The sequence below is a fragment of the Prevotella micans F0438 genome, assembly GCF_000243035.1.
GTDB lineage: Bacteria > Bacteroidota > Bacteroidia > Bacteroidales > Bacteroidaceae > Prevotella > Prevotella micans.
The window spans coordinates 785,124-829,471 of sequence record NZ_JH594521.1 but is presented as its reverse complement, the minus strand read 5'-3'; the positions used below and the strand labels follow the sequence as shown (position 1 = coordinate 829,471).

Sequence of the window (44,348 nt, the reverse complement as noted above, 5' to 3'; positions counted from 1 at the left end):
ACACACACACACACACACACACACACACACACACACACACACACAGCCTAGTTTCTACCTTTATTATACGCGCGCGTATAAGTTACGCGAATCCTTTAAACAACAATACTCCGGCGAGAATTGTTGTTCAATTTGTCGTGCCCTTTTGCTAGCCGTGTAAGGAAGGAATAATGGAATAATATTTACTCAAAAAATAATTAAAAATGAACAAAACAGATTTCAGGAAACGCCCCTACACTGCACCCTGGTGTATGGCAATAGAAACAGAGATTGAATATAGTCTTCTCGCCGGCAGTCCTGCTGGGAATCCAGACAACCATGGCGGAACAGAAGTTATTCCGCCTAGTGAGGATAATGATGATGATAACCTAACCGGTGCCAAAGAGAATTATATTTGGAATGGAGAAGAATAATAAAAATCACGATAAACAACACAAGTCAATTATGGAAAGAAAAATATTAAAGAAGATGTTCCATTCGATAGCTATCGTAGGAACAATAACCTTATCTATGTTTTCGTGCTCCGATGAAAATATCGTCGAGAATCAAGAAATAGGCGATAAAGGAGTTACCGTTAGTTTCAAGGTGACTAGCTCGCAGGAAGAAATGCTCAGACAACAACAATCCATGTCGGCAACACGAGCAGTTATATCCAACCGTTTACAAGAACAAGGTCTAACCTTGGAGGATTTGAAAACACGCAAGCTTGAGGTACAGGGGGGAGGAATAGATGCCTGCCTAATCGAGACCACTGTAGAAGGAATAAATCCTGTGCAGCCAACTATAGGTACACGAGCAAATATTAAAACCAGCATTGATGCAAATTTCAGTTCGCTAGGCTATCGCAGCGATGTCTCAGGATTCACTCCAGATACCCCCGATTGGTTTTACAATGCGCCAACACAGCCTAACGGTACATTAGTAACACCTCGCCCATGGGCGTGGATAAAGCCTTTTGCTCGCTTCTATGCAGTTTATCCCGAGGCTAAAACCGAAAATAAAATAACTCTTTCACCCGCTACTTACTCTGGTACACCTTATGTGGAATTTGAAGTAGAGAAAGATGTAAAGAAGCAAAAAGACCTCATGACTGCTTGCTCTGGTGAAGTGAAATATGAAACCCGCGGAGTTGCTCCCGAAACAAACCTCAAATTCCGTCATGCACTCACTGCGGTGAAATTTGCTGTTGGACAAAATCTTTCATGGAACAAGCGAATAAAGAAAGTAGAAATCAAGAATGCATACAGCAAGGGTAAGTTTATTCTACCCAGCGAACTCAACGGTACGGGACTAAATGCCGGATGGGAAACTTCCAGCTTGTCTACCCGCCAAGATTTCACACTTGATTTATCCTCTTCACCAATCAACACCAATAGCAATCCCAACACAGTGTTAACAGGTAATGGTAATGATAATTACACTTTCTATATGATTCCTCAACAGCTTGCTGGAGTAACCGTCGTTATTACTCTCGAAAGTACCCATGCAGGTAGTACAGCCCCGAATACAATCAGTGTTCCTTTACAAGGAAGCTGGAAACCCGGTACAACCAAAACCTATAAGTTAAGCCAAAATACCAGTGATTGGACTTATGTCCTTACAACATCTAATCCCGCAGCAACCGCCTATGATCAAATCATAACCAGTGCTTATGGTATCACAAGCTATCGTACCGCCCCCGACGGCATACAAGAGGCCGTGAAATGGAAGGTGGTAGGTTATGAGGAATACGACGAGACAACCAGCAGTTGGGTAGACCTTGGTACAACCAAACCCGCTTGGTTTACGAATGTCAGCATCGAGAATGGCGATGGAGGGACAGCTGCCCAGACTGGTACAGTAACTTTGAAAAAAGATGTTTCCGACCGTCTTGCTGCTTATAACAAGGTGCTTAAAGAAAACACACCTAAGGGTAGTAGTGGTAATTATTATAACCTTTCCAATCCCAATGGTGGAGCAGTAATAGAGAATACAGCAAACTCTTATCTTATCTCTGCACCCGGTCACTACCGCATTCCATTGGTATATGGTAATGCCATAAGAAATGGTAACAATAACACAAGTGCTTATATTAGCGCCGCTCCTGCAACTATGGAATTGATAAATGGTGTAAATCAAGATGTAATTCTCCATACTTTTCTCGATCATAACAACCAACCCATCACCTCCCCTTATATCAATGTACAGAATTCAGCTAATCCTGCCACACAGGCATCTATCGTTTGGACGGATCGAAGTAACTTGATAAAATCTTCTTCTCTGTCAGTCATTGGTAGTGGTGCTAATAGTTTCGTACAGTTCGAAGTGACCAAAGACGATATTTGCAACGGAAATGCCGTCATTGCCGTAAAGAACAGTTCAAATGTTGTGATGTGGTCTTGGCATTTGTGGTTCGACCAGAATGATGCACTCAACACCATTACCTGTACCAACAAACAAGGTAAACAATACGCTTTCTCAAAAAACATATTGGGTGCAGCTATACTTAGATGGAAGGGCAGTAATTATAACAAACCCCGACAGGCCCGTATCAAAATAAAACAAGAAATCGGTAACGGTGGAAGTCCAAAAGAATCTGTTATTAACATTACACAAAATCCTGGTAACATAAAGAAAATGAATATAACCTTATACCAGTTTGGTCGTAAAGACGCATTACCAAGCACAGATGAAATCAAGGATGGAAATTTTGTAAAAGTCAGTGGTATACAAAGTATTGGCACGACTATTCAAAATCCAGGTACAATGTATTATACCTCTACTGACCATTATAATTCCACTTATTACAACACTTGGTCTGCCAACAATACTGAGATTGGTTATAATGACAATGTGGTTGTAAAAACCATTTATGACCCATCGCCCGCTGGTTTTAAGATACCAGCTTCAAATGCCTTTACCGGTTTAACCAAATATGGTACCAATACGCTTATGCAAGCAGAATTCAATGTTGATGGTGCTTTTGATAATGGTTATAATTTCTGGACAAACAGCAGCAAGAATGCTTCCATATTTTTCCCAATTACGGGATTCCGCTTTAACGTCAATGGTTCAATGAACAGCATAGACTACGGTTACTATTGGTTGGCTATACCGGCGAATCCATACACCGGTACCAATTTGGTCTTCACCTGGTCATTTGTTGGTCCAGTAAACGGCACCATTCGGTCTTGTGCATTGCCTGTACGTCCTGTAGCCGGCAATTAAGAAATTATCATTCTATACTAGAGCAGTTGGTGTAGGAACAGACCTAGTGTCTGTCTGCATTCATACAAACTCTGGCTAACGTCCGCATAACATATTTCGTATATGAATACAAACTATGAACCTATAGATAGACATTTGTTTGTCCCTATGGAAACTACCCAAGGAAATAACTGATGTGGATACAAAATAATTTATGCCGGGAGTCTTTTAGCTCCCGGCACCTCAAAATAAATTATTACAAGAGCTAAAAGTATCCAGACGTACCAAAATAAATTATTACGAGGACTAAAAGACTCTGGAGGCACCAAAATAAATTATTATGAGAGCTAAAAGACTCTGGAGACCCCAAAATAAATTATTACGAGAGCTAAAAGTATCCGGATGTACCAAAATAAATTATTACGAGGGCGAAAAGACTCCGGAGGCACCAAAATAAATTATTACGAGAGCTAAAAGACTCTGGAGGCACCAAAATAAATTATTACGAGAGCTAAAAGACTCTGGACGTCCCAAAATAAATTATTACGGGGGCTAAAAGACTCTCGACGTCCCAAAATAAATTATTACGAGGGCTAAAAGACTCCGGATGCCACAAAATAAATTATTACGGCATCTAGAGAATCTCCGATATTCAAATTCTAAACATAAAATAAGATGAACAAAACATTCAAAATCAAGACGAACTACATAACGCAGTTTAATAATGTTACGCACGCTAAGTTTAACAAAACACAGTACGACCAGGTGGCTAAGGTCGACCTCCTGAAAATAAACGTGTCGGCCGACATGCTCAAGGCCTGGAAGGATGCAATCGACGTGGAAACCGAGTTAAACAACGAGGCGCAGGCGTCGGAAATCACAAAACAAATGATTGCCAAAGACCGCGAACGCGACGAAATTCTTACCTACATCTTCGGCATTATTCGCATCAGTAGGTATGCACCCAACAACGTATCCCGCAATGCGGCCGAGAAACTTTACGCCAAACTGAAGAAATATTTCGGCATTCAGTCAGAGGTCTACGAGTCTGAAAGCATGCACATCCTTGGTATGAAAAAGGATGTTGACAAGTTCCCTGGCGAAATAGCAGTTCTGAATCTTAACGAGGCCATAACCAAATTGATAAACCTGAATACGGAATACGAACAATTGGCCAGCAGTCGGCGCGACGATTCGTTGCTCCTGAAGTTGCCCAGCACGAAAGAAGCTCGCCAGACCACCGACAACGCTTTCGACGCTGTTTGTCAATGCATACAGGCAAGCTATTTAATTTCGCACGTTGAGGCCGACCGTCGAATGATTTCTGACCTGGTTGATGCAATGAACAAAATCTCGTCTGATTTCCGCGATACTCACGCTCAAAGTCAGGCGCAGAAAGCAGCAGCCAAAAAGAAAAAGGGTAACGAGGATGATAATCCTAAGAAACCCTCCGACCCTAAAAAGCCAGGCGATGATGGTAAAAAGCCGGATGATGGCAAGAAACCCGAAGACCCCAAGAAGCCCGGCGGCGACACCCCGAAACCCGGTCGCGAAGAAGACCCGGGCGAAGACCAGGTATAAGGGTTCGGTTTAAGAGAAATTATCCTCTCCTTGTCGGACAAGTGTCAGACACTCCCACTCGGGCGGAACGCCCGCATGTAGGGACAGACCCCGAGGGGTGATTTGCTGTCCGATACCCATAGGAAACAAATAAAAAATCGTTTATATAATCATTCAGACCTGCATCCGTCATGACGACGCGTGCAGGTCGACCGTTTTTATACATGTGTTCGGTTTAAGAGAAATTATCCTGCCCTTGTCGGGCGAGGCGAACAGACGTATCGGACAGCAAATCACCCCTCGGGGTCTGTCCCTACATGCGAGCTAACGCTCTACTCGGTATCTTGCACCTTATACAAAACCGGCCGGCGATAAATTTTAGTACATTTGCAATCATAATAAGAAAAAACACCTAATGTATGAATAACAAAAATCTAATGAACCGTGCAGCAGACAATATCAGAATCCTTGCAATCTCTATGGTTGAGAAAGCCAAGTCTGGTCATCCTGGCGGCGCAATGGGAGGAGCCGATTTTATAAATGTGCTCTTCTCCGAGTTTTTAATCTACGACCCCGACCAGCCGGAATGGGCCGGAAGAGACCGTTTCTATCTCGACCCCGGACATATGTCACCCATGCTCTATGCAGCATTGACCTTACAGGGGCGATTCTCTATGGACGACATCAAACAATTTCGACAATGGGGCTCAGTAACACCAGGACATCCCGAACGTGACCTGATTCATGGAATCGAAAACTCATCCGGACCGTTAGGACAGGGACACGCCTATGCTGCCGGAGCCGCTGTAGCCGAGAAATTTCTCGAAGCACGCCTGGGCAATACAATGATGCAGCACAAAATTTACGCATATATTTCAGATGGCGGCGTACAAGAAGGAATAAGCGCCGAAGTTGGTCGATTAGCCGGAACACTGGGACTTAACAACCTAATAATGTTCTACGATTCTAACGATGTTCAACTATCAACAATGTGCGATTCCGTGATGCAAGAAGACACAGCAATGAAATATCGTGCCTGGGGATGGAACGTAATAACCATCAACGGAAATGATGTCGACGAAATCCGAAAAGCACTCTCAGATGCAAATAAAGAGAAAGACAGGCCAACACTGATTATCGGTAAAACTATCATGGCGAAAGGAGCTTTGAAAGACGATGGCTCGTCGTACGAAGGCTCCATGAAAACTCACGGCGCACCACTCGGAGGCGAAGCCTACAATAATTCGGTTCGGAATCTCGGGGGCGACGCTGATAATCCCTTCCAGATATTCCCGGAGGTTCAAGATTTATATAACACCCGAAAAGAAGAACTCCGCAAAATTGTTGCTGCTCGGCATGCTGCAGAAGCCGAATGGGCAAAGAATAATCCTGAACTGAATGAAAAGTTCGAGAAATGGTTCTCGTCTGAAGCTCCCGAAATCGATTGGAGTGGATTAGTTCAGAAGCGCGACATTGCAACACGTAACGCATCGGCCGCTTGCTTGGAACTTCTTGCCGAACAGGTTCCGAATATGATAGTATCTTCAGCCGATTTAAGTAACTCCGATAAAACCGACGGATTCTTGAAACACACTCGTTCGTTGACACGAAACGATTTCGGCGGAGCATTCTTCCAAGCCGGAGTTAGCGAGTTAGCAATGGGCTGCATGTGCATCGGAATGATGTTGCATGGCGGAGTCATTTCTGCTATGGGAACATTCTTCGTTTTCTCCGACTACATGAAACCCGCAATCAGAATGGCCGCACTGATGAAAGTTCCAGTAAAATTCGTTTGGAGTCACGACGCCTTCCGTGTAGGCGAAGACGGTCCGACTCACGAACCTGTGGAGCAGGAAGCACAGATACGCCTAATGGAAAAACTGAAAAATCACAATGACGAAGATTCTGTTAGAGTGTTCCGGCCGGCCGATAGCTCCGAAACCACCGTTTGCTGGCAATTGGCAATGGAAAACATGTCGACTCCAACAGCTCTCATCCTTTCACGACAAAATGTAAACAGTTTGCCCGAAGAAAATAATGCTGAACAAGTACGACGCGGAGCCTATGTCGTAGCTGGTTCGAACGAACCCCACGATATTATTCTTGTAGCCAGCGGATCGGAAGTAAGTACCTGCATAGGTGGAGCCGAACTGCTAAGAAAAGATGGAATCAAAGTTCGTGTTGTTAGTGCCCCGTCTGAAGGATTGTTCCGCTGTCAGCCGCAGGATTATCAAGAAAAGGTTCTGCCGAGTAATACACGTATCTTTGGGTTGACTGCTGGACTACCGGTAACTCTCGAAGGGCTTGTAGGTTCGAAAGGCAAAGTCTACGGCATGACCAAATTCGGCTATTCCGCCCCATATAAAGTTCTTGATGAGAAACTGGGTTTCACCGCCGAAAATGTTTATAAACAAGTGAAGATTTTTTTAGAACAATAAGTTTAACCCGAGTGTAGATGTCAGTTCTGCACTCCTCAAAAACAAGAAAAGCTTATGGAAGTAAAAACAGTAGGAATTGCTTGCGACCACGCAGGCTTTCCGTTGAAACAGTTCGTTGTTCAATATTTGGAAGAAAAGAAGTATCCGTATAAAGATTTCGGATGCAACAGTGACCTCAGTTGTGATTATCCCGACTATGCACACTCGCTGGCCGAAGCTGTCGAAAAAGGTGAAGTCTATCCAGGAATCGCAATCTGCGGAAGCGGCGAAGGCATGGCAATTACGCTCAACAAACACCAGGGAGTGCGTGCCGGATTGGCTTGGAACAAAGACATAGCCGAACTCATAAGACAACATAACGACGCCAATGTACTTGTAATGCCTGGTCGATTCATTGACAACAACATGGCGGCAAAAATCATGGACGAATTCTTCAAAGCGAACTTTGAAGGAGGCCGACACGAACGTCGTACAAAGAAGATTCCGGTAGAAAAATAATTTTATTACCAATCCAGGAGCACATCCGAATGGAAACGGATGTGCTCTTCTCATTGGATTGATTGTCTTAATCAATACAGATAACATGATGGAGAGAAAAATATTTGCAAGAATAACAACAGCGTTTCTGTTCCTGCTCTATGCGACGCAGATAAACGCACAAGGAAATAGAGATGATTATTTCGTTGATGGTAGAACCGTTTTCTATCGCGGACAACCCATGCGGGGAGTTGATTTACGCAGCTTCATCATCCTGGGCTACGGCTACGCTAAAGACAGACGGAACGTTTATCTTGATGGTTGTATATTACGTTATGTCGACCCCTTCACCTTTCAGCTGAAGGGCAATGTAACTCACAAACCGTCTTATGATTTCGACGATCATTTCTTCGACGATAGATATGAAGGCTATTTGAAAACATCGAACACAGTACTCTTCAATGGCCGAGTCATAGAGGATGCTCATGTTTCATCATTCAAAGAATTGACTGACGGATACGCTCGCGACAGCTTCAATGTCTACTACATGGGACGAAAAGTTGAAGACGCAACTTCCTCTTCATTCAGAGTCCTAGGAAACGGTTATGCCGAAGATTCTTTCAACACATATTTCCGAGGTGAACGAGTTAAATAACCCCTCTGCTTAAAGGTAATTTCATTCAAAATTTTAAAGAGACCTTTCTTCTGAAATAAATTTTATCTTATCTTTGCATTCGCAAAACCGAAAAGACGGCATAAACAAGATCTGGTGCGTTAGTTCAGTTGGTTAGAATGCCTGCCTGTCACGCAGGAGGTCACGAGTTCGAATCTCGTACGTACCGCAAAACGTCTTTTCGCTTAAACAAAAATCTGGTGCGTTAGTTCAGTTGGTTAGAATGCCTGCCTGTCACGCAGGAGGTCACGAGTTCGAATCTCGTACGCACCGCTTTAAATACTCTGAAAATAGCATCAGAGATTTCTAAAGAAAATCGTAAGTATCATAACTTCAAGGAGTTATGATACTTTTGTTTTGTATCACTTCTTCTTTTCGGAGTATGTGTAGATACACAAAAATATCCCAAAATACTCCACAACGGCTACAATTCAGCTACAGAATTTTTTGAATTTCAAAAATTGTAGCCAAGAGTGGCTACAGAGTACATCAAGAGTACGTAAGAATTGCTCATCATTTGGAAATTATGTTGAACTTTGCAGCATAGCAGTGGATACAAATGGCTACACTGTTTTTTGGTTTTGGCTACACAAAATCCATACTATGGCTACAATTAAAAACAAGTATTTATGAAGTCAATTTTTAAGTCAACCTTCTATCTTAGAAGTAATTACGTGAACAAAGAAGGGAAGAATCCTGTGATGTTGAGAATCTATCTCAACAATGAGCGTCTCTCGATCGGCTCAACGGGAATCTCTGTTTTGAAGTCTCTTTGGGATATTGACAAAGAACGTCTCAAAGGTCGAACAACTGAAGTCCTGAGGACGAATTTGCAACTCGATAATATCAGTAATGGGTTGCTTAATATCTTCCGCCGTTTGGAGTTTTCAGATGATTTGTGTTTGGAACGAATCAAAGAAGAGTTTTTAGGAAAGAAAGGAGACATAGATACGTTTATGGCTCTTTTCGAGAAGCATAATGAAGACTTCCGAAAGCAAGTAGGAGTTTCTGTATCTGCTACTACTTTGCGAAAGTATGAATTATGCAAGCGTCACTTTGCAGAGTTCCTGAAGCAGAAATATGGTCGGACAGATATAAAGTTGTGTGAATTAACTTATACTGTCATCTATGATTTTGACCTTTATCTTCAAACAGTTGCCGGGCAATGTCGTAACACAGCAACAAAGACAATGAAGATTTTTAAGACAATAACCATTTTAGGTCGGAAATTGGGTGTGCTGCACCATGATCCGTTTGCTAATTACCATTTTCACTTGGAGCTTGTCGACAGAGGATTTCTCGCTGATGAAGAAATTCTCAAAATTGTGAATAAAAAACTTACGATACCTCGTTTATCTCTTGTCCGTGATATATTCATTTTCTCATGTTTCACAGGGCTATCATACATAGATGTTGCCAATCTCACGCCGGAACATTTAGTTAATATGGACGATAAACAGTGGATTATGACGAAGAGACAGAAAACGAATGTAGAATCTAACATTTTGCTTCTTGATATTCCAAAGCAGATTATAGCTAAATATAGCCATAAGACTTATCGTGATGGTAAACTGTTTCCTGTATTAAGTAATCAAAAAATGAATGCTTATCTAAAGGAAATAGCTGACATTTGCGGTATTGGCAAAAATCTTACTTTCCATATGGCTCGCCATAGAGGGTTTTATAAACGTCAAATAACCAATAGATTAACTTGTTTATTAATGAAGGTAGGTAACGATAAGGAAACCAGCGAGCTTCTATACTCCACCTTATTTTGCCATTTCAAAGAACCACTTTATTTATTGCAAAGATAAAGGGATATCATGAGAAAAAAGAATTTTCTCTCACGAATTTTTTGTAAAGCCGTCCGTTTGGTGGCTTTTTGTTTTCTGTGTATTCTGTTCTTTAGATGAAATGCAGTCTCCGAAGACTGCGTTTTTTGTTTTCGTTCTGTTTCTCTCCCTACACATCCTTCCTTAGATAGAAATTAGGTGCTGTTTGCTTCAGAAGAGGTCGTTTCGGAGCCGGGCGAGCGAAATCATTGGGACAATAAATGCTATACTGTATTTTTCTGGGAATCAATGCGGTATTTCCATATATTATCACTAACTTTGCAAAATAAGTCAAGTTATTGTAATTGAAAGACAAATTAAAACGTATGGAATTTCAAAAAATCAACAGGATAAAAGTTGTGTTAGCTGAGAATGGTAAAACAGGAAAATGGCTAGCGGAACAAGTTGGTAAAAATGAAGCAACCGTTTCGCGATGGTGCTCCAACAAGATGCAACCCTCGCTTGATATGCTTGTTAGAATTGCAGAACTTTTGAACGTAAACCCTCGCCAACTTATTAACGGTGGCAACAAAGATTAAAAACTGATAGTAGATGATATTATTGTAATTGAATTCATATGAGCGTAATAACACCATCTAAAGAGCAAAGCAAACGTTCGGCTGCTGATATTTTTGCAGCCTTTGAATATCAGTGGAATTACTTTGTGTTAATGCTATTAAAAGAAAACGATGATGCTGCAACTGTTAGCTTTGAGTTGCTTGATGATATTGATACACAAACGGAGGAGGGTATAACCCTATATCAAATAAAACATAGTGTTCGTAAAAGTTCAAAAGGAAAAACGATTAATTTAAGCAATCGAGATACTGATTTGTGGAAAACTATTTCCATTTGGATGAAGTTTATTGAAGAACAACCAGATATTTTAGAAAATTCAACGTTCCAATTGATAACTAATAAAGAGATCTCTGAAAATGCATTTGTAAAGGCAATTGAAGCTTACAAGGAGACCCTTTCTGATGATAAACTAAAATCAGCTATTGACGCTATCAAAGAAAGTGAAAGATTGAAAAATGGAATAGTAACACCTAATACCTCTAAAAAGAAAGGCCTAGATGTTTCAAACATAATAACAGAACTACTTGATAAGCCTTATTGGGGAGAATTTTGCAAGCGAATTACAATATCAAGAACAGCTGATATATTAAAAGAAAAGATCAAAAATACGATAAGTTTTCGTTTTGGCATAATTCCTGAACATATAAATGAGGTATATGGACCACTTATGACAAAATTAAGAGATGATTCTATCGAAAATATCGAAAGTGGAAAGCCTGTAATATATAATGGCTCAGTTTTCAGAGATAGATATCATGCCATACTTGATATTGGTCGTAAGAAGCTTAATTTTAGGTTCGACTATAGTCTTGATAGTTTAAGTGGAGACTTTCGTGATTTTCTATTTATAAAGCAGCTGATTTCTATTGACGACACAAAAGATGATGATTTAGACAGAATAGCTGATCTGACAAAAAACTGGTTATTTTTTAACAATAATCTTCAAGAACATTGGAATAATAATGATATAATACATGAAGATGTAAAAAGGTTAACAGAAGATGTATATGCAAAATGGCGTACTTATTACTATTCTAACCATCGTCGAATAAAATCAGAAGCAACATGTAATGAATTGTGCGAGGCTGGATGCAATACTGTCGATTCAATGAGACAGTGTGAATTTTTATTGGCAGATACACCCTTAGGAAATTTTTTAAGTGAAGGGTGTATTTATTATTATTCCAATTCTGCAACAGAAATAATTCCAGATTTACCATTGATAGGTTGGCATCGTGATTGGAAAAATAAATTCAAGAAGTAATGAACAGAGTTTACAATAATGAAGCAATAATTATGGCATGTATTGTTCATCTTCTCAGAAGAAGGAATATGGATATGCCAATATCTTATATCATGGTTACTTTGCTAATAGATAATCAGTTGGGGGCGATTATTCGTAAGTCCCAGAATTTTGAAGACCTTTCTGATTTGATTAGTAACCAAGGATTAATTTCTCGTAAATTAGCTTCTTTTGGACCATATTTCATAAATGCTATGGTAATTCTCAAGCAAAGTAAGGTTATTGATATCTCAGACGATGTTGTGCAATTAATTGATTATTCTTTTCCTGATGAGAATTTACGTTCTAAGCGATTAGACAGAATTATTAAAGATGCTCATGTTTTATTGGATATGTGTAGTAACTTATCTTCCAAAGAAATTTATAACAAATTGAATGTACAATTATGAATCTATATATTGCTAGCATAAAGTTGTGGTTCAAGGGGTTTAAAGAAAATACAGAAAGATCGATAACCTACTCGTTCGAACCAAATAAAATTAATGTTATTACAGGAGACTCTTCCACAGGTAAGTCTTCTATACTTGATATTATTGATTACCTCCTGTTATCAGATAATCCCACTATAGTTGAGAATATTATTAATGAAAATGTTGAATTCTATGGAATGAATATATTTCTTGAAGAAAGAAGCTACATCCTAATGAGGAAGGCACCTCATTCAGGACAAGGTACGCAAGATGTGTATTGGAAGGAGCAAGAGGAATATCCTATGCCATACATACAGACTCACTCTGTGGGTGAGATGAGAACAATTCTGACAAGGATGTTTTATGTTCCTCAGCATGAAACTAAAGTTGGTAATCGGAAGTGCAATATGACCTTCAGGCATTTTTTGCCATTTAATTATCTAACAGAGGATATTATTTCATCAGCAAACACTTATTTTGATACGGCATTTTTTATTAATCGTAGTTATGATGCTTTCCTTGATTATGCATTAGAACTTGTTAATGGTATTCAATATCATGATGCAAAGGCGATAACAGCAAAAATTGAAAAAGCTATAAAGGATTTAGAGCAATATCAGAAAAAACATCAAATAGCTCAAGAAAATGCGACAAAATATAAAGCTAGTCTCACTTCTATTTATGATGACGCTGTAAGTCTCAACCTTATTCCTGCAGATAATTTTTTTGTTCGTGAGAATGCACATGAAATGCTACATTATATCAAAGAAACTTTAGCTGCCTATAATAAGCTGATAAAAAATGATGAGGATACAAAGAAATTGGAATTGCTTAAAAAAGAGAGGTATGAATTAAATAATAAATTAAGTATCTATAATTCTTTACTAGCTGAAATGCAGAAGCAAAAGTCCTCAGGAAAAAAGATTCAAGATAGTTTGCGTCCTATTACTTTTATAAAGGAGCACATAGATGAAGTCATAACATCTCCTGAAACTTTCGAACTTCTTAATTTGTTAGAGAAGCAACTAGTACAAATCAAGGAGTCCAGAAAGGAGAAGCCCAAATTACCTCATGATTTTGCTTTAAGGTACGAAGAATTAAAAGATAAGCTTAAGGTATGTGAGAGCAAATTGAAAGAATTAACGATTCTTCGTGAAACCATAGCAAATCCCAAATGGCTAGAACGGGCAATAGGTCTTAAATACCGATTAGAAAATTTGAAAAGACCAAAAGAGGATACTTATCAGGTAAGTACAGAGCAAAATATGATTTCTTTAATTGAGTCTTTGAAGATAGAGCTGAAGAATATGTCTTTATTGCCCCATGATGTAAAAGAGGAATTGAATGGTTATATAAATAAATATTTTCACTCAAGCAATGGCATAGTAGATTCTTATCCAGATTCTACAATGCGTTATGATGATGATGAAAGAAGAATCTCTTTGCTAAAAAATGGAGAAGATTATCCTGTTCGAAATATTGGAAGTAAATCAAACTATATGTTCTTGCATTTGTGTTTCTTTTTGGGGCTACATGAGTCTATAATGTTTCATCGGTCCAAACATGTTGGCTCATTTCTATTTATTGATCAGCCAAGTATGCCATATTATGCAGATAAGGGTACGCTTGATAATGACGATAAGAAACAACTTATAAAGGCTTTCCGTCTGCTCAATGAATTTATGGAAGAGATTATTGGAAACCAAAACAGGAGTTTTCAGATGATATTAATTGAGCATGCGGATGAATCATATTGGAAGGATTTAGAGTATTTCCATACTACAGCAAAGTTCTCTAAAATTGATCAAGGAGGCTTAATTCCTAAATATATCTACGAATAATGGTAAACTTAAAATTAGGAGTCCCTACAATAGCCACAGTACAAAAAGTAGGCAATAAGTTAAAGGAAGAAGGTGTAGCATTTTCTTCTAAAGCAGATGATATGTCGTTTGCTTCTGAATTTATTTCAACATTAGTAAAAAACACATTCAAGTTTGATATTTTCTGTCAGTTTGATTCTATAGAGTCTTTAGACATGAATCCGTCATATAGATTTGTACACAAGATTTTTGATGACAAAGATGATATAGTTAAACAATCTAACAATCTTGCTAGACACCTTTATGATCAAAGCATACACCCTAATATTGCTAATGGTGAGTTTTATGTAATTTACATTGATGGTTGCATACTTAACAATGAAACAGTTGATGCACTTATGCTTCTCAAAACAGAAGCTAAAGATAGCTTTTTAACCGTATCCTATGAAAATGGAGAATATTCCATCAAACCGCAGTTAGGCTTGAGTACAAAACACTTGGATAAAGGTTGCTTAATTTTTAATACAAAATCAGAGGAAGGGTACTTGATTTCAATCGTGGAAACATCAACTATTCGTCAAGATGGTAGATATTGGTCGAATAACTTCCTATATGTTAAGGATATTATCACCGATTTTCAATATACAGAAAACATAGCGAACTTTTGCTCTTTTATAGTGCAAAAGGTAAGTAAAGAACATCCTGAAAAATCCTTGAAATTAGCGAAGGTGTCTCGAAGAATTACACAAATGTTGCAAGATGATGGTGCCGAAATTAATACAAATGAATTGATTTCATCATTAGCAATAGATGACGAAGTAGCATCCTTATTACCAGAGTGTCGAAAGGAATATGAAGATAGAACAGGAAAAATACCAGAAATATTTAAATGCACACAAAATGCGACGAAAAGAAAAGCTATAACAAAGGCAAACATTATAAAGATAGGGACAGATTTTGAACTTAAGGTGTTAGATGCGTCTGCCTTTATTGAACAAGGATATGATGATGAGAAGAAAAAGAATTTTATTAAACTATACTATGGATAAGTATCATAGTATCCAAAGGTTTCGAACACATCTAAGGTATGACGATAAGACTATTGCCCCTGAATGCTAGGCAAATATATAACCTTTTTTGTACATTTCTTCTTTTTCACAAACATCTCATAATATATTCAATTTGATCGTATGAACCGTCCGTTGGGCGGCTTTTTGTTTTCTGTGTATTCCGTTTTATTGCTGTCCGGTAAAAATAAACTGAAAGCTCTGTATCTCTTTATCCATCGGTATTGCAGCCGTTTTACTCATCCAGGGGCTTGGTTTTCAATTTCAAACTGTAAGCATTATAAAATGCACTTATTTTGACAAGAAAAGACCTATAATAACCGATAATTCTAAGAAATAATAAGTTTAAGTCTATTTTAACTAACACAGATAGCCCCCAAAAAGTTTTACCGGACAGCAATAATTCCGTTTCTATGATAAATGCAGTCCCCTGAGACTGCGTTTTTTGTTTTCGCCCTGCTTCTCTCCCTGCACATACTCCACTTATGCTCGTGTATCATGTCGGGATCGGTTGTTCGTTGTCAGCGGCAAAGGTAGTTCTGGGCTTCTACGGACAAAAAAGGTCGGAGCGGTAAGCCGTTTAGACGACAATCTCCACACTTCCATTTCATTGCAGGTAGTATTCTCGCCGTAAAACCTTGTTTGTCCTAAACCCTACCTTTTTACGCCACTGAAACGAAAACGACCGACCCGACGGAAAGACGCATAAAAAAATGTCGGATATGCGAGAAGCAGGGAAAAAGAAAAAGTTGAAACTCAAACTCCCTCACCTCTGGAATCCGCATAAAATCAGACAAGATGATTTATCCCGACATAAGAACGGGATAGATAACCGTTCAAGAAGAACAGACAGAGTAAAGCGTTCGGCAAATTTGCCGAACGTTCCTTTTCTTTCTTATACTTACTTTGAGTGACCAAAAAATCCTAAAGAAAAAGCATCTCGTTACTTTTGACAGTGAGTTGAGACGGCTCAAAAGTAACAAAAAGCCGCTACTAAATGACTCACAACAGCTTCCTGAACTTCATCTCTGCCAATCTGTTGATTTCATCTTTGTAGGTTTCAAGATGATGCAGGATGATGTTCTCCACATAGATGCCGATGGTCATATCTTTATTCCTCATAGACATGACTATCTCCGCCAATATGTCTTGCAACTCTTTAGCAATATAGATGGTCTTGCGATTTTTCAAAGTGTTGCGACAGATGAAAAGCGACTCATAATCCCCCTTGTCGGACTTTCGCCTTTCTCTTCTTTGGTGTCTTGAAAAATCCTTTAACATTGGCTCGTCATTTGGACGTTCCGATTCGACACTCTGCTCTTCAGATTGAGAGTGTTCTATCTCACTCTCTTTTCTTTTCATGGGAATACCCTGTGAAATAAGTTCTCGGATGGCAACGGGATCTACCTTGCCGTTTTGGTTCTCTGTCATACTTCCTTAATTTTTATTGTCGTACAATTCACTGTTCATTACGTTGCCAAGATATTTACCGATGGAGATGAATACATCCGTTATCGGAGATATATCCAATAATTGGCTTGTACCAGCAGGGCTACATCCTTTTGTTCATACCCTTTCTGTGGAGATGTTAATTAGCGTCCATCAATACAATCGTTCGAGTGTATCTGCTTTCGCACATTCCCACGTTCGAGTGAAAGAATCAAGGATATGTTCTTTGGTATATACCCTCGCCTATATCGTTCATCGAAACGTGATGTTATCGAAGACGCACCCCCTCACCGACATATTCGACAGTGCAAATATATGGCTCGGTGATGCTGTAATCAGTGTGATTTCCTTTAGTGCGTACTTGTGGCGTCAATTTGGATAGTTATGGCTTCATATGAGGTAATGGAGTTAGACATGACGCTTAGTAATTTTGCACCCAAGCGGTAAGCCGAAGCTTTCGAGACATAAAGCGCTCTTTTTTGAGTGATTCGTTTTCGTCCTTCATGGACAGACTTATTTGCATCGGGCAAATAGCAAGGTATGTTTTATGCAGCACGACTCCGTTTTTGCAGCATAAAACCCTTGCTCTTGCAGAGAGCTGAAAAAACTCCGAAGTCGTTTTTTCTTGGAGGAGAGAATGCCACATTCTGAATGCCGGTTACGCCGTGAAACACTAAAATCCAAAGTAAGAAATGAAAATGAAGAAAATTCGGAGCGCACGCTCCAAAGAGAAGACAGAAAAGCGTGTTTCGGTCAATTTCACGCCGACGGAATACGCTCATTTCCTCACGATGAAAGAGGAAAGCGGTGTGCCAAGTCTGTCACTATTCATCAAGGCAAGGGTCTTTAACGAGACTTTCCGAGTGATAAAAGTGGATCGTTCCTTGCTTGACTATTATCAAAAACTGACGACTTTGTACGGACAATTTCGCAGTGTCGGAGTGAATTACAACCAGACAGTTGTCGCTTTGAAGAGCAACTTTACTGAGAAAAAAGCCTTTGCAATGCTTGCCAAGTTGGAGAAAATGACGTTTGAATTGGCAATAATTGGAGGTGAAATCGTACAACTCACCCGTGAGTTTCAGGAGAAATGGCAACATCGGCAATAGCCTTTTACTGTGCATTATTATTCCTTAATGAACAAAAATCAGGCTTCCCTCTCATTTTGGGAAGCCTGATTAAGCATTTGAATGCATTTATCGTTTCTTGTATTTTCCGCCTTTCAGGTCACTCTCAACCATTCGTTTGTTCATTTTCTCTCGGAGGTCATCAAGGAAATAGGTGCGACTGTCATCCTTGCGGTGTTTCATGTTCATATAGACGTTGTAGCAGTTCTTGATTTCTACACCCAAGATTTCAGAAAAGGCATCTGCCAATTCTTCTATACCAATTTCACCATCGTTAATACAGCCATAGGTATCGAGTGCATAGAGTAGTTCGACCAAGTCTGTTGCCCTGCCTGTCCAACGGAGTTTCTTCGCAGGTCTGACTGGCAAAGCAGGAAGAAGCCCCTGCATTCGCATCCTCAACAATAGCAACTCTGTGTCAATAACACAGAGCAGTTCCGATACATTTTTTCCCCATTTCGGTTGTTATACCTATTTTTTCAACCATACCTCTTAAATGGAATCGAGTAAAGTTCAATGTGCGAAACAATGAAACAAGATTTTCTTCACTATTCCCCAACTTTATGATTTCTCTGATAAGGTCATCGGTTGCTTCCGTACTTTTATTAGAGAATAGCATCTCAAAAGATGCGTTTTTAATAAGTCTTTTCATATTGCCTGATGGTTTTTGCAGGCAAAGTTCTGAAGATTGTTCAGGGCAAAATAACCCTCAAACGGCAAGTAATATCCCTATTGCATAAAACTCACAAAGAGTCGAGATATTGCTTGGGTTTTATTCTGTGATATTTGCGGAAAGCCTCCGTGAAGTGGCTGAGATTGGCATATCCGATTTTATAGCCTACTTCGGATACAGAGTAAAGACGAGTGGAAAGCAGTCGTTTTGCCCATTCCATCTTTTCGGATAGGGCATACTCGGCAATCGCCTTGCCGATAACCTGCTTGAAGCATTTTTGCAGTTTGGAGCTGCTCATTGCTGCTTCACGTGCCAGTTCGGGAATGCTCGGTACGTTGTTTAAACTTTGTAAAATCCGGCGACGGACACGGAATACTGCTTCCACATCGTTCAAATTCAAGTTGGAAAGAGATTTTACTTCCGAACGCTTTTCGAGTTTTTCAAGGAATATTGTCAGCAGTTCTATTGCCTTTCCGTGCAGATGGAGGGGAGAGAAAGGCGCATTGCTTTTGGCTATCGCCTTGATGCCATCCAATACTTGTTGCATCGCAGGTGTGATAGTCTCGAAGAGATAAAAAGACTTGTCCGACAGGAGCAACCGACCGATATAGGTTTCGTGAGCCGTATCCATTTGCTCTATCCAATCCTTGTTGAAAGTCAATGTGATGTTTTCATACTGCCGTTTAGGCGCGAAAGTCCATTCCGTAGGGATATTGCTCGAAGGCATAAAGATACCGTCAAGTGTATCCACCCCAACCGTTTTCGTGCTTGTACCGATAATCTGCTCGTGTTTATGCTCGTTGATATAAAACATCACGGGAATCCATTTCGAGTTTTCCACCGAGCGACGCACCATTGTCATCGGTTCGTATGCCATAAAACTGATGTAGGTCAATGTGAGCCACGGCAACGGGTAGTATTGCTTGAAAAAGCCGCTGCCCACCGAAGGCGGAATGGTAAAACCGTTATCCGTTACCGATGTGCCAAATTGCTCGGCAACCATCTCCATCCAATCTTCAGGCTTATTGATTGCACAAAATTCTATGATCATATCATTATACCTTTCTGCAAATTTATAAATAAACAAGGATAAAAAAGAAGATTTCCTTATACTTTTATCCTTGTTGAATCACATGCTCTATAAAAAAATAAGAGTATTCCTTTTTGAGGGAATACTCTTGCGATATGGGATTTACTCAAACGCGACTAAACTTGAAGGTACTCCCACGGCAGTAACAACGGGTGTTTGCGAGCATTCGCCCGTCTTGGTATTGTAGGTATAGTAGCCCGTTCCGTTATTGCACGTCATACCAAAGACGATGAAATCTTTGTAGCGGGTTATGGCAAAAGAACCGTTACTGTCGGTCATCGGCAAATCGATTTTTTCGATGGTTTTGTTCCAAATGTCGATTTTCACGGGCTGGAAGTCTTTCTTGAGTATTCCGAATTCAGTGTCCGTTACTTTCAGACAACTATATACTATGCCGTTACCTGCATAGTAAGACTTTATCATATATTGCCCGGTCTTGCCCATTCCCTTGATGGTCGTTTTCGACAGGTTGAACAGGTAGTCAGCATCCCATTGGTCGCTTCCCTTGCGGATACGCAGGAATCCTTCCTTATCGGCAACGTTGAAGTTGTTGCCGGCACTGTAAAAGTAGATGTCGCCCCGCTCGTCTATGAATGCATCGGAGTGACGAAACAATCCGACCACACTTGTGCGGCTGTCCTTGATGACCTCGGTCTTTTTCGTTTTAAGGTCAACAACAGCCACCTCTGCCCCCGTCCCCGGTACGGAGGTGTGGGGCGAATTGAGCTGGTTGAGGGCTACATACATCTTTCCGTCTCGAATGACATTGCATCCGGGATCGGGATTATTGTCCTGAACGGCATAAGGCGAGAGGTCGATTTCATCCTCCTTTTGCAACGTAGCGGTATTGATTAGTGCAATCTTGCCCCTTCCGTGCAAAGCAACGTATGCCCGCTGTTCGTCGATGAAGTTGATTTCTCCGGGTTGCGCCATCTGTTCAAAAGTCATCGTACCTGCTTTCTGCAGCTCGCCGTGCACTCCTCTTGTAAACTTGTGTACCTTATCTCCGAATTTCCCTTCGGGCACAAGTACCGTGTTTCCTTTTGCGAATAGATAACACCCAAAGCCGAATTCGAATGCTTTCTTGTTGTCTGTTGCTTGAGGAGTCAAATCGCCGAACGTGCCGACATAAGCACTTTTGTCCACATAATGTACAAAGGCAAAATGCTGTAGCACATCGTTGGGCGTAGGTTTTGGGTCGTCGTTCTTGTCGCAAGATGTCAGCCCTATGGAGCCGACCAGCATAGCAGAAAAAGCTATGTTCTTCAATGTTGTTGTTCTCATTCTTATTTATGTTTAGAATTATAAAATACCTTTCGAGAAGACGTATCTGAATTTAAGGTGAAACGTCCGTCCCGCCAACGGCTGACGGAACTGATCCCACACTTCTTTGTTCATCAGGTTGTGGCATTCCAAGGCGATGGAATATTTGTTTTTATAAGTCAGTAACAGACCTATATCATAGACGAAACTGCGAGGAATGCGCCGTTTCTGCAATTCGGTAAGTTCCCAAAAGTAGAAGAACTCTTCCGTGAACTTCCCGTCCCAGAATGCCTTGACATACCAGTTCTTGAACAATCGGTCGCTGTGATATTCCGCTCCGAAGTTGGCAAATAGGTAGGGAATATTCGGCAATCGCAAGCCTTTTGTCGGATTGAGGGCTTGAGTGCCCGGCAAATAGTCCAAGACATCGCGCACATCCTGATAAGTCAGATTTCCGTAGGCATAGAGCGTCGGCGTTATATCCAGTTTCAACTCGGTCTCTATACCCTTGATATGCACCTTTTCCGCATTCACATATCCGGCTGCCATATGTTGTTTCATCAGTTTTATCATATCGCTCACCTGCATATAAAAGCCATTTACTTCAAATTGCAATCGCGACAGTCCGAGTACGCCGTTTTTATCTATCAAGAAGCCCAGATTGAAGTTGTGGCTTTTCTCCGGTTTCAGTCCGGCAGCAGGAAAGGTGATGATACCGTCGCCGAACAACTCTTGCGAATTGGGGAGGCGTATTGCCCGTTGGTAAGATGCCTTCAGATGAAAGCCTCTGAACGGTTCGTACTTCATTGCCTCTATCCAGCCGATCTGCGATGTCGTATTGCTCTTTTTTTTCGGAGCCTCAATCATCTCGTATGACGTCAAATCCTCTATCTCGGAGTGGAGATGGAAATACTTTGCAGAGAACATATTCGTCAGTTTCCTGCCGAAGAGTTTCGCCTCCCAAGTCAGTCCCGAAGCGACACTGGTCTTTTTGCTTGGAAATCCTCCGATGACAAAACCAGCATGCTGACTCGCAATGTCATCGCTCGGTTGTCTTCGGGCATAGTTGATAAGCGTGTTCAGGTTCAGACTATGATTGGTGGACAATCTGTAATCAAGGTTGAGGCGTTCGTTGATTTCCAAACCTTTGTCGTTCGAGTTGTGAGGGACATCTCCCGTTTCTCCCTGTCCGTTCGGACTCGGATATATGTTTCCCTCGAAATCGTGATTCACCCGTGCCGTATCCACAAAATTGTTCGTTGTATGTGATAGGGAGAAATGCGACTCGAAGTTAAGGCGGTTGTTCAGTACCCCGCTTTTCATCAGCTTGTTTTCGAGCATAAACATTCCTGATTTGTTTTCGGCGTGCTGGATATTCTTCAATACTCCTTGTATCTCATTGAAACGGTTGTAATACCCGAACTCAGTACTAATCTCATCGAACCAAAGTTTTGTGAAAGCGACTTTTCCTTTCAGCATATACGAACGAAAACGGTCGTGGTCTCGCTTTACCAATAGGTTCTCTCTTTCAGGAACTCTAAATGAGTAATCATTCTTTGCCGATGTATAATAACCTCCCGCACCGAGCAGAATACCGCTCTTCGGAAAGTTCTTGCGCGAGAAGACACTTCCCTTGTGTGTCCGGTAAGAACCCAGTTCGTACGAAGCATCCAAATAGTCCGTACTGAACTCCTTCGTGACGATATTGACGGCACCACCCAAGCCATCGCAACCGAAACGTGCAGGGATAATGCTTTTATAGACCTCTATCCGTTCGATAATATCTATCGGAATCTCATCAAGCGAAAAGGCTCCATCCGACGTATTCATCGGAATACCATCCCAAAGAATCTGAATGCGGTTTCCTTCCAATCCGTGAACGATAATCCTCGAACTGCTTCCCAATCCACCTGTCTGCCCGACCTTCAAACCAATGGTCTTGTTCAAGATGGTTTCTAAAGAAACGGAACGACCTTGCAATTCCTTTGCATTTATCACTGAAACCGCTTCGGGCGACTCTCTGATAACCTGTGCTTTTGTTTTTCCAAAGACGACCACATTTGCCAATTCTGTCGATTCCGGACGTAACTTCAGGGTATGACGCTTTTCATTTGCCGTAATTGTGTCGGTAATTGTCTGATAACCTACATAACTCACTCTTAGTACAAGTTTTTGATGGGCATGGATATTTAGTCTCGCCACTCCTTTTCTGTTGGTGGTTGTACCGTTCTTGTACGAAGAATCGTTCAGACCTTTCCATTGCACAGTGGCAAATTCTATACTGTTTCCATTCTCTGCATCAATAACTTTTATTTCGATGGAATGCTGTTGCGCGAACATCGGATAAGCCCACAGCAATAGGATGCTGACGATGAGCACTCTTTTGTATAAATGAACTATTGAGTCGATTGACATATCTTATCTGTTTATGAAAACCCGTGCAAAATTACCCACCTATAAAACAGATAAATAACCCTACTATTCACACTTATACCCCTATTGAGTTTTATATGTGTCAAGTTATCGTTTTCGGGCAGTGTAATGCTCATTCGGGTTATTTTACCCCTGTGCGTCTCCGTACTTTTGCATCTTAGAAAATCAAAACGATACATACATATGAATAAACAAAAAATCAAACCTCTCGATGAGGAACGGGAGAGCCGCAGCCTGCTCTCCAATGCGGTGGTCATACTGCATCTCGTTTTCGGCACACTGCCTCTGCTGCTCGTGGTGTGGGCGGTGGACAGACTGATGAGCGACACGCTCACTTCTACGGCGATATGGATGGTTGGAGCGGCAATGCTGCTGTTCGCCCTGCTTCGCGGCGTGTTTTACGGAACGTCGATCTGGCGGGCGCACCGCTCGGCTTACAACGCCCTCACACGGTTGAGGTTGCGTATCGTGAGCCACTTGCAACGGCTGCCGCTCGGCTTCTTTCAGGAGCGGAAGGTGGGTGACTTGGTGAACATCATCAACCACGACGTGGAGCAAATCGAGATTTATCTGGCACACGGATTGCCCGAAATCCTCTCGGCAACGCTTTTCCCTGCTTTGCTTTGGGTAATTGTTATGGTATTGGACTGGCGGCTGGGACTGTCGCTCATCTCGCTGCTACCGTTGGCATTTCTTTTGCAGATGGCAGTTAAAACGTTTTGGGGCAAGAGTTTCCGACACTTTATGGAAAATACGCAGAAGATGTCGGAAGACCTTCTGGAATATGTGGCTACAATACCAATCATTAAAGCATTCAGCCACGAAGAGACCCGGACAGAGCGAGTTCTCGGAGGTATGCGCGATTATATCCATTGGGTGAAGCGGAGCATGTTCAGCGTTACTGTTCCGATGACGCTCATCACGATGTTCTTGGAGGGCGGTATCGTGGTAATGACCCTTGTCGGGCTAAGGTTGATGAGTTCGGGCGAACTGACCGTAGCACGTTTCATCCTCGCCCTGATATTGGGTGGACTGTTCTCATATTCCTTTGCCAAACTGGCTACGTTCCAGCATTTCAGGATTGTCTATGGTCAATCGTTGGCGAAGGTTCAGTCGATTACCGAAGTACCTGCAAAGGATACGGCAGACAGGGATACGGATGCCATGCAGACCGATGTCTGTTTCGAGCATGTGACATTTGCCTACCCGAATAAGAAAGACTGTGCGTTGTGTGATGTCAATCTGCAATTTCCCAAGGGTAGCCATACGGCTATTGTGGGCGAATCGGGGTCAGGCAAAAGCACACTGGCAAGCCTGATGATGGGTTTCTGGCAACCGCAGTCGGGAACCGTTCGACTGGGCGGCGAGAACCTTGCGGAACTCTCCGAACACAACATTGCCGATTTCTTTTCTATGGTGCAACAAGAGGTATTCCTCTTCAACACGAGCATTCGGGACAATATCCGTATCGGCAAGCCCTCCGCTACGCAAGAGGAGGTGGAAACAGCTGCACGACGTGCACGCATTCACGATTTTATTACGGGGTTACCCAATGGTTACGATACTTTGGCAGGCGAAGCCGGCGTAAAATTCTCCGGCGGAGAGAAACAGCGCATTTCCATTGCACGGATGTTGCTCAAAGACTCGCCGATTGTCATCCTCGACGAAGCCACCGCTGCCTTGGACGGGGAGAACGAGAAACTCATTCAAGAAGCTCTTGATGAATTGCAGCGTAACAAGACCGTCATCACCATCGCCCACCGTCTCAACACCATTCAGGATATGGAACGTATTGTCGTGATGGACAAGGGAAAGGTTGTGGCGACGGGAACACACGGAGAATTGATGGACAACTGCCCACTATATCGCAATATGACGGAAACACAGGAACGGGTAAGCAAATGGCAACTGAAAGAGGAGGAGGTATAAACAATGATACGCAATATATTGAATGAATTGACCGTTCGCGGAGTGCGGCATCTGATAATCTCCGCACTGTTTTTCGTGGTTTATGCCCTTTGCGGAACGGCAATAATGCTTACTGTCCTGTTCCTTATCGACCGCCATATATCGGGCGAAAGCGTTTCGCTCATTTCGGCAGCGTGGATACTCGTTGGTCTGCTGATTTTGAAAACCATATCCAATGCCGTAGCCGATATGAGCAAGCACTTTGCCGGCTTCGATCTCGTGGAGCGCATCCGTGAGAAGATCATCTTGAAACTGAAAATGTTCTCGCTTGGCTTCTACACCAATGAACGGCTGGGCGAGATAAGTACTGTCATTCACAAAGACGTGGACAATATGGAAATGGTGGTGGGGCACCTTTGGACACGGATGTCCGCTGATTTCATCGTGGCGCTGATACTCGGCATCGGGCTGTTCTGGGTGGACTGGCACATGGGGTTGGCGATGATTGCCATCCTTCCTATTGCCCTCTTCTCCTTGTATCGGGGCATCCGTTCGGGAATGAAAGCACAGCAGGAGGCGCAGGACGGTCTGACGGATATGGTCAGTCTCTTCGTTGAATACGTCAAGGGCATACCTATGCTGAAAGTCTTCGGAGGAAAAGGAATGTTTCGTGACAGACTCGACCACTCTGTTAGTGAATTTGGAGAAAGCAGTAAGAATGCTTCTCGTTTGGCAGCTGTGAGTGTGGGTAGATACACCTTTCTGATAGAATTGGCTTTTGCACTGATGGCAACGCTTGGTCTTTGGTGGACTTGGCGTGGCGAACTTTCCCTTTTCGCTTACCTGATGTTCGTCATCGTATCGAAGGAGTTCTACAAGCCCTTTGTCAATATGGAGAGCCATTGGCTGAACTACATCAAGGTAAAGGACAGCTACGAACGCATTTCCCGTCTGTTGGATGCTCCCGTGATCGTCGATCCCGACCAACCGAAAACGGCGGAACGCTTCGACCTCTCGTTTGATGGTGTCGGTTTCCACTATGAAAAAGAGGGGTTCGAGATGAAAGACCTCACGTTCAACGTACCCGAACGGACGGTAACGGCTCTTGTCGGCTCGTCAGGGTCGGGGAAAACCACCATCACCAATCTGCTGCTCCGCTTCTGGGAACCGCAGGCAGGCTGTATCCGTATCGGCGGAGTGGACATACGGGAAATGGACTACGATTATCTACTCGGCAAAATCAGTGTGGTAATGCAGAACGTCATTCTCTTTTCCGACACCATTGCCAACAATATCAAGGTGGGCAACCGCAATGCCACACAGGGGGAAATCGAGGAAGCCGCACGTCGGGCGATGATACACGACTTCATCGTCAGTCTGCCCGATGGTTACGAAACGAAAATTGGGGAGAACGGTTTGGGACTCTCGGGTGGACAGAAGCAACGCCTCTCCATCGCTCGCGCCTTCCTCAAAGATGCTCCGATCCTCCTTTTAGACGAGATAACGAGCAATGTCGATCCCGTCAATGAGTACAAAATACAGCAAGCAATGTCTGTGCTTATCCGAAAGCGCACGGTCTTGGTCATTGCCCACCATTTGCAGACCATCCGCAATGCCCACCAGATTATCGTGATGGACAAGGGACAGCTTATGGAGAAGGGTATGCACGCCGAACTCGAAGCTAAAGGCGGAATGTATTGCAAACTGCTGTCGATGCAGTAAGATCGCTAAAAAAGAACAGGTAGTAAGACGCATTTATCTTACTGCCTGTTCTCATATTCAGGTAGTGTCCGAAAAAGTGTGTAAGCGTAGTTGTTGCTTTTTTACCACAGGGGCATGCCCCTGTGGTAAAAACTTTGTGGTTTTCTTGTTATTATCCATTTATTTGATACTCCGCTCTTGGAAGTAGGGCAACCTCCTAGCATAAGTCCTTTCTGTCATCTCTCGGGCAACAGATCCTAAAAGGAATACGACGGCACCAGCCGAGGGTAAAGCTCCGCGCATACGTAACGTACGCTTATAGCTGCGATTGAGGCGCTCCACCCAGGTCGTGGAGTAAATCATACGACGAACTTCTTCTGGGAATCTCAGATAGGTGAAGTAGCCTATATTGCGAGGGGAAGACAGAGAGAGGAAACTCCTGTAACTCTTACCCCAACGCTCTGCAAATGTACACAATTTCTCAAATGCCTTGATGGGAGTAAGTCCTATATCTCGAATAGGGAATAACTCATCCAACTCCTGTGTCATCTGAGCTTTATCCCTTTTAGACACAACATTAAGGGCTTGTCGTTTGAAATGGACAACACATAACTGATGAGCTGACTGAGGGAAAGCCGAGCAAATAGCGCGTTCAATACCCTGTAAGGCATCTGAGATAATCAGATCTATCCGTTCCACGCCCCGAGTTTTGAGTGCTTTCAACTCCATCTCCCAATTCAACGCTCCCTCTGTGGGATGATTCACCACACAAAGCACCTCGCGACTACCATCAGGAAGTAGACCGAGCATCGTGTAGTAAGCCTCCTTAGAGACACTATCCTCTCGCCGAGTAAAGGCAAACGTTGCATCAATGTACACTGCCAAATAGTGAGGAGACAATTGGCGTTCTAACCACTTGTAGATCTCTGCCTTACTCGTGTTGGACAGGAAGCTAACTTGCTGTTTACTATAGTGATGACCATAGAGGCGTTCGCACACGGCGCCAATATCTTCGCACGAAAGTCCTCGCGTATAAAGTTCATGGAGGAGAAGGGCGCGTTCGCTTTCTTGATGCGAAAGAATGCCCAAAATTAGGGGCTCGAAACTCCCTGAACGAGTACGTGGAATGCGAAGCTCAAAGCTACATCCATAGCCCCGCCATCGACGGGGACGGAAACCATTGCACTGTTCTCCTTTATGCTCTTGGACAAAAAGAGAACGTTCTTGCTTGGAGAAGGTGTTCAATAATATACGAATAAGTTCGTTAATACCTGACTCCGATGATAGCATTTCCGAAATAAATGCCGACTTTTGTGATGTTGTAAGCTCCATTGTTCTTAGTTTGTTTTTCTTGTTACCACAAAGTTAAGAGCTATGGGGCTTACACACTTTTTTAGGACAGTATCCATATTCAACTGTACCATCCACCTTTGCCATAACACACAAGTAGCGGAGGACTTGTTCTCTTCTTTTCGGTCAGTCTTCTGATTATCCATTTACGGAAACTTTTGGCTTGTGGAGAAGCAAAACGAAATGACAGCATCGTTATCATTTCAATATTATATAAATCCACTGCACCACCCTTAAACAATAGCGTTTGCATCACCTCATCTTCTCTGAGTAATCCTTCTTTGAAGATAGACTTGATGTGGCTGTTTACTTTGCCGGAGAATACGCCGAATAAATCGGCTATTTCGCAAGCCGACATCCAAATGGAAGTCGTAGGAACGTGTACGTTCCCATTCTCCTCAATGGTTATGAATTCTCTTTTCATAGTAATTCAATATTCATTGCTTTTTCTTCTTTCGATTAACCTATCCATATCCTCCGCAATCTTTTTCTCGGAAATCCTCGCATAGGTCTGCGTGCTGGTAATGGATGCGTGTCCCATCATCTTGGCAATGCTCTCCGTACAAACTCCCTCGGAAATCAAGAACGATCCGAAGCTGTGCCGGGCTTGATGGTAGGACAGATTCTCTTTCCGTCCGATAATGACACCGAGTTCGTGTATCTCAAACCACATCATATCTCTGCTCGGCAATGGAAAGACCGGCTGCGTGTCATCAGTCGTATTGTATAAATCAAGTATCTGCTCCGCTATCGGATGCAGGGGAATGAATGACTCTACTTTCGTCTTCTTACGGTTGATGCGAATGTATCTTCTATCGTCGGCAGTCCGCCCGATATGGTGCGGATAAAGCAATTGTGTATCGACATAGGCAAGTCCCGTAAAACAGGAGAAGATAAAAGTCCTGCGAGCCAATTCCTTCAATGGGTCATTGGCGGGCAGTTTCAGTTCTAGCAGTTGTTTGAGTTCCGCTTTGCTGATGTGCATTCGTTTGGAGGGCGGTTTCTTCTCATACTCCAACTCTTCCAAAGGATTGGCACGGATAATCTCATGGTCTACGGCAAGATATATCAGTCTGTTCAGCCAACAAAGGCAATGGTTGGTCTGCGATGCCCCGAAGTTCTTGTACCGCTTCAGGTATACCTTATATTCCCGTCCGAATTCCTCGGTGATGTCCGAAAAGGCAATGTCCGCCTTGCCTTTCGAGTCCAAGAACTCACGGATATAGCTCTGGTAATACCGAGAACTCCTGTAGGTCGAAGTGGAGTCGATTTCCTTGGAACGGACGGCAAGGCGTTCCCGTTCCCTTTCTCCCATTTGGAGCAAATGGGTAGGAATGACCGCCTGACCTGCTATCCTGTTTTTCAATAGTTCGGCACTGACCACACCCTGCTCTTTGAGCATTTCATCATAGAGCCGCTCCGCATACTTTCGAAACTCTTTCAGGCGGTTGTTCGTCCGCACGTCCGCGGTCTCTGCTTTTTTTGCATTCCATTGTTTGGGATTGCAAGTAATACCCGTGGTTATCGTCGTGCTTTTCCCGTCGATGGAGATTCGGCAAAGTACGGAAGTTGTACCATCCACACGTACCTTGTTGCGATTGATATAGAGTAGTAAAGAAAATGTGCTACGCATAATTCGTTTGTTATCTATGGGGTGTTTATAATATGAGTTTCAAATCCTTTGTCGCTTCGATGTATTTGTCCATATCCTCGAAAAGCTTCTTGGGCGTAACCTTCGCATAGACCTGAGTAGTTTGCAGGTTGGAATGCCCCAGCATCTTGCAGATGGTCTCGATAGGAACGCCGGCTTCCAAGGTAATCAGCGATGCAAACGAGTGCCTGCCGGCATGGTAGGTCAGGTCTTCCTTGATGCCCGCAAGAACCGCAAGGCTTTTCATCAGACGGCGTAGATTGGGATGGTACAGCATGGGAAAGAGTGTCGGACGAGCATCATCCCTGTACTTCTCTATCAGGTCAAGGGCTTCGGGCAGCAGCTTGACACAGGCACGAAGCTCGTTTTTCTTGCGGCGGTATTTAAGCCACAGCCCGCCATTCTCATCCGTGAACAGATTGTCACGTGTAACGGAAACGGCATCGGCGTAGGCTGTTCCCGTATAGCAGGCAAAGAGAAAGAGATCTCTTGCCAAGATATGGGAGGCGCGATTTTCGGGGATTACTAAGTCACGGATTTTCTCGACGGATTCTCGGCTTAGGGCTTTCGGCGTTTTCTCCTTTGGTTGGGGAAGACTGAAGTGGGCGAAGAAGCATCTGTCGGCATAACCGTCCTTATAGGCTTTTCGGCATACTTTCTTGACGATAGCCAGATAGTGCCGGCAGGTATCTATGGCAAGTCCTTTCTCGTCCAAGATGAAACTCTGGTAATCGTGGATAAACTGCTCCGTCATCTGACCGAAAGCAACATCTTTGGTGCGAAACTCCTTTTCGATGAACTCTGCCAAGGTTCTCCGGGTATAGATATAGGCAGGATAAGTTCCCTTTGCACGGTCTATCCCGATGCGCTTCCTCAAATCCTCGCAGACAATGTCCGTCATCTCCAACAGGGTCATCTGTGTTCCGAGACTTCCTTGAAACAGATTCTTGACGCCTTCTGCATCAAAATCGACCTTACGTTCCACCAAGGTATCGAATGCCGTATGGATGGAGAGCATCAGCTTGTCCAGCTTCGCATTGGTCTCCACGGCTTCATGGCTCTTACCTTTCAGACGGCTTTCACGAGGATTCCACAGGTCGGATGTGCAGGAGATTTTGCAACTGAATTGCACCATCGAACGATTGACGGTGATACGTCCCATAATGGGCGCTTTGCCCGACTTGTCCAACCTGCTCTTTTTGAGGTAGAGCAACACCTTGAATTTTTCTATTTTCATACGCTTTAATTTTATGGGCAAAATTACCCGTTGTTAAAGCGTTCTTTGATAAGCAAAACGTTGTGTAACAGTGAGATAGAACCCATGTCAGAAAAACCTTTCCTTTTCCGTTACCTCACCACACTAGGGAAACCAACGGATAACGGTATGGTAACCGAAAGGATTCAATATTCCGTGTTGAACTGCTTTCCTATCATACTCGCAGAATATAGAAAATCGACTAATTCACAACACGTTATCGGTTTATTCTCTATATTCTTCCAAATTCTCAAATGGTAGGTATTTTCCACATGGCTCGCCATACATTTGCTACAATGTCACTGAGCAAGGGCGTTCCGATGGAAAGTGTGTCGAAGATGCTGGGGCACACCAACCTAAAAACAACCCAAATCTACGCACGTATCACGAACAAGAAGATAGAGCATGATATGGAAGAACTGGCTGGCAAGCTTGGCAAGTTCAATACGGCTATGGGTATGTAATATGATAATGTAATAACTCTAAAATAGAAAGAAGATTATGGAAACAAAGAAAGAACCGTCCTACTTCCGATTGAAGTTAGAGACTTATCTTGGTGAGCATTTCCCAGAAATGATGAGTGACAACTCATTCATAACGACAAGAGCTGATGAATCCCTTACTACCTATTGTGATGCAGTGGCACAAGGCTTCTCGCATCCCGAAGCAGAGGTAATGGCAAGCGAAGTATTATACCAAGATTTGCATTTTTCCAAGTATGACACGCTTGTGTCTGTCTTGGAGAATGAGTTCGAGAAAGAACTCCCTTCTCCTCTTCCTGAAAGACTAACACCAATGCTTCTGAAGAATAAGGCTGTGCAAAGCGTTTTCAATAAGTACGAACTGACAGACGACTTTGGTGCAAGTCCAGAGTATGAGAAACTCTACACCGAACTGACAGGGACAATAGTTCTGCTTATCGAGATCAATGGTCTGCCAACAGTCGATAGTGAGAACATGACTTGATGTAACACCATCGGGAGTTTTTGTAGTGTCAAGAGCCAAGATAAACGCTCCGCTCCACACGCCAAGAGTTTGTACCAACACTTGTCTTTGTGTAGCCTGCGCATCTTGTTATTGCTCTTGAACTATTAAAAGCTCCGATATGAATACAATCATCATGAATCAAGACGTTCACACACCTGCCTTCATCAAGGCAGACACATCGAACAAAACCAATAATGTCAAGCAGCAGCCGACTTCTCCCAAGTAAGTCCGCCGCTTCTCTTGGATACGCTTCATCGAACTCGCCATCCTGCTTTCCATCGTTATCGGTGCCATTTGGCTTATCTCGAAGATAGTAACACCGCAAGTCGTAACTGCCATCTCTGTCATTGTAGGTTTTCTGATACTACGCTTTATAGTCAGGGTAATACTAAAAGTGACATTTACGCTACTGAGCATTCTCTTCTGGCTGGCGATACTCTGTGCCATCCTGCTATGCGTGCTTTGAGAAGCACAGCTCTCTCATTTTATTTCATTAGGTGGTTATCTCGCATTTTGAGATAGCCACCTTTTCTATTTTCCACTACGAGCGTTGCACTTTTGCTTCTTTTCCAATGCTCCACGATATGCGATGACAAGGAAACGGATGCTGTTCCCTTTTTATCCGCAAAGGTAGTACGGGGCTTGTGGCTTTCTCAAGGTCTGTGCCGCTTGGTTTGTCTGGAAAATCTCCACACCTACGGGTTGTATTTTCCGCCAAAACCTTGTGCAAGCCCGCCCCGCTACCTCTATTTTGCTACAAAAAGGAATCAGCATACTCCGATCTTTGGACGCATAAAAAAAATGTCGCTATGGATAAGCAAAAAGTAAATACAACATCTTCGATGAACAGAAAAGGATATAGCTCCTCCTCTCATTACCGCATTAACCCTGTGGCTGAAAAAAGTGAGCAAGTGTTGGCAATTAAGTTTGTACAATGGGACGTACCCTCTTTGGAGAGCCTTTGTAATAGCAAAGTATATCTCCTACGTGTGAAACTCTATTGTGGCGAGCGTATGAGCCGTGAGGAAAAGAATTGGCTATGTGAAGCGGTGAACTCAAACACCTATTTCCGCACAGCCGTTCCACTGCAAGGCTATCGCTTTGACTTCTTTGATGTACTGAAGAAATACCTTGTCAATCAGTACGGACAATGGACAGAGTATTACGCACCCGACAGAACAAGCCTAAGAGCCTACCTATATGGACGTATCAATCAAATTGTAGAAATTCCTAAATATTAAAGAACTATGAAAGGAACAGAACATTTCACACGGACAATAGCCGAGTATCTCAATCAGCGTGCTATGGCAGACCCCTTGTTTGCCCCCAACTTGATGAAGCCTAACAAGAACATAGAAGATTGTGTAACCTACATCTTAAACGAGGTGAAGAAAAGCGGTTGCAATGGTTTCGACGACGATGAAATCTTCTCTATGGCTGTTCACTACTACGATGAGGACGATATAGAAGTCGGCAAGGCTGTTTCTTGCCAAGTAGCCGTTAATCACATTGTAGAACTCACGGAGGAAGAAAAAGCCAAAGCAAGGCAGGAAGCCATTAAGCAATATCAGCGTGAGGAACTTGCCAAGTTACAGAGCCGTAATGCACGAGTGAAAAAGACCGAGAATGTAGCATCCCAAGTACAACCATCACTATTCGATTTTTAAGCCTATGAAACCGAGAAACAAATTTGAAAAGGCAGTTTTGGAACAAAGCAAGCATCTTCGCCCAATAACCAAGACACAAGACAAGTGGGCATTCCGTGAGTGCATAGACCACTTTGCCTACCGCTTGCCAAAAGGTCGTACCACTTGTATGGATTGTGGGCATAGTTGGGTAATGAACAAACATAGAGAAACTTGCACTTGCCCTCATTGCAGGGCAAAGTTGCAGGTCAAGGAAACCTATGAGCGCAAGTTGCAGCAGAAGCAGTATTTCACCCTACTTACCACTTGTGGAGAGTGTCAAGTATTGCGTATGTTCCTACTTATTGTGGGTACGGAGAAAGGTTATAAAGCACAGACTTCTATAATTGAGATTGGGCAATATTGGTGGAATATGCAGGGACGAAAAGCTGTGGTTGCCATACAGAGGGTATTGGGACACTATGTTGATACCTTTTCCTATTATAGTCCTATGGCAATCCGTAACGATAATGAAGCCTATCAACATATTGCCTACTCACCCATATATCCGAAGTTCAAGGTTACAGACATACTTCGTAGAAATGGTTTTAAGGATAATTTCTATGGCATCGTGCCTACTAAGTTTATTCCTGCATTACTTACAGACAGCCGTGTGGAAACATTGCTAAAGGCAGGTAGCACAGACCATTTACGTTACTTTCTTGGCAACAGGAGGACTTTTGAGGAACTATGGCAGTCCTACAAGATAGCAGTCCGTAATGGCTATGAGATAGCAGACATTTCTCTTTGGAGTGATTATGTAGATACACTTAGAAGATTAGGTAAAGATATTCATAATCCAAAATATTTATGCCCCACAGACCTTAAAGGCGAACACGACCGCAGACACGAGGAACTTCTCAGATTGCGTGAAAGGGAGGAGATAGAACAGAAGCAAAAGAAGGCAATGGAAGATGAAAAGCGTTTCAAGGAACTCAAATCCAAGTTTTTCGGTATCTGTTTTACGGACGGCACAATCCAAGTCCACGTGTTGGAGAGTGTGCAGGAACATTTGGAAGAAGGTGTATCAATGCACCATTGCGTATTTTCTAATGCATACTACCTCAAGGAGGACTCCCTTATCCTTTCGGCTACCATTGAAGGCAAGCGAATAGAGACCATTGAAGTATCATTACGAACTTTGGAAGTGGTACAAAGTCGTGGAGTGTGCAACAAGAATACTGAATACCACGAGCAGATAGTAAACCTTGTCAACGCTAATCGAGGTCTTATAAGCCGAAGAATGAAAGTAATAGCATAAAGTATGAACCATTAAATTATCAGAGATATGAAAACAGAGATTGAAAACATTATCTACAATTGGACGGATGAGATACCGCATATTCTCATTAGGGTTATTAATTAACCATATCCAAATTTACAGAAGAGGTTTGTCAGTTTCTTCAAAAAGGGTCTACCTTTTCGGCAAAAAAGGTAGACCTTTTTAATTGAAAAGGTAGACCCTTTTGACGAAATAGGTAGACCTTTTTCTGATAATAGGTAGATGGTTTTACTCGTTTAGGTGAACCTCTTTGCAAAAAAGGGTTGATAAATGTCAAAAGAAATATGTGCTTTTCTTGGAGATAATCAAGAAATTTCTTACCTTTGTGATATAAATCTATTAACAAGTTGAGGAGGATAAAGCCCCAGCCTCCAAAGGCTTAACAATCGGGGGCAACACTAATGACTATGGCGAACAGACCCATTGCTTATACGCTAAAGGAGCGTAAAGGAACAGTTGGAAGTTTGAAAGGGAAAATCGTTCTGCAGGCACATCCTACAGGACGAAAGAGAGTTGATCATCGTAGTTTCTGTGACGAAGTGGCACACGCAACAACGTTCACAGGTGCAGAAGTCGAGGCTGTTCTCAGACTTGCAGCCGAGATTGCAAAAAAGCACGTTGAGAACGGAGACATTGTAGACTTCGGAGACATCGGGACACTTACACCTTCTTTCCAGAGTAAATTGGTTGAGAAAGGAAAAGCGGAGTTCAACCCAAAGGTTCATATCACGAAACCTGTGGTACACCTCACTCCCTCAAAGAAGTATTTTACACTTACTGGCGTGAGCTACGAGCGTGTTACTGCACCTGACAAGGAAACTAAGAAGCCAGTTGAGAATCATTCTCAATCGGGACCAGAGATTGCAGAGCCATAAGGGGGACGAACGAGACTTTCTAATATTTACATTGATGCGTGGAGCACATTGTCTCCACGCATCAATTTTATTTAGTAGTATGACTACTATTTTACAAATCCATTCTTATAAAAGTCATACCAATCTGCAATCTTTTTAGGAGTATTGGCTTTCAGAAGTAAGAGCATTTCACGAGTGAACTCCAAATGACCAGTAATATTTGCTGTAACAATATTTTTATCACTCACTGCCTGTGCGTTCACATATCCTGTTTCGTTCGTGTATCTTTCACCACCCCATTGTTTAAGTTGGTCGAGACCATTACCCGTATGTTTTACGTTGTTCAAGAAGCCATGAGCACACAGAAACGATGCTCCGTTGCATATCGCTCCTACTATTTTACCCTTATCCAATGCTTCTTGTACCAGTGGCGCAACAAGTTCTGCTTCAGGAGAATCCCATCGATTGCCACCGATAAGGACTAAGGCTGCATAGTCTTTGGGCATATTCTCAAAAGAATAATCGGGCAACGTTTTGAATCCACCAATGGAACAGACTGCATCTAATGTCGGAGCAACTGTATGCACTCTGTACTTGATTTCACTACCTGGTATTACGCCAACATGAAGGGCTGTAGAGAGAAAAGCACCTTCCCAATCTGTGTACTCATTCAATAAGACGAAGAGTACCTTTTTTGTTTCTTTATTCATTGCTTATCCTATTTAATCGTAATACAAAGTTACAATTTTTCAGCAAAACAGAAACAACATCATAGGAATAATTCTTGGTTTAATATAGTCAGATGATAAAGAACAACGCAAACTCAACCTTTCGGCGTTTGACTAACCCATTCAAAACCTTTCCCTTGTATCTGCAGAACGAAACATACTCCCGATAGATATTTCTGTTTCCTGCCTCAATTTTTCGCAGCAACCTACTTTTGGGATGCCTACCATATCCAAGCAGTCGCCCTACACCAACATTGTAGGCAAGCAAGGTCAATAGCAGCGCATCCTTGCCATAGCCCTTGAAGTGTTCAAAGCATTTCCAAAGGTCGGCACGGAGCAGGGAGTCCGCTTGCCGTTCTGTCATATCCGCCGTGAAACGTTCTCCCCGTTGCAGCTGATGCCCATATCCAACATACGGATAATTCTTCCAGCCGTGCATGCCCTCAAAGTATTTTACTACGACTACCGCACGCTCAAAAGGTGGCAAGTCTGCCAGCCGCACCCTGCGCTGAGCAAGGATCGGCTGACAGAACAGGCAGAATACACAAAGTAAAATGAAAGAATTTATCGTTCGCATCAATTATGGTCTTAGTGGCGAGAAGATGCAGGCTTATCCTTGCCCTCTTCTCGCTCGTTGTTAAAACTAAAGGTCAGTTGCTGCACCTTACCAAAACTATCCTCCACATATACATCTATCGTCTGGCGGTCAGATGAGAGCGAAGTGTAATACAGGCGGAACACATCCTTCGTTAGCGGATAGCGGTCGTTTGGCTTGAAGACCGTGCCGTTATCATTTCTTAGCAAGCCCTTGCCGTCAGACTGGAAATAACGTATCGTATAGCGAGTGTCTGCAAACTCACCGCCTCGCTTCAGCGTGCAGCGTATCTCTGCCGTCTGTCCCCTTATGATGTCCTTCTGAACCGGCATTGTCTCCACCGTAAACGGATAAGACTGCTGAACATCCAAATCCCTATCACAAGCAGATAGGCAAAACACGGCAAGGGTCAGCACGCCCATTACCCAAATCATATTCAATATCTTCTTCATCTTTTCTTCTACTTAAAAGTTAAACCTTAGTCCTGCTGAAACAGCCGGACGAAAACGATGCACGTCCGTTCCAAAGAGGAACCGTCCCTGCGCCTTTACAAGAAAAAGGACTCCATCTGTTAGAAACACTTCCACCGAGCCATGCACGGCACCGCCATAGACAAAGCGGGAGCGGTCGAGCAGTGTTGCCCCATCGGGCAGCAGCTTCTTGTCCTCGTTCAGCTGCTCATAGCCACCCAAGGCGGATATGCCACCATAAAGAAACACGTTCTTACCTCTGTCGGAGAGAACAGGGTGCATATAGCCCACCTGCAAGAGTGCATCTTTGAGTTTTACGTTATAACTTCTGTACGGCATATTCTGCTGTTCATACTCTGCCATAACAAAAGTATAATTCTCACGACCCAGATAGTGGGTGAGTGATGCTCCCATGCCGAAATTGTCAGCTGCAAGGAACTTTTCACCCTTGATAAGCGGAACACTCCCTGCGACCTCTACGCCCCTTTGCTTGGGGATAAGTCGCTGTGCCTGCGATGGCAGACTGAAAGTCATAGCCACCGCAATGCATACTGTCAGAATGATATTGCTCTTCTTCATCACCATTTCAGTTTGAGGTTATCAATCTTCTTTGCCAGCTGCAGGTCTTCTGCCGTTACATAAAAAGTCAGCGTACGACCGCCATTCCTCTCATAGAGCGTCACTTCAAGCTGCTTGTCTTCTGCAAGAGAAAACTGCTCGAGCGCAAACACAGCGTGTTCACTACCCATGCCACGCACCTGCATCACCTGATGATAGGCACGAAGCGGCTGCAACAGCTGCTCTTGTATAGCGGTGCGCTTTGCCATCTTCTTATCTACAACCTTGAATGTGATAAAGTCCACCGAGTACGGCATATTCGTGCCGTTTTCCATTCGAGTGTGGAAATACAGCAAGCCGTTATGGGCATACAAGCCACGAAGCAGGAACTTCATACCGAACTGCTGTGCACCGATGTGCTTAATGCAGCGTCTGTCATTCTGATAGATGGTCTGCATCATCAGCTTTACTAATACGGGCGACTCGTTACCAAGTTCCTTAAAGTAAATATCAGAGCGATTGCTTGGCAGCCTGCCTTCCGTCGTGGAGAGAAAGTCTTTCATCTCAATGCTGAGTTTCTCCGGTTCATCAGCATACTTCACGTTGAAAGCATAGAAAGAGCCGTCCTCACAGATGACACTCATGTTAGTCTCTGTCTCAAAGTCCTTCACCGAAGCCTTTACACGTAGTACGTTCTCAGCATCCTCCGCCTTCCCCGCGATGATGTTCTGTGAACCTAAGTCTACATAGCGGATGGCAGAAGGGAAGATAAGATGCACGGTCTTGTCAAAGGTAACGTCAAGACCATAAGGCAGTACGACACGCCCTGTTGGAATAGCACGACTCATACCTTGAAAAAGCTCTCCTGAAGTAAGCGGTCGGCTTGGTGTCAGGCCATCATTGTTTTCCTGTGCTGTGGCTGTTGCTCCCACCATGGCAAGCATAGCCATTGATAAAATAATTTTCTTCATTGTTCCTTTTTTATTTGATGTTATTTTTTACTTATCATTTTCGATTGTTTTATTTGGACTGAACCAAGAAAAGGCGGTAGCCACCCTTGAGCGTTACCTTGACGGTGCGCAGTTTCTTCTGAAGCAGCTGACTTGCACCCTGCATCACCCCACGGGCAGCCTCGGAGAGAATCTGGTCCTTGGCAGAGGAAGCGAAGGTAAAGGATGTACCCATTGAACCGCCGATGTTCGCCCCGACTTCCTTAAGCGCATTGATGTCCTCCGAACCTGGTATATACACACCCTCCTGTCCGTCCGTATCGTATGCCGAGAGCTTGACAGCTATGATATGGCCGTCTACCTCAATGCTTTTGATAAGCAGGTGCATACGATTGCCCTCAATCTTGGCAACGGCTATGAGTCGGCTTTGCCGTGGAATGTGCAGTCCCTGTACCTTGGCACTTTCCAGCAGACGGAGCATGACATTATCTCCCTCTTTGAGCGTCGTTGTCCTGTCCACCACCACTTTGAGTGTGTTGCGCATCGTAGGTACAACCGTGCTTGCGAGCGAGTGAAAGCCCAAGTTGCGTGCTTTCGTGCCATACTCCTTGATGAAGTCCGCATCGCTCATCGGCTGCCCCAGTGAGGATACTACTTGTTTGCGTTCCGCCAAGATTTCCATTGCAGGCAAGTCGGCCGAACCTCCGCTTATATTACTGCCCATACTCTGACCTTTGTCCGTAGCCATTTGCCCTTTACCCTCGGTAAAGTCATTACCCAAAGATGGTGCAGCGGCAGAAGCCTTGGGAAGATACTTCGCTGCCATCTGATAGCTCTTTTCCATCAAGGCAAGCTGCCGTTTCTCTTCATTGTCCTCCTTACTATCCTTTTGAGATAGTTCTTTCTTTAGATTATCAATCTCCGAGCGCAGGGCTTCACGCTCCTGCTCGTGTGGGTCGGGAGCGTAAAAAGAGTTCAAGAGCCGATTATTCTCCTCATAGCGATGCATGGAGTTTTCTATCTTTGCCGTAGAAGCAGCTGTCTCTGCACGCTGCTCCTCTGATGGAGCAGTGTTCTGTGCGAAATAGTCCGATAGTCTGCCCATCTCCTCGCGGGTCTGTTCCTCCTCATGTGCCTTGTCGCCTAATTCGTAGGCTTTGAGCTTGTTTTCGGTGAGCTTTTCTGTCGTTGCCTGCGGGATGCTGTCATTGAGTCCCTGTTCCGCTGCGGTCTTATCCTTGCCCGACGGTGCGAAGATAAACCACATCGAGAGGGCAAACAGCACTCCCAGACCTCCGAAGACCAAGCCTTTCTTCATTTGTTCTTTCTGTTTATTATCCATTTTCTTTGATTGTTTGATGATGTTGTACGTAAAAATTGCCGTGTAACTCATGTAAAGTACTGTCCGTCCGTATCGGACTGTCCATCAGCTTTCCCGTGGGGATGGGTAGTTTTTCCTTCTTTGGAGGAAGGAAAAACTGCGCTATCATCCAAAGCGAGCACAGCAGATAGATGAAACTCAGCCCATAGACGATTTCCTTTCTCTGCCTTATCGTGAGCCTTTCACACCGATGGCGAAGCCATAGGTGAAAGCGCAGATAGTGACGTGAGAGTAAAAAGTATCTTTTCCTTGCCATAGCCTTATCGTTTATAAGTCTGTATGTCCCTGTTCTCCTTGACGAGGAAGTTCTCCATCAGGAAGCCTTGTGGGTTATTATCCGAACGGACTGAGTTCTGCAGCGTGCAGGTCGTAACAAGACTGCGCTCCGTAACATTACTCTGGCGGACGATAAACTCCCTTGCATAGGTCGTTACCGCATAAGGGTAAGTATTAAAGTTGCAGTGGATAGAGTCCACCTCTATGCGCTGATTGACATTACCCGATATGGCACGGTTATAATAGCCCTTCTCTGCCAAGTCCTTGTAATAGTTGAAAGCCGACTTGTCGCACAGCACGAAGACACGTTCCATATTCTTCTCGATGGCATCCTTGTCGGGCGCAATGGTGAAGAACAGCTCGTGGAAGCGACGCACATGCTCCCGCGCTTCGGCGGGGCAGTTCTGCGACAAGTCCTGCGAGAGGGCGAGCATCAGGCTCTTGCCCCCGTCCAATACGTAAATCTTCTCGCGCTGCCGTTCGGCAAACCGTATTAGTACACAAAGCAGGGATGCAAGCACACGCGGCCGGCCTCCCTCTATCACTTTAAAAAATAGTAAAACAAAAAAGGGTAAAAAGACGCATCGGCATCTTTTCACCCTTTCACCTTTTCAATTCTTCACCTTTCTACGGCTTCGGCATTTTCGGCTTTTTATTCAAGTCCTTCCGTTTGGGGTTATCCACCTCCACCTCGATTTTACCGAGCGCCTTGCGGATAGCATCCTTCCACGTCACGATGATGCGAGGGCGTTTCAGCGCAGAGGCAACCGTCACGTCCTCCTCCTTCTCCAGCATCCGCGAGGGAATGGTAGTGCGAAGCGAAAAGATGTCGCCCAAGTCGAGCGAACCGCCCATCGTCACCACCTCCACCACGATGTTGCGCAGCGTGATAAACACGTTCCTCACATCGCCCTCGCTCAACGACGTTTCGCGCACGATGCGGTTGATGAGCCACTCCTGCGAGAACTTCATCGGAGCCTTCTGCACCGCTCCATACCCCTTCTGCCCCTTGCGCGGGCCTACTCTGAGAATACTCTCAACTACTTTAAAACTAATCATGTTTTCTTATGTATTAAATGAATAATGTGGGGCTCTGCCGTTGGGCTTTGCCCCGTTAACGTGTTCTGTTTCTGCGCATGTTTTGCACCCATACTTAAACTCCTTTTGGACGTATACTTAAGGTACCGGAGGACTGATACTTAAACTCGTCGAGGACTTTAACTTAGACTCCCAGAGGACTTTAACTTAGAGTCCATGAGGAGTGATACTTAACATCCTCAAGGAGTAATACCGAGACTCCCTCACGACCTCCAATAGCAGTCCTCCGGCACTTCCAATATCTCTCCCTTAGTCCTCCCAAGGCGAGTAGCCCGCCATCGTTTGTTCGCCTGCTCCGCCCTCCTCGTCTTCGTCGAAGATGCCGGGCTTGGCCAGTCCTTCGTTCTCGCCTACGGAGTGCGAACTCACAACAAATTGTGCGATATTATCGTCGGTCAAGAGTTGGATAACCTTAATCTGCGGGGTGATATATCTTTATTTCATTGTTTACTACTTATTACTTAATACTTTCTCTCCTTACTCCCTCACTACTTTCTTGCCGTTGACGATGTAGATGCCACGGCCGGGATTTGTAACTCGCCGCCCTTGGAGGTCATAGATGACGTTTTCGCGTGGCTGCATTGTCGGGCGAACGTCGCGTATGCCGGTCGTTTCGGCCTCCTTGCGGGCGGCATCGAAGTCGATTGTAAATCCTTTGGCGGGCGCAATGGCTAATGGCAGACGCAGACCAGCGCGATGAGCCGCCAGCTTGATGGAAGCACCATTCCGAGTGCCCTGCTTATAGAACCCGAGGCCCTCGTCGCCGTTATTGGAGAAGATATAATATTTGTAACCGGCTGCGTTGAACTCTTGCTCGGTGGCGGTGCCGATGAGCAGGTTGCCCGTGACGCTTTCTTCTGTTCCCGTCACGTTAGCTTGATATTCAACGGTGGTGTTGGGCGTGCCCTGCAGGATGAAGCCCGTCTGCTTGGGGATTATCTTGCCTGCACCGAACGCTTTCACCACAGCTTGGTCGGGAATTATCTTGCTTCCACTTGGGTTGATGCCCGTGATGATATACGCCGTGCAGCCCGCGGGTACTTTAAAGTTCTCGTTCTCCAAGTAATAGGATGTGTAGCCGGCAGAGCCGACCTTAACCTCCTCGCGGAACTTGTCGCTGTAAGCCGACCAATTGATGGCAGCCTTGTATGCGGTACTACAATCTACGGGAACAAAGATTTCGAGGGTAGATTGGGTGCCGAACGTGTTCTCGCCGAGGATGAAAGGCGTAGTGTGCAGAACGTCCACTCGCTGCTTGATGTCGTAAACTTCCTTACCCATCTGCTCGATCGTGGGCGGAACGCTAAAATTATCAAGCGGTAATCCTTGCCCACCTTCTCTTATACTGAAAGGCTCGTCGCCGATGATGCGTATCGTCGGAGGTAAAACGCTCACTTCTTTGATATAATTCACGGGATCTGTGGCATATTGGTGCGCAATAAACGACCAACTTCCAATCTCCTCAATCTTCGACTGTGCTAAACCGTGAATGCGTTTTCGAGTAAATGCTTCGCCTGACAATCCGAGGCGTTCAATCTCCTTTACATTGGGCGAAATCCATACTTCTTCTATTGTAGCGTGGTTTAACCAGGATTGTGGGATAACTTCTAAGTTTTCTGGCGTGCAAAGGTGCCTTACTGTTCCGCCATAGATAAAATTTCCTTCAGACTTCCTAATCGATGCGGGGAAGTTAATCGAGTCTACTTGAGTATTATTAAATGCACTACCCAAGAAAGTTACTTGATAGGTCTTGCCACCATATTCAACGGCTGAGGGAATTACGATAGGCTTGTCAGAGGGGTACTTTATTCCGTCTGCTGGATAAATAAATGCAACTTCATCAACAGAAGCATCATAGGACTTTTGATAGGAGGAAGAGCCTTCTAAGATCTCGAACCAAAGCTTAACGTTATGTTCACCGGTAACGCTGAACTTAGTCTGTGCCTTACTTGCCACAAGTGTGAAAAAGCAAACAAAGAGTAATAGAAATCTTTTCATACTGATTGTTATTTTATTTACTGAATACATACATAAAAATCATCGTTATTTGCCTCTTGCGCGGCTTGGCAAAAGGGTACGAAAAAGCGAACAAAGGGAACTCTTACGAGCCCTTTGCTGATGGGGGTTACGACACGCTTCACGCGCGCGTAAGCGAAAGTGAAAAATGTGTAGTTAGACGCTAGGTGCGAATGTGTGTGTGTGTGTGTGTGTGTGTGTGTGTGTGTGTGTGTGTGTGTGT

The 44,348-nt window shown here is 43.6% G+C and carries 41 protein-coding genes, 2 tRNA genes and 2 pseudogenes; 24 read left to right on the top strand and 21 right to left on the bottom strand.

Translation table 11 applies throughout. The annotated features are described in order from the left end of the window. The first annotated feature begins 203 nt into the window (after positions 1–203). The 14 genes from HMPREF9140_RS03440 to HMPREF9140_RS03375 all read left to right on the top strand — a co-directional run bounded on the left by HMPREF9140_RS03440 (position 204) and on the right by HMPREF9140_RS03375 (position 15,327). Positions 204–413 (top strand): hypothetical protein, encoded by a 210-nt coding sequence (locus HMPREF9140_RS03440; RefSeq protein ID WP_006951778.1) that lies wholly within the window; start codon positions 204–206, stop codon positions 411–413. Between the two features lie 31 nt (positions 414–444). After that, positions 445–3,207, top strand: a complete 2,763-nt coding sequence (locus HMPREF9140_RS03435; RefSeq protein WP_154648551.1) for a hypothetical protein — start codon at positions 445–447, stop codon at positions 3,205–3,207. A 654-nt stretch (positions 3,208–3,861) separates the two neighbouring features. Next, complete coding sequence (locus HMPREF9140_RS03430; RefSeq protein ID WP_006951776.1) at positions 3,862–4,767, top strand: DUF6261 family protein; 906 nt, start codon at positions 3,862–3,864, stop codon at positions 4,765–4,767. Between the two features lie 398 nt (positions 4,768–5,165). Next, the gene (locus HMPREF9140_RS03425; RefSeq protein ID WP_006951775.1) at positions 5,166–7,184 is read left to right on the top strand and encodes a transketolase family protein; all 2,019 of its coding nucleotides are present in this window, start codon (positions 5,166–5,168) and stop codon (positions 7,182–7,184) included. Between the two features lie 54 nt (positions 7,185–7,238). Beyond that, the gene (gene rpiB, locus HMPREF9140_RS03420; RefSeq protein ID WP_006951774.1) at positions 7,239–7,682 is read left to right on the top strand and encodes a ribose 5-phosphate isomerase B; all 444 of its coding nucleotides are present in this window, start codon (positions 7,239–7,241) and stop codon (positions 7,680–7,682) included. An 85-nt stretch (positions 7,683–7,767) separates the two neighbouring features. Then, complete coding sequence (locus tag HMPREF9140_RS03415) at positions 7,768–8,316, top strand: DKNYY domain-containing protein (RefSeq protein WP_006951773.1); 549 nt, start codon at positions 7,768–7,770, stop codon at positions 8,314–8,316. A gap of 113 nt (positions 8,317–8,429) precedes the next feature. Continuing rightward, a tRNA-Asp gene (locus HMPREF9140_RS03410) sits at positions 8,430–8,503 on the top strand. A 30-nt stretch (positions 8,504–8,533) separates the two neighbouring features. Next, positions 8,534–8,607: transfer RNA gene (locus HMPREF9140_RS03405), tRNA-Asp, on the top strand. A gap of 356 nt (positions 8,608–8,963) precedes the next feature. After that, positions 8,964–10,148 carry a site-specific integrase gene (locus tag HMPREF9140_RS03400; RefSeq protein ID WP_006951772.1) on the top strand — a complete coding sequence of 395 codons (1,185 nt, stop codon included), beginning with the start codon at positions 8,964–8,966 and terminating at the stop codon, positions 10,146–10,148. 344 nt (positions 10,149–10,492) lie between these two features. Further along, on the top strand, positions 10,493–10,705 hold the full coding sequence (locus HMPREF9140_RS03395; protein WP_026253257.1) for a helix-turn-helix transcriptional regulator: 213 nt from the start codon (positions 10,493–10,495) through the stop codon (positions 10,703–10,705). Positions 10,706–10,743: 38 nt separating this feature from the next. Next, the gene (locus HMPREF9140_RS03390) at positions 10,744–12,009 is read left to right on the top strand and encodes a dsDNA nuclease domain-containing protein (RefSeq protein ID WP_006951769.1); all 1,266 of its coding nucleotides are present in this window, start codon (positions 10,744–10,746) and stop codon (positions 12,007–12,009) included. Continuing rightward, on the top strand, positions 12,009–12,437 hold the full coding sequence (locus HMPREF9140_RS03385) for a hypothetical protein (RefSeq protein ID WP_006951767.1): 429 nt from the start codon (positions 12,009–12,011) through the stop codon (positions 12,435–12,437). Before HMPREF9140_RS03390 ends, HMPREF9140_RS03385 begins: the two co-directional genes overlap by 1 nt. Next, the gene (locus HMPREF9140_RS03380) at positions 12,434–14,299 is read left to right on the top strand and encodes a DUF3732 domain-containing protein (RefSeq protein WP_006951765.1); all 1,866 of its coding nucleotides are present in this window, start codon (positions 12,434–12,436) and stop codon (positions 14,297–14,299) included. The genes HMPREF9140_RS03385 and HMPREF9140_RS03380 overlap by 4 nt, the downstream gene beginning before the upstream one ends. Beyond that, positions 14,299–15,327 (top strand): nucleoid-associated protein, encoded by a 1,029-nt coding sequence (locus HMPREF9140_RS03375; RefSeq protein WP_006951763.1) that lies wholly within the window; start codon positions 14,299–14,301, stop codon positions 15,325–15,327. Before HMPREF9140_RS03380 ends, HMPREF9140_RS03375 begins: the two co-directional genes overlap by 1 nt. A gap of 1,020 nt (positions 15,328–16,347) precedes the next feature. Here the strand turns inward: HMPREF9140_RS03375 and HMPREF9140_RS03370 are convergent. Next, positions 16,348–16,776, bottom strand: coding sequence for a DUF3408 domain-containing protein (locus HMPREF9140_RS03370; protein ID WP_006951759.1), 429 nt, complete (start codon positions 16,774–16,776; stop codon positions 16,348–16,350). A 710-nt stretch (positions 16,777–17,486) separates the two neighbouring features. Here HMPREF9140_RS03370 and mobA point away from each other — a divergent pair. Next, on the top strand, positions 17,487–17,903 hold the full coding sequence (gene mobA / locus HMPREF9140_RS03360) for a conjugal transfer protein MobA (RefSeq protein ID WP_004371349.1): 417 nt from the start codon (positions 17,487–17,489) through the stop codon (positions 17,901–17,903). Positions 17,904–17,990: 87 nt separating this feature from the next. Here the strand turns inward: mobA and HMPREF9140_RS03355 are convergent, their stop codons facing one another. From HMPREF9140_RS03355 to HMPREF9140_RS03335, 5 genes are all read right to left on the bottom strand, one after another. Then, positions 17,991–18,317 carry an RteC domain-containing protein gene (locus HMPREF9140_RS03355; protein WP_004371348.1) on the bottom strand — a complete coding sequence of 109 codons (327 nt, stop codon included), beginning with the start codon at positions 18,315–18,317 and terminating at the stop codon, positions 17,991–17,993. Between the two features lie 22 nt (positions 18,318–18,339). Further along, the gene (locus tag HMPREF9140_RS03350) at positions 18,340–18,573 is read right to left on the bottom strand and encodes a hypothetical protein (protein WP_004371347.1); all 234 of its coding nucleotides are present in this window, start codon (positions 18,571–18,573) and stop codon (positions 18,340–18,342) included. A 91-nt stretch (positions 18,574–18,664) separates the two neighbouring features. Beyond that, on the bottom strand, positions 18,665–19,645 hold the full coding sequence (locus HMPREF9140_RS03345; RefSeq protein ID WP_006951754.1) for a helix-turn-helix domain-containing protein: 981 nt from the start codon (positions 19,643–19,645) through the stop codon (positions 18,665–18,667). Between the two features lie 141 nt (positions 19,646–19,786). Continuing rightward, complete coding sequence (locus HMPREF9140_RS03340; protein WP_006951753.1) at positions 19,787–20,968, bottom strand: hypothetical protein; 1,182 nt, start codon at positions 20,966–20,968, stop codon at positions 19,787–19,789. Between the two features lie 18 nt (positions 20,969–20,986). Then, positions 20,987–23,362, bottom strand: a complete 2,376-nt coding sequence (locus tag HMPREF9140_RS03335; RefSeq protein ID WP_006951752.1) for a TonB-dependent receptor — start codon at positions 23,360–23,362, stop codon at positions 20,987–20,989. Between the two features lie 201 nt (positions 23,363–23,563). Between HMPREF9140_RS03335 and HMPREF9140_RS03330 the strand changes: the two genes are divergently transcribed. Next, positions 23,564–25,309, top strand: coding sequence for an ABC transporter ATP-binding protein (locus HMPREF9140_RS03330; protein ID WP_004370834.1), 1,746 nt, complete (start codon positions 23,564–23,566; stop codon positions 25,307–25,309). A 3-nt stretch (positions 25,310–25,312) separates the two neighbouring features. Beyond that, entirely contained in the window at positions 25,313–27,010 is a 1,698-nt protein-coding gene (locus HMPREF9140_RS03325) for an ABC transporter ATP-binding protein (protein WP_006951741.1), read from the top strand. A 159-nt stretch (positions 27,011–27,169) separates the two neighbouring features. Here the strand turns inward: HMPREF9140_RS03325 and HMPREF9140_RS03320 are convergent, their stop codons facing one another. The 4 genes from HMPREF9140_RS03320 to HMPREF9140_RS03305 form a co-directional block, all read right to left on the bottom strand. Further along, positions 27,170–28,321, bottom strand: coding sequence for an IS256 family transposase (locus HMPREF9140_RS03320; protein ID WP_006951739.1), 1,152 nt, complete (start codon positions 28,319–28,321; stop codon positions 27,170–27,172). 79 nt (positions 28,322–28,400) lie between these two features. Beyond that, positions 28,401–28,763, bottom strand: coding sequence for a hypothetical protein (locus tag HMPREF9140_RS03315; RefSeq protein WP_006951737.1), 363 nt, complete (start codon positions 28,761–28,763; stop codon positions 28,401–28,403). A 6-nt stretch (positions 28,764–28,769) separates the two neighbouring features. After that, a complete protein-coding gene (locus HMPREF9140_RS03310) occupies positions 28,770–29,972 on the bottom strand; it encodes a site-specific integrase (RefSeq protein WP_006951734.1) in 1,203 nt (400 codons plus the stop codon). 25 nt (positions 29,973–29,997) lie between these two features. Next, a complete protein-coding gene (locus HMPREF9140_RS03305; RefSeq protein WP_006951732.1) occupies positions 29,998–31,227 on the bottom strand; it encodes a site-specific integrase in 1,230 nt (409 codons plus the stop codon). Between the two features lie 284 nt (positions 31,228–31,511). Between HMPREF9140_RS03305 and HMPREF9140_RS10145 the strand changes: the two are divergent. From HMPREF9140_RS10145 to HMPREF9140_RS03275, 7 genes and pseudogenes are all read left to right on the top strand, one after another. Then, positions 31,512–31,709 (top strand): annotated as a pseudogene (locus tag HMPREF9140_RS10145) (tyrosine-type recombinase/integrase); the annotation flags it as partial. 37 nt (positions 31,710–31,746) lie between these two features. Next, a complete protein-coding gene (locus tag HMPREF9140_RS03300) occupies positions 31,747–32,211 on the top strand; it encodes a DUF1896 domain-containing protein (RefSeq protein ID WP_006951728.1) in 465 nt (154 codons plus the stop codon). A 139-nt stretch (positions 32,212–32,350) separates the two neighbouring features. After that, positions 32,351–32,698 (top strand): annotated as a pseudogene (locus tag HMPREF9140_RS10140) (hypothetical protein). 343 nt (positions 32,699–33,041) lie between these two features. Beyond that, positions 33,042–33,473 (top strand): hypothetical protein, encoded by a 432-nt coding sequence (locus tag HMPREF9140_RS03290; RefSeq protein ID WP_006951726.1) that lies wholly within the window; start codon positions 33,042–33,044, stop codon positions 33,471–33,473. Between the two features lie 6 nt (positions 33,474–33,479). Further along, a complete protein-coding gene (locus tag HMPREF9140_RS03285) occupies positions 33,480–33,899 on the top strand; it encodes a PcfK-like family protein (RefSeq protein ID WP_006951725.1) in 420 nt (139 codons plus the stop codon). Between the two features lie 4 nt (positions 33,900–33,903). Next, positions 33,904–35,178 (top strand): PcfJ domain-containing protein, encoded by a 1,275-nt coding sequence (locus HMPREF9140_RS03280; protein WP_006951724.1) that lies wholly within the window; start codon positions 33,904–33,906, stop codon positions 35,176–35,178. Between the two features lie 428 nt (positions 35,179–35,606). Continuing rightward, on the top strand, positions 35,607–36,074 hold the full coding sequence (locus HMPREF9140_RS03275; protein ID WP_025073392.1) for an HU family DNA-binding protein: 468 nt from the start codon (positions 35,607–35,609) through the stop codon (positions 36,072–36,074). 86 nt (positions 36,075–36,160) lie between these two features. On the opposite strand, the gene HMPREF9140_RS03270 is transcribed toward HMPREF9140_RS03275, so the two are convergent. The 11 genes from HMPREF9140_RS03270 to HMPREF9140_RS03225 all read right to left on the bottom strand — a co-directional run bounded on the left by HMPREF9140_RS03270 (position 36,161) and on the right by HMPREF9140_RS03225 (position 44,137). Further along, on the bottom strand, positions 36,161–36,763 hold the full coding sequence (locus tag HMPREF9140_RS03270) for a type 1 glutamine amidotransferase family protein (RefSeq protein WP_006951721.1): 603 nt from the start codon (positions 36,761–36,763) through the stop codon (positions 36,161–36,163). 88 nt (positions 36,764–36,851) lie between these two features. Further along, positions 36,852–37,358: a glycoside hydrolase family protein gene (locus tag HMPREF9140_RS03265; RefSeq protein WP_018572087.1), complete on the bottom strand. Its 507-nt coding sequence runs from the start codon at positions 37,356–37,358 to the stop codon at positions 36,852–36,854. Between the two features lie 11 nt (positions 37,359–37,369). Further along, positions 37,370–37,828: a DUF3872 domain-containing protein gene (locus HMPREF9140_RS03260; RefSeq protein ID WP_018572088.1), complete on the bottom strand. Its 459-nt coding sequence runs from the start codon at positions 37,826–37,828 to the stop codon at positions 37,370–37,372. A gap of 12 nt (positions 37,829–37,840) precedes the next feature. Continuing rightward, complete coding sequence (locus tag HMPREF9140_RS03255; RefSeq protein ID WP_018572089.1) at positions 37,841–38,431, bottom strand: conjugal transfer protein TraO; 591 nt, start codon at positions 38,429–38,431, stop codon at positions 37,841–37,843. Then, positions 38,425–39,375 carry a conjugative transposon protein TraN gene (gene traN, locus HMPREF9140_RS03250; protein WP_006951717.1) on the bottom strand — a complete coding sequence of 317 codons (951 nt, stop codon included), beginning with the start codon at positions 39,373–39,375 and terminating at the stop codon, positions 38,425–38,427. Before traN ends, HMPREF9140_RS03255 begins: the two co-directional genes overlap by 7 nt. Positions 39,376–39,424: 49 nt before the next feature. Continuing rightward, positions 39,425–40,696: a conjugative transposon protein TraM gene (gene traM, locus HMPREF9140_RS03245; RefSeq protein WP_006951716.1), complete on the bottom strand. Its 1,272-nt coding sequence runs from the start codon at positions 40,694–40,696 to the stop codon at positions 39,425–39,427. After that, a complete protein-coding gene (locus HMPREF9140_RS10135) occupies positions 40,689–40,991 on the bottom strand; it encodes a hypothetical protein (RefSeq protein ID WP_006951715.1) in 303 nt (100 codons plus the stop codon). The genes traM and HMPREF9140_RS10135 overlap by 8 nt, the downstream gene beginning before the upstream one ends. A 4-nt stretch (positions 40,992–40,995) precedes the next feature. Further along, a complete protein-coding gene (traK, locus tag HMPREF9140_RS03240) occupies positions 40,996–41,556 on the bottom strand; it encodes a conjugative transposon protein TraK (RefSeq protein WP_018572092.1) in 561 nt (186 codons plus the stop codon). Positions 41,557–41,638: 82 nt separating this feature from the next. After that, on the bottom strand, positions 41,639–42,070 hold the full coding sequence (locus tag HMPREF9140_RS03235; RefSeq protein WP_006951713.1) for an HU family DNA-binding protein: 432 nt from the start codon (positions 42,068–42,070) through the stop codon (positions 41,639–41,641). 288 nt (positions 42,071–42,358) lie between these two features. Beyond that, a complete protein-coding gene (locus HMPREF9140_RS03230; RefSeq protein ID WP_026253258.1) occupies positions 42,359–42,538 on the bottom strand; it encodes a hypothetical protein in 180 nt (59 codons plus the stop codon). 48 nt (positions 42,539–42,586) lie between these two features. Next, on the bottom strand, positions 42,587–44,137 hold the full coding sequence (locus tag HMPREF9140_RS03225; protein WP_006951712.1) for a hypothetical protein: 1,551 nt from the start codon (positions 44,135–44,137) through the stop codon (positions 42,587–42,589). Positions 44,138–44,348 lie beyond the last annotated feature (211 nt).

Excerpts from the sequence above, each read along its gene's own strand:
- HMPREF9140_RS03440 (WP_006951778.1), top strand. The coding sequence starts at position 204 with ATGAACAAAACAGATTTCAGGAAACGCCCCTACACTGCACCCTGGTGT.
- HMPREF9140_RS03435 (WP_154648551.1), top strand. The coding sequence starts at position 445 with ATGGAAAGAAAAATATTAAAGAAGATGTTCCATTCGATAGCTATCGTA.
- HMPREF9140_RS03430 (WP_006951776.1), top strand. The coding sequence starts at position 3,862 with ATGAACAAAACATTCAAAATCAAGACGAACTACATAACGCAGTTTAAT.
- HMPREF9140_RS03425 (WP_006951775.1), top strand. The coding sequence starts at position 5,166 with ATGAATAACAAAAATCTAATGAACCGTGCAGCAGACAATATCAGAATC.
- rpiB (WP_006951774.1), top strand. The coding sequence starts at position 7,239 with ATGGAAGTAAAAACAGTAGGAATTGCTTGCGACCACGCAGGCTTTCCG.
- HMPREF9140_RS03415 (WP_006951773.1), top strand. The coding sequence starts at position 7,768 with ATGATGGAGAGAAAAATATTTGCAAGAATAACAACAGCGTTTCTGTTC.
- HMPREF9140_RS03400 (WP_006951772.1), top strand. The coding sequence starts at position 8,964 with ATGAAGTCAATTTTTAAGTCAACCTTCTATCTTAGAAGTAATTACGTG.
- HMPREF9140_RS03395 (WP_026253257.1), top strand. The coding sequence starts at position 10,493 with ATGGAATTTCAAAAAATCAACAGGATAAAAGTTGTGTTAGCTGAGAAT.
- HMPREF9140_RS03390 (WP_006951769.1), top strand. The coding sequence starts at position 10,744 with ATGAGCGTAATAACACCATCTAAAGAGCAAAGCAAACGTTCGGCTGCT.
- HMPREF9140_RS03385 (WP_006951767.1), top strand. The coding sequence starts at position 12,009 with ATGAACAGAGTTTACAATAATGAAGCAATAATTATGGCATGTATTGTT.
- HMPREF9140_RS03380 (WP_006951765.1), top strand. The coding sequence starts at position 12,434 with ATGAATCTATATATTGCTAGCATAAAGTTGTGGTTCAAGGGGTTTAAA.
- HMPREF9140_RS03375 (WP_006951763.1), top strand. The coding sequence starts at position 14,299 with ATGGTAAACTTAAAATTAGGAGTCCCTACAATAGCCACAGTACAAAAA.
- HMPREF9140_RS03370 (WP_006951759.1), bottom strand. The coding sequence starts at position 16,776 with ATGACAGAGAACCAAAACGGCAAGGTAGATCCCGTTGCCATCCGAGAA.
- mobA (WP_004371349.1), top strand. The coding sequence starts at position 17,487 with ATGAAAATGAAGAAAATTCGGAGCGCACGCTCCAAAGAGAAGACAGAA.
- HMPREF9140_RS03355 (WP_004371348.1), bottom strand. The coding sequence starts at position 18,317 with ATGCGAATGCAGGGGCTTCTTCCTGCTTTGCCAGTCAGACCTGCGAAG.
- HMPREF9140_RS03350 (WP_004371347.1), bottom strand. The coding sequence starts at position 18,573 with ATGAAAAGACTTATTAAAAACGCATCTTTTGAGATGCTATTCTCTAAT.
- HMPREF9140_RS03345 (WP_006951754.1), bottom strand. The coding sequence starts at position 19,645 with ATGATCATAGAATTTTGTGCAATCAATAAGCCTGAAGATTGGATGGAG.
- HMPREF9140_RS03340 (WP_006951753.1), bottom strand. The coding sequence starts at position 20,968 with ATGAGAACAACAACATTGAAGAACATAGCTTTTTCTGCTATGCTGGTC.
- HMPREF9140_RS03335 (WP_006951752.1), bottom strand. The coding sequence starts at position 23,362 with ATGTCAATCGACTCAATAGTTCATTTATACAAAAGAGTGCTCATCGTC.
- HMPREF9140_RS03330 (WP_004370834.1), top strand. The coding sequence starts at position 23,564 with ATGAATAAACAAAAAATCAAACCTCTCGATGAGGAACGGGAGAGCCGC.
- HMPREF9140_RS03325 (WP_006951741.1), top strand. The coding sequence starts at position 25,313 with ATGATACGCAATATATTGAATGAATTGACCGTTCGCGGAGTGCGGCAT.
- HMPREF9140_RS03320 (WP_006951739.1), bottom strand. The coding sequence starts at position 28,321 with ATGGAGCTTACAACATCACAAAAGTCGGCATTTATTTCGGAAATGCTA.
- HMPREF9140_RS03315 (WP_006951737.1), bottom strand. The coding sequence starts at position 28,763 with ATGAAAAGAGAATTCATAACCATTGAGGAGAATGGGAACGTACACGTT.
- HMPREF9140_RS03310 (WP_006951734.1), bottom strand. The coding sequence starts at position 29,972 with ATGCGTAGCACATTTTCTTTACTACTCTATATCAATCGCAACAAGGTA.
- HMPREF9140_RS03305 (WP_006951732.1), bottom strand. The coding sequence starts at position 31,227 with ATGAAAATAGAAAAATTCAAGGTGTTGCTCTACCTCAAAAAGAGCAGG.
- HMPREF9140_RS03300 (WP_006951728.1), top strand. The coding sequence starts at position 31,747 with ATGGAAACAAAGAAAGAACCGTCCTACTTCCGATTGAAGTTAGAGACT.
- HMPREF9140_RS03290 (WP_006951726.1), top strand. The coding sequence starts at position 33,042 with ATGGATAAGCAAAAAGTAAATACAACATCTTCGATGAACAGAAAAGGA.
- HMPREF9140_RS03285 (WP_006951725.1), top strand. The coding sequence starts at position 33,480 with ATGAAAGGAACAGAACATTTCACACGGACAATAGCCGAGTATCTCAAT.
- HMPREF9140_RS03280 (WP_006951724.1), top strand. The coding sequence starts at position 33,904 with ATGAAACCGAGAAACAAATTTGAAAAGGCAGTTTTGGAACAAAGCAAG.
- HMPREF9140_RS03275 (WP_025073392.1), top strand. The coding sequence starts at position 35,607 with ATGGCGAACAGACCCATTGCTTATACGCTAAAGGAGCGTAAAGGAACA.
- HMPREF9140_RS03270 (WP_006951721.1), bottom strand. The coding sequence starts at position 36,763 with ATGAATAAAGAAACAAAAAAGGTACTCTTCGTCTTATTGAATGAGTAC.
- HMPREF9140_RS03265 (WP_018572087.1), bottom strand. The coding sequence starts at position 37,358 with ATGCGAACGATAAATTCTTTCATTTTACTTTGTGTATTCTGCCTGTTC.
- HMPREF9140_RS03260 (WP_018572088.1), bottom strand. The coding sequence starts at position 37,828 with ATGAAGAAGATATTGAATATGATTTGGGTAATGGGCGTGCTGACCCTT.
- HMPREF9140_RS03255 (WP_018572089.1), bottom strand. The coding sequence starts at position 38,431 with ATGGTGATGAAGAAGAGCAATATCATTCTGACAGTATGCATTGCGGTG.
- traN (WP_006951717.1), bottom strand. The coding sequence starts at position 39,375 with ATGAAGAAAATTATTTTATCAATGGCTATGCTTGCCATGGTGGGAGCA.
- traM (WP_006951716.1), bottom strand. The coding sequence starts at position 40,696 with ATGGATAATAAACAGAAAGAACAAATGAAGAAAGGCTTGGTCTTCGGA.
- HMPREF9140_RS10135 (WP_006951715.1), bottom strand. The coding sequence starts at position 40,991 with ATGGCAAGGAAAAGATACTTTTTACTCTCACGTCACTATCTGCGCTTT.
- HMPREF9140_RS03235 (WP_006951713.1), bottom strand. The coding sequence starts at position 42,070 with ATGATTAGTTTTAAAGTAGTTGAGAGTATTCTCAGAGTAGGCCCGCGC.
- HMPREF9140_RS03225 (WP_006951712.1), bottom strand. The coding sequence starts at position 44,137 with ATGTATTCAGTAAATAAAATAACAATCAGTATGAAAAGATTTCTATTA.